Raw genomic sequence first — 51367 nt, forward strand, 5'->3', positions numbered from 1 at the left:
ATATAAGTTGAACAGAAGATATTTTGGAGACAAAATATTTGACAGGCTAATAATAGCAAGCATTACAGCAAGTGGACACTAAACGGATATACAATTACGCAATGATGCTTTTCAAGCAATTCATAGTATATTTAGCCTCTTAAAATTCACGCTATGTTTCAAAGATTCTCTCTGGCCATTTTCTTTATATTGGCCACTCTCAATTTAACTTCCCAGGAAAAAGAAAAAAAAGAATGGGATGTAAACGATCCATATTCTAAAGATTGGAATATTAACAAAGTATCACTCCAAACCGATGAAGGCACCTGGATGAACCTGGATGTTTCCCCCGATGGAAAAACCATTGTTTTCGACCTGCTGGGCGACATCTATAAAATGCCGGTAAGTGGAGGAAAGGCCGAGGTTTTAAGGAGTGGAATGGCCTACGAAGTTCAACCGCGTTTTAGCCCCAATGGTTCTAAAATCTCTTTTACCAGCGATGCCGGTGGTGGAGATAATATTTGGATTATGGATAACAATGGAAACAATGCAAAACAACTCACTAAAGAAAGTTTTCGTTTATTGAACAACGCAGTTTGGACTCCAGATGGAAATGCCATCGTAGCTAGGAAGCACTTTACTTCAGGCCGGTCTTTAGGTGCAGGCGAAATGTGGTTGTACCATATTGGCGGCGAAGGCGGGTTGCAACTTACCGAACGTAAAAACGACCAGCAAGACGTAAATGAACCCAGTATTTCCCCAAATGGCCGCTACCTGTATTATAGCGAAGACATGTATCCCGGCGGAATGTTTCAATATAACAAAGATCCAAATAAACAGATTTACGTTATAAAAAGGTATGATTTTGAAACCGGCGAAAACACAACAATTACGGGTGGACCCGGTGGAGCTGCTAGACCACAGGTTTCACCAAATGGTAAAAAACTCGCTTTTATTAAACGCGTTAGAACAAAATCGGTTTTGTATATCCACGATTTGGAAACTGGAGAAGAATGGCCTGTTTATGATAGCTTGAGCAAAGATCAACAAGAAGCCTGGGCTATTTTTGGTGTTTACCCGGGATTTAGCTGGATGCCCTCCGGAAACGAAATTGTATTTTGGGTCGAAGGAAAAATAAATAAAGTAAATATTAAAGATTACACTGCGGAAGTGATTCCGTTTCAGGTTGAGAACACCATAGAAATTGCAGAAACTCACCAGGTAGATCACCAGGTTTTTTCAAAAGAATTCAATCCAAAAGTGATTCGTCACGCGGTAACCTCGCCTAATGGGAAAGTTCTGGTTTTTAATGCAGTAGGTTACCTTTGGAAAAAATCTTTACCAAACGGAAAACCTACCCGTATTACCAAAAGTGAAGATTTTGAATTTGAGCCGGCCTTCTCTCCAGATGGGAAAGAACTCGTTTACGTAACCTGGAACGACAAAAAAATGGGGGCTTTAATGAAAATAGGACTTAACGGCAGGAATAAACAGAAACTCACCCAGGAGAAAGGAATATATAGAAATCCGGCTTTCTCCAACAACGGCGAGCATATTGTTTTTGTAAAAGAAAAAGGAAATAGCGACCAGGGACAAACCTTTGGTAAAAAACCGGGAATCTATACCATTAGCGCTACGGGGAAAAACAAAAAGAGAATTTACGATTCGGGAGATTTCCCTATGTACAGCAAAGACGATTCCCGCATTTTCTTTCAAACGGGAGGTGCACTTATGGGAAGCCTGGTAAAAAGTTTAAAAAGTATCGACCTTAGCGGAAATGACGAGCGAACGCATATCAATTCCAAACATGCCAACCGTTTAGTACCGAGTCCCGATAATAAATGGGTAGCATTTAGCCATTTACACCAGGCTTATTTGGCACCGCTTACACTAACAGGAAGGCCTTTAGATCTCGATAATAACACCAAAAGTATTCCGGTGACACAAATTACCAAAGACGCCGGTTTGAACCTCCACTGGTCCAATAACAGCAAAAAGGTGCACTGGACGCTGGGTGATGAATACTTTACCAATAACGTAGCTGAGCGGTTTACTTTTCTAAAAAACTCTCCAGATTCTATTGCTGAAGTTACTGAAGAAGGAACGGAAATAGGACTCAAGTTAAAAACCGATGTTCCGGAAGGGCAAGTTGCTTTCATCAACGCCAGAATCATTACTATGGAAGGCGATAAGGTAATTGAAAATGGAAGTATGGTAATTAAGGGCAATAAAATTGTTTCCCTAGGTAAAGCTTCCGAAGTAAATATTCCGAAGAAAGCTAAAACTTACGACCTGGATGGTAAAACAATTATGCCCGGTATGGTAGATGCGCACGCCCATATTGGCGCTTTCAGATATGGCTTAACCCCCGAAAAACACTGGCCTTTATATACCAATTTAGCTTTTGGGGTAACTACGGTGCACGATCCTTCGGCTTTAAGTGAAAACATATTCAGTATGGCCGAGATGGTGAAAGCCGGTGAAATGGTGGGCCCAAGAATTTATTCCACCGGGATTATTTTATACGGGGCAGAAGGCGATTTTAAAGCGGTAATCAATAATCTGGAAGATGCAAAATCGGCTTTAAGAAGGACCAAAGCTTTTGGAGCTACTTCGGTAAAAAGCTACAATCAGCCACGGAGGGAGCAGCGCCAGCAAATCATGCAAGCTGCAAAAGATCTGGATATGAATGTAGTGCCTGAAGGTGGCAGTACTTTTTTACACAATATGAACATGATTGTAGATGGACACACCGGTATTGAACACAATATCCCCGTGGCACCGGTTTATAAGGATGTAAAAACGCTTTGGGGAAACAGTAATACCGGTTATACTCCTACGCTTATTGTAAATTATGGCGGAATTAATGGCGAATATTATTTCTATGATAAAGATAATGTATGGGAAAATGAGCGCTTGCTTAATTTTACACCACGCCAAATTGTAGATTCAAGATCCAGGCACCGAACGAAGCTTCCCGATGAAGAATATGAAAACGGCCCTATTTTAGTTTCAGAAACCGCCAAAGAACTTTCAGATCTTGGAGTAAAAGTTAACTTAGGCGCGCACGGGCAATTACAGGGACTTGGCGCTCACTGGGAACTTTGGTTGCTGCAAATGGGAGGAATGACCAATATGGAAGCCTTAAAAGCCGCCACGATTAATGGTGCCGAATACATAGGAATGGGTAGTGAAATTGGCTCTTTGAAAGAAGGAAAATTAGCCGATTTAATTGTTTTAGAAAAAAATCCTTTGGAAGATATTCGCAATTCAGAATCTGTAATATACACCATGGTAAACGGCAGGCTATATGATGCTAAAACGATGAATGAGATTGGAAACAACCCCAAGGAACGAGGAGAATTTTACTGGGAAAATAATAAATACAACGCAGCTTTTCCCTGGCACGAGAGCACCCAGAGTTTTACCGCTCCCGGTTGTACTTGCCATAGTTTGTCTAATTAGAACCTGGAAAAGATAAAATGGAAGCATTTATATTAATGAATAAGGTGTATTCAAGTCTTTTTTAAGGCTTGAATTATATAGAAAAGGCTAACTAATAAGATTTAAAAGTTACAGGGAATAAAATTTCTTGTTATCTTTTAGGTTGGTTGTAGTTGGCCTTTTTTAATTAATTGGAATTTTATTAGATATGCGAAGAGTTAAATTAAAGAATCCATTTAGAAGCAGGCAAATAGATGAACGGCTTATTAGAGAACATCTAGCTTTACAACGTACCAAGCTTGCAAATGAGCGCACCCTACTCTCTTATATAAAAGCTTCTTTATACTTGCTCATTGGTGGGTTGACGGTAATACAAATAAAAAAATATGACCATATTCAGTGGGTGGGTTATTTAGCGCTCATCTTTTGCATCGCTTTTATCATAGTTGGTGTTTTTAGATATATTCATTTGGAAAGAAAAATGTCCAGACTTCTAAGAGACAACGAAAAATTAGAAAATAGAGAATCTACCAATAAAAACTCGTAATCAATAATTCGTGCTACAAACTTTTACACACTACTTTCTTCATTTTGTAGCCATTGGATTTATTGCCTGGTGGTTCGATAAAAAAAACTGGAAAAGGAACTGGTTAATTTTGCTGGCAACGATGTTGGTAGATTTAGATCATTTATTTGCCACTCCCATTTTCGAAGCCAATCGCTGCGGGATTGGCTTTCATCCCCTGCATTCCCAATGGGCTATTCTTGTCTATATGCTAGGCGTAATTTTTATTAAACACAAGGTTATAAAACTTGTATTTATAGGACTGCTATTTCATATGATCACAGATTTTATAGACTGCCTATGGATGTTTAGTAAATGTGAACAATGCTATCTTTCGTCTGAAATCTACAAGTGGCTGTATTGATTTAGAGTCACTATTGGTCTTCTGTAGGAGATAAGAGTAAAGAGACAAGAGTCAGGAATTCATCAAAGTAACCACATAAGAAACCTGCTCTAACTGCGTTATACTTCAGTAATAATATAGCGTTAAGTTAAGCCATAAACCGGGTAGATTGGCGATAAAAAGTTGTCTTAGTTTAAACCAAGCTCAGCATAAAAAAACCGATATTTTAAAATCTGAAAAATTATGAGTATTTTGAGAAGATGTAAAATTTAAGAGCTTACTTATTCTTGTATCTTTGTATCTGCGCCATTTTTAGCGCAACTAACCTAACTAACTTTTAATTATATGCATGTAGCGATTGCGGGAAATATAGGAGCGGGAAAAACCACGCTTACCAAATTACTGGCAAAACATTATAACTGGGAAGCTCAATATGAAGATGTTTTGGAAAATCCTTATTTAGAAGATTTTTACAACAAAATGGAACGTTGGTCATTTAACCTTCAGATTTATTTTTTGAACAATAGATTTAGACAAATTCTCCAAATTAGGGAAGATGGAAAAGATATAATTCAGGATAGGACCATTTATGAAGATGCTCATATTTTCGCACCAAATTTACACGCGATGGGTTTAATGACCAATCGCGATTTTGAGAATTACAGCTCGCTATTTGATCTTATGGAAAGCGTAGTACAGGGGCCAGATTTACTCATTTATCTAAGAAGTAGTATTCCCAACCTGGTATCGCAAATACATAAACGTGGTAGGGATTATGAAAATTCAATTTCCATAGATTATTTAAGTCGTCTAAATGAGCGATATGAAGCCTGGATTCACAATTACAAGAAAGGAAATTTATTAATTATAGATGTAGATAACAATAATTTTGTAGATGACCCGGAAGACCTGGGAGCTATAATAAACCGAATAGATGCCGAAATACACGGCCTATTTTAGAAATAGCTTCTAAATACGGGAAAGTGATTGATAATAGAATGTAAATTGATAAAAGATGGAATCGACAAAACTTAAAAGACCAAAGCACAAGGGTTCTCCAAAACTTTTTGACAACCCTATTCTTGAAAAATTGACCCATACTCATATTTCCCTGCCTTTAATTATTTTTGGAGTGATAGCCGTAGCCTTAATCTATTATGGAATTATTGAAAAAGGTTTTGAAACCCCTATGATGATTGGGCTTTTTGTTGCCGGACTCTTCTTTTTCACCTTTGTAGAATATATAATGCACCGCTATTTGTATCATATCCCGGCAACTAGTGAACGCAAGAAAAAGATTTCTTATACCATGCACGGGGTGCATCACGATTATCCCAAAGATAAATCTCGTTTGGCCATGCCACCTGTGTTGAGCCTAATCATTGCCAGCGTTTTATTTATAATCTACCGGGCAGTACTGGGGGATTTTGTTTTTGGGTTCTTAGCGGGATTTCTTATTGGCTATGCCGGTTACCTCGCTATTCACTATTCGGTACACGCGTTTAAAGTACCTAATAACTTTTTAAAAGCCCTTTGGCATCATCATAGTATTCATCATTATAGAGAACCAGATCGGGCTTTTGGCGTTTCCTCCCCACTCTGGGACCATATTTTTCAAACTATGCCCAGAAAAACAGTAGCAAGCCAAAAGACAGCTGTAGGAAAAAGCATTGACGATTAGATCTTTTCCACGCAGTGCATTAACTTAGATAAAATTGTGTTCCCTGGCGTGTTCAACCGCTTCGTGGGAAGATTCTACCATAAGCATTGGGGTCGTCTCAAAATTATCGATAATACTACGCACCCGTCGCATTTGTTTTTTGTGCTTTACGCTGCGTAAATAAATAGCCAAAATCCTGTCTGGAAATTGTTCGGCAATCTCGGTGTAAATAGAAGCATCGTGTTCCCCACTATCCCCAATTAATATGAATTTTAAGGAAGGATAACTTTTTAAAATATTGGTGATTTCTTTTTGCTTGTGGGGCTTTTCTGGTTTTATCGCGCCATCAAAAGGAGTTCTAAAATTTCTTAGCATTATTGGACCTTTGGGAAAATGGTTATGATCTAAAAATAGCTTTAAATATTCATATAAATTCCACGGGCTGTTACTTAAATAAAACAAGGGATTATTTGGTTTCCCATTTTTGCCTTTATGTAATTTTTGGTAAAATTCGGCAGCACCTTTTAGCGGGATTCTATCATAAGCATTGGTTAGTAAAGAGTTTTTTAGCAATCGCAATTTTAGAAAAGAAGTAACCCCGGTTTGTAAAATGGTATCATCAATATCGCTAATTACACCAAATTCGGCTTCCGGATCTGGGATTAGAAAACTGCCGGTAAAAGGATCTTCCAATAATTCGGTTTTTTTCCCCAGCGGTCCTTTATAATAAAGTTGATAATCCAGCCAACCTTCTTCATCAACATAGGGTAAAAGATTCTTTTTAATTTCGGTATCAAAAACGAAATAGCCTTCCGCATCTGTAACTGCGCTTTTTTCCACCCCGCCTTCCAATTTAAGATCTACTTGTGCATCGGGAATTTCAAAAGTGTCAAATTGCTTATAAGTGGTTTTTATGGTTTTAAAAATATTAGCATCTTTTACAATCTTTAAAGGTTCATTATCCAATACACGACCTTTAATATAAAGCCGGGAAGGCGTGCCATAACTACGATATGGTGTGATTAAAATTTGATCTATAAGTTTGTACCTGCCGGCAAGCTTGCGTATTCTTTTCTTCATATAAACTACTTTCCCGTCAAGATAGAAATTATGCGGTTGCCTTTCCTATCTTTTAATTAAACTTTAGGTTTTCCAATAAACTACACCGGGACAAGCCCACGAGGTATTACAGAAGATAATTAATTTGATTTCGAGGGAAGCCTCTTAGCGCCTAAAAGGTATCGGGATAAATCTCGATTATCGAGTAAAAAATCAATCTTTATTTCAGGAATTCTCTAGGCTTTCTATGGCCTTTTCTATTTGAATTCCTTCGTCTAAAACGCCCTGGAACAAATCTCCGTTTTCTGTTAAACGTTGCGGCATATTTTTGATATTAAAATCTCTTATTTCGAGTCCGCTTTTTACTTCTTCCCAGGCCAAAGGCGCAGAAACGGGGGCACCGGGTTTAGGCCTGGCACAGTATGCCGCAGCCAGGGTTTGCCCCTGCCTGTTTTGCAGATAATCCAGGTAGATTTTGTTCTTGCGTTTCTTTTTTGCCCTATCCATACTGGTGAGTTTTGGAAGTTTTTCGGCAATATAATAGCACAATAATTTAGTAAAATCACGGGCTTCATCATAAGTATAGTTACCCGCGAGTGGCAGGTAAATATGCAAACCACTGGAACCCGATGTTTTGCAATATCCTTCTATTTTAGCCAAATCCAGCACTTCTTTCGCGGCCTGGGCGACTTCTATAACCTCGTTAAAAGAATTATTTTCTGAAGGATCTAAATCAATTACCGTATAATCTGGATTTTCTAAACTTCCAATTTTAGAATTCCAGGGATTAATTTCTATACAGCCCAAATTGGCCATATACAATAGCGTTGCTTCATTTTGGCAAAGCAAATATTCTATTTTTTTATCAGCCGATTCAGAATATAGTTTTTTAGTGGTGACCCATTTTGGCAAATTCCCTTCATTATCTTTTTGGTAAAAACCCTTTTTTGTAATTCCATTAGGATGCCGGTGTAAATTTTGTGGCCTGTCTTTTAAATAAGGAAGCATTATTTCTGAAACCTGTATATAATAATCGATGAGGTCATATTTCCTAAAATCAGATTCCGGCCAGTAAACTTTACCTAAATTCGTAAACGGTACTTCAACACCATCAATTTCTAAAGTTTCACCCGATTTATTCCTGGAAGTATTTTTAGCTTTCTTTGCTTCTGAAGTTTTAGATTTAGTATCTGTGATGGCTAAAATTTCTGAAACCTCTTTATCTTTCCGAAGCGCTTTAAAAACCGGATGCCTCAATTTGCCGGTTTTAGTGATTTCTGAAAATTTAACTTCAGCAATTAAATCGGGGCGCATCCAGACCGGTTCCCTACCTTTTAAATTGATTTTCTTTGGAAATGGAGATGTTTTTCGCTCTCTACTCTTAAATTTCTTCAGCAGATTCTTCTGTTCATCGTTGGAAAATCCGGTGCCGCAGTTGCCAATATATTCTAATTCATCATTTTTGTAGGCACCCATAATTAAAGAACCAAAAACAGCTCCTTTAGAAGTTGTATAGCCGCAAATTATCACTTCCCGGCTATTTTCTGCTTTAATTTTTAACCAATTTTCGCTTCTATATCCCGGGGAGTAGGTCGCGTTAGCCTTTTTGGCAATCACTCCTTCCATTCCAGATTCAATGGCTTTTTTATAAAAAGCCGTCCCCATCCCTTCAATATGATCACAATATTTTACATGATCCAAACCTTCTATCACCTCGGGAATTAAACTTTTACGCTCGGTTAACGCCAGGTCTAACATACTATGCCCATTTAAAAACAGCATATCAAAAACATAAAATACTAACTTGCCCGGGGTCTTTTGAGTATAATTTTGCAGTTCCTGAAACTGCGGAATTCCATCTTTGTTCAAGACTACAATCTCCCCATCTAAAATCACATCGTTTTCAATACTTTCTAAATCTTTTACCAGTTTAGAGAACCTGGTATTAAAGGAAACTCCATTCCGGGAATAAAGATCAACTTCATTGTTTTCTATGTTTGCCAGGGCACGATAGCCATCCCATTTTAGCTCATAAATCCAACCGGGATCATTAAAAATCTTTTTACCGGTGGTCGCCAACATTGGTTTTATAAACTCTGAAAGCTTGATTTCCTTAACTTTCCCACCATCTTTCTTTTCTGAATTATTCTTCGCAAAAACTTCGGCATCATAATCCAGTTCGGTAGCTGCTTTATCTTTCTTTTTAATAAGCAACCATTGATTTTTTTTATCTCCCCGGTTTGTTTTTACCAGGGCAAATTCTCCTTTTATTTTTTCTCCGGAAAATACTATTTTTAAATTTCCATCTTTCCATTGCTGTAAAAGATCATCATTGTTTTTCTTAGCTGCGTTAAACGTTCCGTTATCCCATATTTGCATTTCTCCGGCACCATAGTTCCCTTTAGGGATTGTACCTTCAAAATGCAGGTATTTTACGGGGTGATCTTCCGTTTGGATAGCCAGGCGTTTATCTTTAGGATTCATAGACGGTCCTTTGGGTACCGCCCAGCTTTTTAAAACGCCATCCATCTCCAACCTTAAGTCATAGTGTAAATGACTGGCTTCGTGCCGCTGAATGACAAACCTACCTCGATTTTCGGTAGAGAAATCGGCGCCCGGTTCAGGGGTGTTTTTAAAATTTCGCTTTTTAGAATAATCATCCAGGCTCATTTTTAGGAAGCTTTAGATTTTTTCTTTTTATCCAGGCTATCTTTCAATTTTGCCATAAGGTCTTTAGCCTCGGTTGGCTTATCCTCATACTTTTGGGGTTTTGGCTTTTTACCGGTCTTCTTGGATTCAATAATTTTCATTAATTGATCATTATACACATCTTTATATTTATCGGGTTTAAAGTTTGTGGAATATTGATCGATTAAAGAAACGGCCATATCTACTTCTTTTTTTGCTACTTTGGTTTTTGGAAGTTTTAAGTCTTTTGTTTCCCTTATTTCATCGGCAAATCTAATCACGTGTAAAACCAGGGCATTATCAAAAACACCAACCAGACTTAAATGCTCCTTTTGGCGCATTACGAATGTCGCTACTCCCAGTTTTTTAGTCTTTTTTAATGCATTGCGCAACAAATTGTAAGATTTCCCGCCTTCTTTTTGCGGTTCCAGAAAGTAGGGTTTTTTATAAAGTACATCGGCTACCTCATCTTCTTCCACAAATTCCTCAATATCTATGGTTTTACTTTTTTTGAGGTTAGCATTTTCAAAATCCTCCTTTTCTAGGACGGTATATTCTTCATCCTCCTCCTTCCTATATCCCTTTACAATATCCTTCCATTCTACTTCCCTACCTGTATCTTCATTGATACGTTTATACCGAATGCGCGCGTTATCATGACGATCTAGCATATCCAAATCCAGTTTTCTGCTTTCTGAAGCCGAATATAATTTTACCGGGATAGAAACCAGGCCAAAGCTAATAGAGCCGTTCCAAATAGATCTCATATTAGTGGTTTCTAAGTGCTTTTATCAACTCATCTTTATCCATATCGCTTCTTCCTTCAATGCCAATTTCCTGAGCTTTTTCATAAAGTTCTTCCCTGGTCCTTTCTTCATATTTATCGGCTTTTCCGCCTTTTTTACCAGATTTGGGATCGTTTGCGATTCGGGCCGCTTTAGATTTGCTCATTCCCTCATCTCGTAATTCTTCGTACTGTTCATCATTTTTAATTGATGATCCATGATCTTTAGCCATAATATTTAATTTTAGTGATTAATTAATCTATCTAAAGTTAAAGAATTATTGACTTATTAAAGTTGAAGTTTTGTTAAAGCGCACAATTCAGATCATTAATATGTGCTTTTAGTGCGGGTTATTCCAATTTGGCAACAAGTTAAAAAACATCGTGCTTCAAATAAAATCACCTTTTATTTTCATATATCGAGATTTATAGATATATTTGTAATATGAATTTGAGAAAAGCCACAGAAATTGGAAAATGCTTGTCTAATGAAACCAGAGTGCAAATAATGGAATGGCTAAAAAAACCAGAAATAAACTTTCCACCACATGAAACATTGAAACATTTTAACGATGGTGTTTGTGTTACTTACATTCAAGAAAAAGCCGGACTTTCTCAATCCACGATTTCAACCTATTTAACCAATATGGAAAAATGCGGATTATTAATTTCTACTAGACACGGAAAATGGTCTTATTTAAAAAGAAACGAAAAAACAATTAAAGAATATATAAACTTTATCATCTAAAAAAAAATTAATTTAATACATCTATATTTCGCGATATAACAAACTATAAAAAAAGTATTTGGCATATTAGGTTGGTCGGGTTCAGGATTGATAATTCTTACGTATGCCCTTTTGCTTCTTCAAAAGGAAAAACGCAAATGCTATAAAAATAAATGTTTAACTTAAAATAAATAATATGAAAATTTTAGTAATAGGAGGAAATGGAACGATAGGAAAAAAAGTCTCTTCACACTTTAAAAAAGACAATGAAGTTTTAATCGCAGGTCGAACAAGCGGAGATGTAACTTTAGATCTTGCCGATAGTAATTCGATTAGAAAAATGTTTGAGAAAACAGGAAAGTTAGATGCAATTATTTGTATTGCTGGAGAAGCTAAATGGGCTTATTTTGACGAACTAACCGAAGACGATTATTATATTGGTTTAAAAAGTAAACTTATGGGGCAAGTAAATCTTGTAAGAATTGGAAAGGAATTTTTAAACCCAAAAGGTTCAATTACGCTTACCACAGGCATTTTGGCAGATGAACCAGTAGCCCAAACAACGAGTGCAGCAATGGTAAACGGTGGCATTCACAGTTTTGTAAAAGCGGTAGTTTTGGAAATGGAAAACAATTTGAGAATAAATGCAGTTTCTTCAGATATGGTAGAGGATGCCTATGAAAAATATAAGGACGTTTTTCCTGGTCATAATCCAGTACCGATGGACAAAGTAATTAATGCTTATGTAAAAAGCGTAAAAGGAAAAGTTAACGGACAAATTATTAGTGTGAGTGCATAAAAAGCCAGTTGTCCTACTTTTTGTCTTAACGGCGGGCAGGATTGCAAGGATGCTAAAAAACAAGTTCGGCAGACAGAATTATACCTACAAGGCCGAAGAAAGACCCTGTAGGATATCCCAAGCTGCAAAGGTTTATAATCCTTGCAGAAATGCTAAATGTCGTGAGCCTTTACTTAAAGAAACAAAATTACTTTTACCTCTTTTCCCTTAATTCCTGTATTTGTGCTTCTACTTGAGCTTTAGTACCAATAAAAGTTTTTTGTTGCACTTTGGTTTCGCCTTTTCTCGTGGTGGTTATCCTCACTTTAGCCTGGGTTTCACCATCTTCCGAAGTCATATTTACCTGGAAACTTTCTGACAAATCTTCAGAGGAAATATTCTCAATATCCACAGAGGTTTCTTCTGTTGCCGCGGTGGTATGCCCGCCAAGAATAGGCGCGATTACCAATCCAATTAAACAGGTAAGTTTAATTAAGATATTCATAGAAGGTCCAGAGGTATCCTTAAAAGGATCACCAACGGTATCGCCGGTTACTGCGGCCTTGTGAGCTTCAGAACCTTTATAGGTCATTTCCCCATTAATCATTACCCCGGCTTCAAAGGATTTCTTGGCGTTGTCCCAGGCACCGCCGGCATTATTTTGAAAGATTGCCCAAAGTACTCCGCTTACCGTTACCCCGGCCATATAACCACCAAGCATTTCAGCAATAAGCACATTTTCATAACCAAATAACATAGGAAGTAACGCGATCGCGATTGGAAAACCTATAGTAAGTACCCCGGGCAATAACATCTCTTTTAAGGCCGCCTGGGTAGAAATCTCTACACATTTATCGTATTGTGGTTTAGCCTTGCCTTCCATAATCCCGGGAATGTTTTTAAACTGTCGTCTAACTTCCTCTACCATTTTCATGGCCGCTTTTCCCACAGATTTCATTGCTAATGCCGAAAAAACAACCGGGACCATTCCCCCAATAAACAACATCGCTAAAACCGGAGCTTTAAAAATATTAATTCCGTCGATTCCCGTAAAGGTTACGTAAGCCGCAAAAAGCGCGAGGGAAGTCAATGCTGCTGAAGCAATGGCAAATCCTTTCCCGGTAGCCGCGGTAGTATTTCCTACGGAATCTAAAATATCTGTACGCTCCCTAACCTCTGCAGGGAGTTCGCTCATTTCAGCAATTCATCCGGCATTATCGGCAATTGGTCCAAAAGCATCTATGGCCAATTGCATCGCGGTGGTAGCCATCATTGCCGAAGCAGCCAAAGCAACACCATAAAATCCTGCGAAAGCATAAGATGCCCAAATAGCCAAAGCAAACAATAATACAGAGAGAAAGGTGGAAATCATCCCTGTAGCAAGACCGGCAATTATATTGGTACCCGCACCGGTACTGGAATTTTGCACAATAGAGAGGACCGGTTTTTTACCAAGGCCTGTGTAAAATTCGGTCACCGCTGAAATTACACCACCAACAACAATCCCTACCAAACAGGCATAAAATACCCTAATGGAATTTATATTCATATATTCAAAACCTTCGGCACCGCCAACAAAGAAGCCCATAGTAAGCGTTTCTTTTGGCAGCATCCAGATTACGAGAAAATAACTGGAAATCGCAACCAGGATTATGGCCGTCCAGTTTCCAATGTTCAAGGCTTTTTGGACTTCGGCTTCTTTGGCCGAATTACTACTAATTTTCACCAGCATTGTTCCTATTATGGAAATAATAATCCCGGCACCGGCAATAGCCATAGGTAATAAAATAGGGCCAATTCCGCCGAAACCTTCTTCCACGATATTACCGCCCATATCCTCAATAATATAATTTCCTAATACCATGGCGGCGAGAACGGTGGCTACATAACTTCCGAAGAGATCGGCTCCCATTCCTGCAACATCCCCTACATTATCTCCCACATTATCGGCGATAGTTGCCGGGTTTCTGGGGTCATCTTCAGGAATTCCTGCTTCTACTTTTCCAACCAGGTCGGCACCAACATCGGCCGCTTTTGTATAAATTCCCCCTCCTACACGGGCAAAAAGGGCAATAGATTCTGCGCCCAGTGAAAAACCGGCAAGCGTCTCCAGGACTACCGTCATTTGATTAGTATTGGTCCATTCCCCACCCATAAAATATTGATAAAAAAGGATAAAGAATACGGTTAGGCCCAAAACTGCCAATCCTGCTACGCCAAGTCCCATAACCGTACCACCGCCAAAGGATACTTTTAAAGCTTGTGGCAGAGAACTTCTTGCTGCTTGAGTTGTACGTACATTAGTTTGTGTGGCAATTTTCATCCCCATATTTCCGGCCAGGGCAGAGAAAAAAGCTCCAAATATAAAAGCTACAATAATAAGATAATGCGTAGTAGGGACTACATAAGCGATGGCAGCCAAAGCAATGCTGGCTCCAACCACAAACAAACTTAACAACCTATACTCTGCATTTAAAAAGGCAAGGGCGCCTTCGTAGATGTGAGAAGAAATTTCTTTCATCTTTCCGTCCCCTGCATCCTGTTTCATCACCCAGGATCTTTTAGCCCACATAAAAAGCAATCCCAGAACTGCAAGGATTGCCGGCACATAAATCATTATTGACTCCATATTAATTGTTAAGTTTTAGTTAATACAGCTAATTTAGTGAAATCAATAACAAATAAAAAAGCAATAACCTTTTAAGATTATTGCTTTTTTATATTTATTTTTTATCAGTATTTTTTCTTATAAAATTAAGAAAATCTAAATTTGACCTCAAAAGCTTCAAAAACTATGAGTTCTTTTTAGTAAGTACTTATTGTCCTGGATTTAAGACAGAATAAAATTTTATAAACGATACTACTATTTACGGATATTGATTTTATCCTTATCGCAAGATTTTTTTTCAGAAAAAATTAATTACGATTATTATTTAATGCGGATTAATTCCAAACTGACCCTTATCGCCGTCAAATTCTTCAAAACGCTGCACACATTCCTTGATAATTTTCCTGGCATCAGAAGCATCGCCCCAGCCACCTACATCTACTTTCTTTTTTTCCAGATCTTTATATACCTTAAAGAAATGCTCAATTTCTTTAATCATATGTCCGTTTAATTCCTTTAGGTCGTTTAACCGGTTCCAAATAGGATCTGATACCGGAACACAAATAATTTTTTCATCCGGCCCTTTTTCATCGGCCATGTGGAAAACACCAATTGGCTTCACTTCCATTACCACACCGGGAAAAGTAGGCTCGCTCACCAACACCAAAACATCTAAAGGATCACTGTCTTGCGCAAGGGTATCTGGTATAAACCCGTAATCTGCGGGGTACATCATTGAAGAGAAAATCATTCTATCGTAACGAACTTTCTTCAATTCAAAATCGTACTCATATTTGTTTCTACTCCCCTTTGGGATTTCTATTAATACATCAAAAGTATCTGACATCTTCTTTTATTTTTCACAATTAAGGGCGGCAAATATAGTGAAATTAGGATTTAAAACCCCGCTTTAAAAATGAAATCCGAAAGCAGCGGTAAACGCAAAATTTCTGGAGTCTGGGATATTGCGATAATTCCCTCTAAAATGTGCTTTAAAACTTAAAAACCTCAATATATTACCTACACCCACATTATATTCAAAGTATGGTTCTTTACTAGGTGCGCGCAGGGTTAACCCCGATGCATCCAATCTTTTATTTTCTTCGGAAATCTCTCCCCAAACGGCCCTTACCCCTACTAATTCCCGCAAATTAAGCTCCCTTAACAGGGGAATACGAGCAAAAAACCTTCCGTTGAAGTTGTGGTTAAAATGTGCTGAAACATAAGTATCGGTCACAAATTCGTAAAAATCGAGTACGGGAAACGAATTGTACATCGCAAAGAACGTTTGGTTTCCCGGCACTACATTTAACAGTCCCAGTGGTACTTCTCCAAAAGTTTTTCCTGCTTCTAAACTGGCAGTGGCGCGTCCAAAACCTCCTATTAATAACGGCTGATTGTAAAAGAACTGTAATTTTTTATAATCAAAATCACTGTTTAACACGTTCTTTAAGCCCAAACTATAATTTACAAAAAACGTGGGAAACTCATCTTCATTGTTCACACTTCGCTCCACTCCAAAACCGGTTGTTTCACGCCCGGGGGTATAGGTGAGCATGGTAGAAATTTCAGCTTGTTTTATGGTTGAGGCCGTGGTGGTTCGACTTTCATTGGTATAATAATCTAAACTAAACTCTGGCGAAGCCGAACTAATTTCGCGGTAGGAAGCACCTATTCGGAATTTAAAATTATACCAGGGATTAATAGACAAATTGAATGTGGAAAGCTCCAGGTTACTCAATTTATTATTATCGCCTACACTTACCAGGCCAGAGGAAGCGAGGCTTCTACCTAAAACATCGGTAGAATTGGTGAGACTGGAACCCAGTTGTTCAATATCATTTCTCCTTCCTCCAGAAATAATAAGCCTGGATTTGGGATCTAAAAGCCATTTTCCAGAAATGCCATATTTATAGGTTTCATCCCTAAATCCATAGGCAACATAGCCTTCAATTCGCCAGGGATCGTGTTGGCCAAAATAGGTGCGAGCTCCAAGCCGCAATCTAAAACCTTCAACTTCATTATAATCGAACATCGAATAAGCTGGGCCAAAATCCCATCCATTAAACTCTACGTAGCCAGATTCAAAAAAAGTAGCTATATCATATATTCTATTAAAAGCAGAGACATTGGTTAGACTATCCAACATCGTATAAATCCCCTCCTCTTCATCATTTAATTTCTCCAGGCGGTTCTCTGCCCAAAAATCCTGATCTCTAGAATAAACATCTTCATTAAAATTGTACTGGCGTTTAGTATAAAAACTCCTGTCTTTTTTTTCGTTAAACTTGTATTCATCAAAAACCTGGGTTCGTTTTGCATAAACCCCTCGCGCATCTTCCTTCTTAAACAGAGTAAAGTTGGCCTGAAAATAATCCCTGGTCATTAAAAATAAGGAATCGTTAAGCACTTTAAATTCCTGCTCTATATAAAGATCGTTTACCCAATTTATATTAGCATCTCTGGAAGCTTCCAGGTTAATATCTTTTACCGCCCAGGTGGTATCGTTAACCCAAAAATCACCCTTAAAAGTAAGCTCATTTTCCCGGCGCGGGTAATATATAATATTGTAACACCATTTATCATCTATATAAGCACTATCGCTAAGCACATAATTGTAATTGTTAATCCCGGTGGTAGAAAGCGGACTCACAAAACTCTTATCGAATACTTTTATGTAGTTATTGTAAACATTGTACTCATCGTAAATTCCTTTTACCGCCGCTATCAAATTCTGATTTTGCTCAAATCCCGAGTTTTTATTTCCTACCAGATCTTCTCGCTTCTGGTTCATTTCATTATCGCCATAAACCTTATAGACAGATTCGTTTATAAAAACAGGCAAATAAGTGCTCCCCGAAAATTTATTGGTATCGGCATATTCAAAAATAAATTCCATCCCGTTAAATATGGGGTTTTCAATAACCGTACTATCTATTTCATTGAGATCAAATTCCAGTTTTTCATACTTTCGGTATTGATATTGTTTAAAGGCAGAAACCCCATTGGAACGTTTATTTTCCCAAATTTTTCGAAGGATATCTATCGCGGGGTTATTCTTTTTGGAAGTTTTTCCACGCACAATACGCACTTCCCCCAGTGATTCTGCTTCCTCCTGCAAAACAATTTCCATTTCTAAATTTACTTTCTCCTGAAGCGGGATAATCTTCGTCTTATAACCCAAAAAAGAAACTTTTAATTCAGAATAACTGGCATCACTCTGCAAATAAAATTTACCGTTTTCATTAGAAGTGGTCCCCTCGGTAGATTTATTAAATATCACATTTACAAAGGGAAGCACCTCCCCATTGGAGTCTTTTATCTTACCTCCTACTTTAGTTTGCGCAAAGAGCATTGAGCAAAATAACAGGCAAAATAGACTTAAGAAAACAGGTTTTATCATCGGTTTAGAGCAAAAAAAACTTCATTAGACCTCGGCCTAATGAAGTTTCAAAAGTATAAGGATTTCTCCTTTAATCAATATACATTACCTGTTTTACAGCTTTTTTAACATCGTCGCTATTTGGCAACCACTCTTTAAGCAATACAGGAGAATAAGGCGCCGGAGTATCGGCGGTATTTATCTTTACAATTGGGGCATCTAAATAATCGAATGCTTTAGATTGCACCTGGTAAGTAATTTCTGTAGAAACATTTCCAAAAGGCCAGGCCTCTTCCAGAATAACCAACCTGTTGGTTTTCTTAACCGATTCGATAATAGTATCGTGATCCATTGGTCGAATAGTTCTTAGATCTATAATTTCACAAGAAATATCTTTTTCGGCCAATTCATCGGCTGCTTTATAAGCTTCCTTAATAATTTTTCCGAAGGAAACAATAGTAACATCGGTACCTTCCCTTTTAATATCGGCTTTTCCAATTTCTAATACATATTCATCTTCTGGCACTTCCCCTTTATCACCATACATTTGTTCACTTTCCATAAAGATAACAGGATCATCATCACGTATTGCAGCTTTAAGCAAGCCTTTGGCATCATAAGGATTAGAAGGCACAATCACTTTAAGTCCCGGGCAATTTGCATACCAGCTCTCAAAAGCCTGCGAGTGCGTTGCTCCAAGTTGTCCAGCCGAAGCAGTTGGCCCTCTAAAGACTATTGGAATATTAAATTGACCACCACTCATTTGCCGCATTTTGGAGGCATTGTTTATAATCTGGTCTATTCCAACTAAAGAGAAATTAAAGGTCATAAATTCAATAATTGGTCTATTGCCATTCATGGCAGAACCTACCCCTATTCCAGAAAACCCAAGTTCGGCAATTGGGGTATCTATTACACGATCTGGACCAAACTCGTCCAACATGCCTTTAGAAGCTTTATAAGCACCATTGTATTCTGCTACTTCCTCGCCCATTAAATAAATAGACTCGTCTTTTCGCATCTCTTCGCTCATCGCTTGTTGAACGGCTTCCCTAAATTGAATTGTCTTCATTATATGCTATGCTATTTAATATATCTTGAAAACACAAAAATACTAATTCAATAAAGTTTAAACCACTAATAAACAACAAAAATTTACCCACCCATTATTTAAAGTAATTTTTACTTTTTATTGAATAAAAATAAAGCAGGTAAAAACCAAAAAAGTTATTATTTTCAAACCTATTCACCAATTTCCTAAGAATAAAGCATCATATTGAAGCCTAAAAACTTAAAGTTTGTTATGCATGCATAGCAATTTTTGATTTAAATTATGTAACTTCGTGAACGAAATCGTTATAAATTAAAAAATCATAGAATGAAGATATTAGTATGTATTAGTCATGTACCTGACACTACATCAAAAATCAATTTTACAGACGGGGATTCGAAATTCGATACCAACGGTGTAAACTTTGTTATTAATCCAAATGATGAATTTGGACTTACCCGCGCGATGTGGTTTAAAGAAAAACAAGGCGCCAGCGTAGATGTTGTAAATGTAGGCGAAAAAGAAACTGAACCTACGTTGAGAAAAGCACTGGCCATTGGAGCAGACAATGCAATAAGGGTAGATACTCCTGCCAAAGATGGCTTCCAGGTGGCACAACAGCTGGCAAAAGTTGCTAAAGATGGTGACTATGACCTTATCATAGCCGGCCGGGAGTCTATTGATTACAATGGCGGTATGGTACCGGGAATGCTTGCTGCACTTTTAGATGCAAACTTTATAAATACCTGTATTAGCCTGGAGATTGATGGCGATACCGCAAAAGCCGTTCGCGAGATTGATGGTGGTAAAGAAAGTTTAACCGCCTCATTACCCCTTGTTATTGGTGGTCAAAAAGGTCTTGTAGAAGAAAGCGACCTTAAAATACCCAATATGCGTGGTATTATGCAGGCTCGTAAAAAACCTTTAAATGTGGTAGAACCCGAAGAAGTTGCTACCCAAACCGAAGCTGTGAAGTTCGAAAAACCGGCTCCTAAAGGAGAAGTTAAATTAGTAGATCCAGAAAATCTAGATGAGCTAATAGACCTACTACATAACGAAGCCAAAGCAATATAATAATAAGGCCTCACAGGTTTTCGAAACCTGTGAGGTCTGTAAAAAATAAATAAAACTTCCGCTTATGCGGAAATGAATTAAAAAATACAATATGTCAGTTTTAATATATACAGAAACCGAAGACGGCAAGTTTAAAAAGGCCGCCTTTGAAGTTGCTTCTTACGCCAAAGAAGTAGCCGAGAAAATGGGCGGTGAAGTAACTGCGGTTAGTTTTAATGCTAACAATGCTTCAGAACTTGGCAAATATGGAGTTAGCAAAGTGTTAAATATCCAAAATGACAAATTAGGTAAATTTAATGCTGAAGCTTATGCCGATGCCGTAAGCCAGGTTGCTCAAAAAGAAGACAGCAAAGTTGTTGTGTTAAGCCAAAGTGCAAATAGCAAATACCTTGCACCATTATTGGCTGTTCACCTGGATGCCGGTTACGCCTCTAACGTAGTGGACACCCCAGAAAGCACCGATCCTTTTACCGTAAAACGAAGCGCTTTCACCAACAAAGCATTCAATTTTACAAAAATTACTACGGAAGTAAAAATAGTGGGGCTTTCTCAAAATGCTTTTGGATTAAAGGAAAACGAGACAGAAGCTACTACGGAAGACTTTTCTCCTGAATTGAAAGACGGGGATTTCTCAGTAAATGTAGAATCTGTAGATAAAGCTAAAGATAAAGTAACTATCGCCGATGCCGAAATAGTTGTTTCTGGTGGCCGCGGACTTAAAGGTCCGGAAAACTGGGGAATGATCGAAGAGATGGCCGATATTCTTGGTGCAGCTACAGCCTGCTCCAAACCGGTTAGTGATATGGGCTGGAGACCTCACAGTGAACACGTGGGGCAAACCGGTAAACCGGTAGCTTCCAACCTCTATATCGCCGTTGGAATTTCGGGAGCAATTCAACACCTGGCGGGTATTAATGCTGCGAAAACTAAAGTGGTGATTAATAACGATCCAGAAGCGCCATTCTTTAAAGCCGCAGACTATGGCGTGGTAGGCGATGCCTTTGAGATTGTACCCAAATTGAACGAAAAACTAAAAGAATTTAAGGCGAAGAACGCATAATTTTTATAACTTGCACCCCTTAAAAGGGCTGTCTAAAAAGGTAAAAAGTCCTACTTAGACAGCCTTTTTCAATTGATGAGATATGAGTTTAGTGCGCCTTAATATTAAAGGAATTTCTTATAGTCAAACCCAAAATGGGGCCTACGCTTTAATTTTGAGCGAAGTGGGCGGAGAACGTAAATTACCTATAGTTATTGGTGCTTTTGAAGCACAATCTATTGCCATTGCCTTAGAAAAGGAGATCAAACCGCCTCGTCCCTTAACCCATGATTTATTTAAGAATTTTTCTGATAGGTTTGAAATCACCGTTAAACAGGTAATTATTCATAAACTGGTTGATGGTGTCTTTTATAGTAGCCTAATCTGTGAGCGTGATAAAATTGAAGAAATTATTGATGCCCGTACCAGTGACGCTATTGCTCTTGCTTTAAGGTTTGAAGCTCCAATTTTTACCTATAAGAATATCCTGGAAAAAGCAGGAATTTTCTTAAAAGGTGATGAACAGGGAAAAGCTACTACCGCTAAACAGGAGGAAGAAATTATTGCAGAAGAACTACTTCCCGACGATATTGATATTAAATCTGATGATTCTAATTACCAAAAGCTTTCGCTACAGGAGCTAAAGAAACTACTTTCCCAGGCCGTAAAGGACGAAGATTATGAAAAAGCAGCGCGCATAAGGGATGAAATATCCAAACGCTAATATATTTTATTTATGAATAAAGCCTGGCTTTGTCTAATTTTGGTTCTTGCGAGTGTAACCCAATGCTTTTCTCAAACTATCTCAAAAACCTGGGAACCAAGCGAAACCCTTAATAAGCTTGATGATAATTCTATATTTTATAACAATACCTTAGATTTAAAAGAAGGAACCTTTAGCTTAAGCAATGACCGGGATACACTGGCAGAAGGTGACTATATTTATCAAAACAAGGTGCTGTTATTCTTTTATAATACCCCTAAAGATAGCACTGCAAATTATAGAGTCTCGGCTCTTACAGATTCTAGCATGGTACTCTCACAAGGCAAAAATAAATTTGCTTTTATAACCAAAGATTTTAACGATGGCAAAGAGGTAATTCCCGCTCCTATGGCTAAAACCATGATTCCCAGCAGTGGCATTTCCTTTAATAGCGTATCAAGAGGAGTTTTAGGAATGTTTAGTTTACTGATAATCGCCTTCCTCTTTAGCAGTAACCGAAAAGCTATAAATTGGAAAACCGTGGGGATAGGGCTCGCCGCCCAATTATTGCTTGCTATTGGTGTTCTAAGGATTACCGCAGTGCAAAATGTTTTCGAGTTTGTAGGACAAATCTTTGTACTTATTTTAGATTTTACTGCAGCCGGAAGTGAATTTTTACTGGGAAGCATGATGGATGTTGATAGCTACGGTTTTATTTTCTTGTTTCAGGTGTTACCTACTATTATTTTCTTTTCAGCATTGACTTCCGTTTTATTTTACCTGGGTGTAATACAGGTAATAGTGCGGGGGATGGCGTGGGTGCTGAGTAAATTACTCGGTATTTCGGGCCCCGAAAGTTTAAGTGTGGCTGGAAATATTTTCCTGGGACAAACTGAAGCTCCGCTAATGATTAAAGCTTATTTGGAGCGAATGACGCGTTCTGAAATCTTACTGGTAATGATTGGCGGTATGGCAACCGTAGCCGGTGGCGTACTGGCGGCTTATATTGGGTTTTTAGGCGGCGACGATCCCCAACTTAGGCTGGAGTTTGCAAAACACCTTCTCGCGGCATCGGTAATGGCAGCACCGGGAGCGATCGTGGTTTCCAAAATTTTATATCCGCAGCAAAGACCGGTAGATACCGATGTAGAAGTTTCTTCAGAAAAAATTGGTTCGAATATCCTGGATGCTATCGCAAATGGAACCACCGAAGGACTAAAACTGGCCGCGAATGTTGCAGCTATGCTTTTGGTTTTCATCGCTTTTATTGCAATGATTAATTACATTTTAAACTGGACCGGCTCCTGGACTGGGCTTAATGCACTTTTAGCTCAGCACACCCCTTATGCTGGTTTCTCGCTAGAATCTATTTTAGGAATTATCTTTTCACCACTTATGTGGTTAATTGGAGTCGCAAAAGAAGACATGATGCTTATGGGACAGTTGCTGGGAATTAAACTGGCGGCCAGTGAATTTGTAGGATACGTGCAATTAGCCGAACTCAAAAATACCGCGAACGCACTTAGTCTTAATTACGAAAAATCGGTTATTATGGCAACCTATATGTTGTGCGGATTCGCAAACTTTGCTTCTATTGGTATTCAAATTGGTGGCATTGGTTCCCTGGCTCCCGGGCAACGCAAGACACTTTCTGAATTTGGCATGAAAGCCCTAATTGGTGGTACTATAGCTTCTTTGCTTTCCGCTACCATTGCCGGGATGATTATTGGTTAAGTTAAAGTCTCATAATCTTTTCTAAAATTCTCCCTCACACCTCCTCATGCCTGATGAGCTTTTGAGATAATCTTATTATATTTCAATTCTATTTTTCCAGATAAAAATTTAGAATATGAGTAAGAATAAAAATTCCAGAGGGCACGAGGCAGAAAAACCAAGTGAAATTCCGGCCAAAGGTTGGATTGATATTGGAAAACGAACCATTTCACAAATTTCAGATGATAACATTCAAATTGTTTCTGCCGGGGTGGCATTCTATTTTTTTATGGCTCTGTTCCCCGCAATTTTGGCAATGGTTAATATCTACTCCCTCGTTATTGAGCCTGCAACAATAAGGGAACATTTTAGCGTTTTAAGTAATATTCTACCGGCTACCGCTTATGATCTAATAACAGGAATTTTAGAACCCCTTCTTAAACAGCCCGAATCTACAATAGGATGGAGCCTTTTACTTAGCATTCTTATAAGCCTTTGGAGTGCAAATAAAGGCACTTCTGCTCTATTTGAAGGTATAAATATCGCATATGATGAAAAAGATAAACGCGGCTTTATTAAAAAAACCGGACTCACTTTTATATTTACTATTGGTGCGATTCTCTTATTTGTGCTTTGTATTTTGGTTCTAGTATTTTATCCCGCTTTTATCGACCGGCTAAATATTTCGCAGGCGATGGAATCTTTTATTGGCTGGATAAGATGGATTGTAATCGCTGCGCTATTTGTATTTGGCATGGGAATGCTCTACAAGAAAGCGCCAGACAGGGATGATCCTGAGACCCGATGGCTCTCCTGGGGTGCGGTACTAAGCACGGTTCTATGGCTTGCAGGCTCCATGCTTTTTTCCTGGTATGTGGATAATTTTGGGAGTTATGATAAAGTTTACGGCAGTTTTGCAGCGGTAATTATTTTATTACTCTGGTTATTTATCTCTGCATTTATCGTGCTTATAGGTGCAGAAATTAACAGCGAAATGGAGCATCAAACCAGGAGAGACACCACAATAGGCGAAGATAAACCTATGGGGAAGCGTAATGCGTACCACGCCGATCACGTAGCGGGGAAAGATTTGAAAGATGAAAAGACTAATCCTGAATCGTAAATCAAATTTCTCTAAACAGAAAAACGTTAAAATTCTATATTTTCGTGCAATTTTTCAGGTATTCAATCTAAAGCTAATTTGGTAATATCGCCGTTTTTCAATTTTGTAAAATGTTTCAGTTTGATGATTTATTTTGTTAAGGGTTGCCCTGTTTAAATTATCTCTTCGGAATAATTCAGCTGAATAAAAATTCAACACTTAACTTGAAGCTTCATCAAAGCATTTCTTTTCTAAAGTTCTATGATAATTCTGAAGCAATATTACGATAGACAAAACTTTTAAAATCCAATTAAACTTGAACAGTTTATAATATAACAATAGCGTCCTAAACATTTTTGCAGATATTTTGTAAGAACCTATTATAATTGGGTTTCGATAGCTTTTTATAATGATTGGGATGATTTTTAGTAGTACGGTTTCTTCGGCCTATCGAAAATTTATCGTAATCCCGATGTTTTGGGAGAAGTGAAAATCCCGTAATCCCGAAACTTCGGAAAGGGTTTGAATGGTAAATCTAGATAAAGTATAGCCTGTCCCGAGCGTAGTCAAGCGATAAGTCTAGCTTTTTTGCTTCTTTTTATCCTAGCAAGGTCGAAGGGTTTTGGCAATGCAAAAAGAATGAATTGTCTTAGACAAGTTTAATGATAAATTGTTCTAAAATTAATTAGGACATTACTGATAATATAACAAAAAAAAGAGGCTGCCTAAAAAGTACAATGAATTGTCGAGACCACCCGACGAACCAATGTTCCTTCCAAAAGCCACCTCTTTTTTAAAAAGTTTTTTTATTTTGAGGCAAAGCACGGGGAATTAAATCCCTGACTATCGTTCACCCCGTAGTTAAAATAAAGTTAGTAAGCTACCACCTATTGCGGCACAAGCTGAAAATACAGCACTTACCACTAGCCACCAGGCAGCGGCTGCTGCAGTTTCCCTGGCGTGTTCTGCCTGGATCACGGCTTTGCGTTCCATTACTTTAATTTTTCCACGAGCTGTATCTTCTATTTGCTGCACTTTATCCAGTACTTGCTGTCTCGCATCTTCATAAGAATCAACAACTTTATCGATATCTTTCCTATCAACATTTGTATTATTGGTTACCAAAGCGTTTACTTCTTCCCTATCGGCATTTGCAAGCCTGGCTTTGATGGACTCCAAACTATCCTTTTGATTATCCATTTTTTCCTGGAATATTCTGCTCAATTGTGCAGTATTAATTCCCGAGCTGTTATCCGTTCCGGTAAGGTTGCCAATAATATTCTGCACCCGTTTTTCCACCTCTTTCACAACATCATTAGATGAGTTATTATTAAGCTGCACCTGGATACGACGAATTATCTTTTCAGCTTTATCAGCATACATTTCTATTTGCTGACGCTCCATAGAGGTGTTTTCTGAAAGATATTCAACTATGGTGTTTCGGTCTAAATCCCCCATTTTTTGACCAATTTTATTAGCTTCTACTTTAGGGTTTTTAATGATCTCCTTAATTCGTTGCTCCATTTCTTCAGCATCCATAGCTGATGAACCGTCTTGAGAAAGAAATTCTTTAACCTTGTTCATATAAGAATCTACTTCCGCTTCTTCGGCAGGAGTCAATTTCGCAATAACTTTCTTAGCTTTCTCTTCTTTGGTATCGCCTTCGCCATAAGCCTCTTTCAGTTCACTTTCCAAACGCTTAAGTTGCTCTGTCTTACTTTTTCCTTCTTCAGAATTATCATTAGACGATTTATCTATAGCGCTGTTAAGCACACTCTGAATAGCCATCCATTTACCCTGGCCACCACTACTATCAGAACTGCTTTGCTCATTGGATTTTTTTACAGACTCATCTACCAATTGCTGAATGTCTTGCTTCACCTTATCATAATTTGGTGTTTTCTTATCAAATTTGGTAAAGAATTCATCTACAGCACTATCAAACATTCCAGCATCGAAATTATTCTGAAATTCCTTTCTCACTTTTTCAACGGTATGGTCTGCCACGTGTTCAACTTTAGCAGCGTCTGAAGGTGCGAACATATCTTTCACTGCACTTGCCGAAGACCTCAAACCGGCTGTAGCAGTATTAATCAAACCACCTACAACAGTATTCACTACTTTACTTTCTAAATAAAATAACAGGATAAAAAAACTTGCCCAGATTACCAGAGCAAGAGTCACAGCAATTAATGGATTGGCAACCAGGCTTAAATTCATAGCAAAAGCAGTAGCCCCAAACAAAGAGATTGCCACGGTAATCGTACTCCATATTCCGAATCCGGTGGTAATTATCGTTCCGGCAGAAGCACTATCGTCATCTGCATCGTCTGTCTCTTCGTTAAAACGATCTTTTTCCGAAGAATTATTTTTATTTTCTACATAAGACTTTTTAACATCGCCCACGGCAGTGATACCCGCAGCGACCGAAAGTGCAGTAAGTATAAACTGAAATCCCAGAGCGAGTATTACTCCAGCAATAACGGTAACAAAAAACTGCGGACTAATAATGGTGTCAGTAAAGTTCACGGCATCTGGATTTTGCGCGTGAAGATTACTTTCAAAAAGTATCACGCCAAAGGCTAAATAAATCTTTTTCATAATATATTATTTTCTGGTTATAGTGCTAAATTATTTATGAGCAATAAAAAATAGTCCCTATAACTAGTTAATTAACAGATTTTAACGTCCGGTTTAGTCAAATCCATTATGAAATTAGTGGATTGCGTTAATGACCACTTTTAAACCGGTTAAAACTTGCAAAAAATCTATTCATTTTAGTACTTTAGGCCGGTCTAAAAAGTTGTAAATATGAAACAGTATCACGATCTTTTAAAACATATCCTTGAAAAGGGCACAGATAAAGGTGACCGCACCGGTACCGGTACCCGAAGTGTATTTGGTCACCAAATGCGCTTTGATCTTAGCGAGGGCTTTCCTATGGTTACCACGAAAAAATTACATTTAAAATCTATAATTTATGAACTGTTATGGTTTCTAAAAGGTGATACCAACGTGCAGTACCTACAGGAAAACGGCGTAAAGATTTGGAACGAGTGGGCCGATGAAAATGGGGATCTTGGTCCTGTTTATGGGCACCAATGGCGCAACTGGAATAATGAAGAAATAGACCAAATTGCCGAGACCGTAGAGATCTTAAAGAAAAATCCAAATAGCAGAAGAATGTTGGTTTCTGCCTGGAATCCCTCGGTGATGCCAGATACATCAAAATCATTTTCAGAAAATGTAGCCAATGGAAAAGCAGCGCTGCCTCCCTGTCACGCCTTTTTTCAGTTCTATGTAAGCCCTAATGAAAACGGCAAACCAAAGTTATCCCTACAATTGTACCAAAGAAGTGCCGATGTCTTTTTGGGAGTGCCATTTAACATCGCTTCCTATGCTTTATTTACCATGATGATGGCGCAGGTTTGCGATTATGAAGCGGGGGATTTCATCCACACCTTTGGCGATGTTCATATTTACAACAATCACAGAGAGCAGGTAAAACTCCAACTTTCTCGTGAACCCAGAGCATTACCTAAGATGAAAATTAATCCCGAAATAAAAGATATTTTTGGATTTAGCTATAAAGATTTTAATTTAGAAGACTATAATCCGCATCCGGGAATTAAAGCAAAGGTTGCGGTATAAAACTGAATTATTAAATTAAAACTGAATTTTTATGAAAAAGTTTATGCTTATCACATGTTTTATCATTGGCGGTTTTGCCACTGCGCAAGCCCAGCAAACTTCTCCTGTTTGGCCGGGTTGTGAAGATGCCGAAGATGTAAAGGCCTGTTTTAATCAAAAGCTCGCTCAACACGTAAGAAAAAATTATGAATATCCGCAAAGTGAGGATGGTGAATACATAAGGGGAAAAGTAAAAATCTCTTTTACCATCACAGAAGAAGGAAAAGCGGTAGTAGAATCTGTAGAGGGAGATAAAGCCGAAGTAAACGCAGCAGCAAAAGCGATGATACAAAAAATTCCAGATATGGAACCCGGCACTTTAAACGGAGAGCCAGACGATCGTAATTTCACCGTTCCTTTTAATTTCTAGATTAGAAATTTTAAATCTTAATACTCCCAGCTATGAGAAAACTTTTATTTTGCTTTTTTCTTTTAACCGGTTTTTTCGCCTTTGCCCAAAACGATGTGGAAGTAAAAGGAAATTCCGTAAATGTAAAAGAAAAAGCTCCCATCTGGCCGGGCTGTGAAACCACCCTAAAAAAAGAAGAATGCTTTAATGAAAAGTTTATAAAACTTGTAAAAGAGCATTATAGATACCCGCGTAATGCTGAAGGGGAGTTTATAAGAGGGAAAGTGCTTGTTGCGCTGGAAATAAACAAAGAAGGTAAAGCTATAATCAATTCGGTTGAAGGGGAGCAAAAACCTATTGTTACCGCGGTAAAAGAAATGCTTAAACATTTACCGCAAATGCAACCGGGAACCATAGCGGGAAAACCAACCGCTATTAGCTACAAAATTCCGCTAAACCTGTAATTATTATAATCTTATATTTGCTAATCTGATGTTTGTTGCTATAGAAGTAAACCTAAAGCAACAAGCATCAGGTTTTTTTATTTTTGGCTGTTGGAGGATTGAATTTCAAAATTATTCCACTCTCATTTTTTGATATATTTTTGCATTTCCCAGTTTTCTCAATTTTTATAGAAATTGAAGTTATTACAGTTTCGGCTTTCAATTGCTGTTTCTGTATTTTTTTAACTTTTAAACATTCGATTTTATTTAACTTGCCCTTAACTACCGGAGGTTTCAAACCCATTGAAAAAATTGTAAATTTGATTGGTACTCAAAAAAGCACCACTTTTTTATGCAATCACAACACGAATTACTAGATTTTTTTACACAAACCAGGGCACGTTCAGAAGAAATTTGTTCCCATTTGAAGACTGAAGATTATGTGGTACAACCGGTAGAAAACGTTTCGCCGCCTAAATGGCACCTGGGGCATACCACCTGGTTTTTTGAAGAATTTGTACTTAAGCCTCATCAAAAAGATTATCAGCTTTTTGATGAAAATTCGGCATACGTTTTCAATAGTTACTACGAAAGCGTGGGCGATAAAGTGATTCGCACTAACCGTGGAAATTTATCCAGACCAACCGTATCATGGATCTATGATTACCGTGACTATGTAACAAAAGCACTAAAAGAGTTTTTAAAAGAAGCCGAAATTTCTAAAGAGCTCTGCGGAATTATAGAAATTGGTTGTCATCACGAAAAGCAGCATCAGGAATTACTGCTAACCGATATAAAGTTTATCCTGGGAAACAATCCTCTTTTTCCGAAGTATAACGATAAGTTTAAAGAAAACCCTATTCAGAATTTTACACAGGAATGGATAAGTGTTTCTGAAGATATTTACCAGGTAGGTCATCAATCTAATGATTTCTGTTATGATAACGAAATGGGTACGCACAAGGTTTATTTAAACGACTTCGAAATTTCCAATAAGCTTATCACCAATGCCGAATTTATAGAATTCATAGAAGATGGTGCTTACGAGCAGGTATTGCTTTGGCATGCCGAAGGCTGGGACTGGATAAACACCAACAATATTAAAGCGCCACTTTACTGGCATCATACTAACGGTAACTGGCATCAATACACACTAAACGGCCTGGAAAAAATTAATCCTGCAGCTCCTCTAAGCCATATTTCCTATTACGAAGCTTTTGCTTTCGCGCAATGGAAAGGTTTGCGTTTGCCCACAGAGTTTGAATGGGAAGTTGCTCAAGATAAATTCGACTGGGGGAACCGCTGGGAATGGACCGAAAGTGCCTATTCTCCCTATCCAAATTTCAAAAAACCAGAAGGAGCACTTGGCGAATATAACGGTAAGTTTATGGTAAGTCAAAAAGTATTGAGGGGAGCCTCGGTGGCTACTTCCCCCAATCATTCCAGGCATACCTACCGCAATTTTTTTCATCCTCAATTACGCTGGCAGTTTACCGGATTACGACTTGCCAAATAACTTAAAAAACTAAATGAAAACCACATCGACTAAATTTCAATCGGCGTTTGAAGAAGACGTTTACAAGGGACTTATAAGCTTTCCAAAATATTTACATTCCAAATACATTTACGACCAAAAGGGAGATAAACTCTTTCAGCAAATAATGGATATGCCAGAATATTATCTTACCAATTGTGAGTTTAATATTCTGCAAAGGCATAAAGATGCCATTGCTGAAATTATAGGAGAAGAAAGAGGAAAGCTGCATACCAATAAAGGCTTCGACCTCATAGAACTGGGCGCCGGGGACGGCAAAAAAACAAAAATCCTGCTAAAACATCTTGTTGATAAAAATTACGATTTCAAGTATTTACCCATAGATATTAGCCAGCATGTTTTAGACGAACTCGCAGCTTCTTTGAACGTTGAAATCCCTCGCTTAAATGTAAAAATTCAACAAGGTACTTATTTTAAAACCCTGGAAAATATTGCCGATTATAGCGAGCGCAGGAAAGTGATTTTGGTGCTGGGTTCCAATATTGGGAATTTAATGCACGAAGACGCCATTAATTTTCTTCGGAATATTCAACAGGCTATGTCGCCAGATGACATGCTAATTATGGGCTTTGACCAGAAAAAAGATCCACAGAAAATTTTAGATGCTTATAATGATCCGGCAGGAATCACCGAAGCTTTTAATAAAAATCTTTTGGTACGTATTAATAGAGAATTAGACGCCAATTTTGATGTGGATAATTTTCTGCACTGGGAAACCTACGATCCAGAAAGTGGCACAGCCAAAAGTTTTTTGGTAAGCAAAATAGCACAAAGAGTACATTTGAACAAGTTGGAACTGGAAGTGAAATTTGATGCCTGGGAAAGTATTCATACCGAAATTTCCCAAAAATATGATGATAAAGTGGTAGAATGGCTGGCAAAAGAAGCGGGTTTAAGCATTGAAAACAGTTTTAAAGATCGTGAGAATTATTATAAAAATTATATTTTCAAGAGAGTATAGACTTTAATCCCTTGAAATAAAAAACGCTCTAATTATCAACATTCTAATAACCAACCAACTTAAAACTTTTAAAATTAAAAAAATAGCCACAAAAACTCCAAGACAAAAAAAACTACGAAGCTCGGGGCATATTTGGGAGATACCACAGGGTTTTATAATTACTGAACCTGTTTCACTTTAACATTTCTCAACCTGGGATATTAAAAATCAGGATTTAACAAATCCTCTAATTTTTTTCACTAAAAAATCCAGTTCTTTTTCTGTATTAAAATAATGAAAGCTTACACGAATTCCATCACCGCGTTGGGAAGTAATTATATTTTCACTTCTTAGATATTCAAATAATTTATCGCCCCCTTTAATATTAAAGATGGAAGTATGTTCTGTTCTTTTAACCACCGCTTCTTCCAGCAGGTTCATTTTGGTAAATTCAGCTTTAGCCAGTTCTTTTAATGTATTAATTTGGGCATAGATCTTAGTTTTACCAGTTTTATCTATCAACTTAAGCGCGGCAAGTAAACTCCCAAAATTAAGCGTATCTTGATGACCGGGCTCAAACTTCCCTATAAAGCTGCCTTCCTGGGCTTTATATTTCCCCTGCAGCGAACCAAAACCTAGATTCTTTGGAGTCACTTTCTCTTCTACTTCTTCTTTAAATAGCATAAAAGCATTTCCATATCCGGCGTTTAACCATTTATAAGTGCTACAAATAAGCACATCCAATCCGCTAGATTCAAAACTAAAAGCTTCTGTTCCGCAAAATTGGGTGCCGTCGCCGATAAATAAAGTTTCAGGATATTTTTCCTTTAATTCCTTTATAAAATCGAGGTTAATTTTTATACCATTTAAATACTGGACAATGCTAAACGCAAAAAAATTGGGTTGTTTTCTTTTAAAAGCTTCAGCGATATTTTGCTCTAAATTTTCATTTATTTCGGCATAAGAAATCTTAAACTCCCTGCTTTCTACCGCCCAATTTATTGAGGGATAATCATTATTCAGCAATAAAGCATTTTTATTCTCTTTGAGTCCTTCCAGTAGTGTATTAAATCCGAAAGAAAAATTGGGCACTAAAGCTACCCGTTGCGGTGCAGCATCACAAAACTTCCCGAGCATTTCCCTGGTATCGGCTAAAATATGCGCTTGTTTTTCTTTAAAAACACTCGCTCCCAGTAAAAAATCCAGGTCATGTTCCTGCCTAAACTCCCAAACCGCCTCGGGCAACAAACCAGATGCGGCTGTGTTTAAATAAGTGTATTGCTCTAAAACGGGAAAGCCTTTTCTTAAATTCTCCATAATCCTACCTAAATTGTTAATGAAATCTGTAAATTTGGAATGCACACTAAAGTACTTCTAATTATGTTTTCTAAAAAGAAAAATAAGGCCAAAATGGACGCCGAGGAGCGTGAACTTTATGAAAACGCCCGCAAACGTACCGTTCAGAAAAAAAGATTATTTCAGCATTTTATCATATTTTTAGTGGGTGCAGTCCTATTAATTGTGCTCAATGTCGTTATTGGCTATAAAGAGAATTTTATGCCACTGGGCTATAACTGGTTCGTATGGGCGATACTTTTGTGGGCCTTTATCTTTCTTATTCATCTGCTGAATGTCTTCGTAACCAACAAATTCATGGGAAAGGAATGGAAGGACAGACAAATGAGCAAATTAGTAGAGAAACAAAAAAAGAAAATTGCTGAAATGCGGAAGCAGGTAGAAAAAGATTTTCCCGCCGAAGCACCAAAGAAAGAAACTAAGAAAGAGACTAATTTTCACCCAGAAATAAAGCCAAAAGATGAGGAATTCAGGCCAAAACTGGGAGATAGCAACAAGCCAGACCAACCTTACAATACTTAAATTTATGATTACAATGATTGCCGCTGCCGGTGAAGATAATGAACTGGGGAAAGATCAAGACCTGGTTTGGCATTTACCAGATGATTTTAAACGTTTTAAAAAGCTCACCACGGGACACCACATTATTATGGGCAGAAAGACTTTCGAAACTTTCCCAAAACCCTTACCTCACCGCACCCACGTGGTAATTACAAAAAACGAGAGTTATTTGGCAAAAGATGCAATTGTGGTCAATTCTTTAGAAAAAGCCCTTGAGATTGCTAAAAGCGACGACCAGCCATTTATTATTGGAGGTGGCGAAATTTATAAATTGGGAATGGAAGTAGCCGAAAAAATTGAATTGACCAGGGTTCACGGCACTTTTGAAGCAGACACCTTTTTTCCTAACATCGAACCAGAGAACTGGCAATTGGAAAGTGAAAAATTTCACGAGAAAGACGAGAAACATGATTATGCTTTTACATACCAAACTTTTATAAAGAAATAAAACATTGATTCAGCTAAATTATCCTGGCTTTAATAATTTCACAATTCTTAACAGGACAGCTTATTCTTTTAGCAATTTATTGACGCAGAAGCACCACAGTACTTAGTAATTTGTATGAAAATACAAATGAATTATGAGCACTAAAAAAATGACTAAAGACGAGGCTTTATCTAAAATGAAGTCTATGGTAAAAAGTATAAAAACAGCTATGATGGTGACAGACTTTGGCAACAAGCCGCTTAGTGCTGTACCCATGACCACTAAAGAAGTAGATAAAGAAGGAAACATCTGGTTTTTTAGTCCGTTAGATAGTGACCACAACGCAGATATTGCCAAAGATAATGATGTGCAATTGCTTTACAGCGATGTATCAGATAAGGAGTTTATTAGCATATATGGGAAAGCAAGCATCGAAACCAATAAAGATGTTTTAAAAGAATTCTACAGCAAAATTGACGACGCCTGGTTCGCTGGCCCAGATGATCCCAACTTAACTGCAATTAAATTTATACCAAAAGAAGCATACTTTTGGGACACCAAACAAAATAAATATGTAAGCTTATTGAAAATTGGTGCAACTGCGGTAACCGGCGACTCGAAGGATATTGGCGAAAAAGGAAAATTAGATTTATAATATTTCTCTACTCACTCTTTATCTGCAAAGTTCCAATAGCAAGGGTAAGTAATTATAAAATCGTTTTAAAACCTGCCTATAACTGGAAATCTGGTAATTAATTTTTGATTTTACCGAACATCAATGATTTATCACTCGATTTAAAAAAAGACTTCACTAATAATTCAAATTATGAGGTCTTTTTTTTTATTTCTATTTTAGCCAACTCTAAATCAAAACTTATGAATGCATATATTTTTCCCGGCCAGGGAGCACAATTCTCAGGGATGGGGTTAGATTTGTATGAAAACTCTCCAAAGGCACAAGAATTATTTGAAAGAGCAAATGAGATATTAGGATTTTCTATCACCGATATTATGTTTGAAGGTTCTGCCGAGGATTTAAAACAAACTAAAGTTACCCAACCCGCTATATTTTTACATTCAGTGATTTTAAGCAAGGTTTTAGGGGAAGAGTTTAAACCAGATATGGTAGCAGGACACTCCCTTGGGGAATTCTCTGCCCTGGTTGCGAATAATACGCTTAGTTTTGAAGACGCTCTGCAATTGGTATATAAACGAGCTATGGCTATGCAAAATGCTTGTGAATTACAAAAATCTACAATGGCTGCGGTTTTAGGCCTGGAAGATGAAGTAGTAGAAGCCGTTTGTGCCGAAATCACGGGAACAGTAGTACCTGCAAATTATAACTGCCCGGGGCAACTGGTGATTTCGGGAGATGTTAAAGCTGTTGAAGATGCCTGTGCTGCTTTAAAGGAACGCGGAGCAAAAAGAGCGATGATATTGCCGGTAGGTGGTGCTTTTCACTCGCCTTTAATGGAACCAGCCAGAAAAGAACTTGCTGATGCCATTGAAAACACAAAATTCAATAAACCTAGCTGTCCTATTTATCAGAACGTAAGCACTTTTGCGGTAACCGATCCGGAGGAAATTAAAAAGAACCTTGTTTTTCAATTAACCGCTCCCGTAAAATGGACCCAGAGTGTGCAAAACATGATGGCAGACGGCGCTACAAAATTCACTGAAGTTGGCCCCGGTAAAGTTTTACAGGGATTGGTGAAAAAGATAAATCGCAAGATGGAAACTGCTTCGGCAAGTGTTTAAGTCTTTAAAAACATACATAAAGCTTAACTAATTGCACCTAAACATTATAAAAGTAAAAAATCCTGAGACTTATTCGCCTCAGGATTTTTTTTGGAGCTTATCTACTTTGCAGGAATTAATCCTTTAGAAACTCTAAGATTGCACCTGTGATAAAGGCGATTTGCTCTTTATCCAATTCGGTGTGCATCGGCAGGGAAATTACTTCGGTTACCAGTTGATTCGTCACCGGAAAATCGGCTTCATTGTATCTGGAATCGGCATAAGCTTTTTGATTATGTAAAGGAATGGGATAGTAAATTCCGAAGGGAATTCCTTTTTCCTGTAAATATTTTGCCAGGGCATCGCGTTTTCCATTCTTAATTTTTAAGGTATATTGATGGAAAACGTGTGTATCTCCCTCCCCTATTATTTCCGGGGTTACAATCTCCTGATGATTTTTTAGCGCATTGGTATATTTTTCAGCAGCATTTCTGCGGGCTTTATTATAGGCATCAAGTTTTGGTAACTTAGCTCTTAAAACAGCCGCCTGTAAACTATCTAACCTGGAATTCACCCCAACCACATCGTGATGGTAGCGCTCATACATGCCGTGATTTACAATCCCCCTAATAGTATGTGCTAACTCATCATTATTGGTGAAAATCGCACCACCATCTCCATAACATCCTAAATTCTTAGAAGGAAAAAAAGAAGTTGCACCAATATCTCCAATAGTTCCCGTTTTTGTTTTTTCCCCAGCTTCGTTAGTATAATTTCCGCCAATGGCCTGGGCATTATCTTCAATTACATAAAGGTTATGCTCTTTGGCTATTTTCATAATCTCATCCATATTGGCGGTTTGTCCAAATAAATGCACAGGAACGATAGCTTTAGTTTTTGGAGTGATAGCTTTTTTTATGGATTGGGGATCTATATTAAAAGTGTGAGGCTCTACATCTACCAACACCGGTGTAAGCTGCAAAAGTGCGATCACCTCTACGGTTGCGGCAAAAGTAAAATCGGCGGTAATTACCTCATCCCCGGGTTTTAAACCTAATCCCATCATCGCAATTTGAAGGGCATCGGTACCGTTGGCACAGGGAATCACGTGTTTTACATCGAGATATTCCTCTAAATCCTGCTGAAATTGCTTTACCTCTGGACCATTAATAAAAGAAGTGTTTTTTATAACCTCTTCAAAAGAAGTATTCACCTGATTTTTTATATCTTCATATTGCCCTTTTAGATCCACCATTTGTATCTTTCTCATCTGCTTATCATTTTAATCCCATTTTGGGAATTTATCACAGGTGTATAATTACTCCCTGTGTTGCTATATTTTTGCGTGCTACGAAAATACAAAATCCCTCTTTATTGCTCATCATTTTAAAAGGTTTCAATAAGGTTAAACCAGGGTGTTTAGCAACTTTTACCAGACATTATATCTATCAATAATTTCCCATCGCAGTTAGCGTAAATTCATAATTTTAATTTTAAACTCCTATTTTTGCTCTATAACAGTATCTCTTGAAAGCACTTTATAATATAGCAACTAAAATAATAGCTGGGACATTACCCCTGGCTGGAAATTTTAATCATAAATTAAAACTGTTTATCCGTGGAAGAAAGTCAATTTTTAATACTTTGGAAAAAAAGATCCAGCCAGCGGCTCAATATTTATGGTTTCACACAGCTTCTTTAGGCGAATTTGAACAGGCACTTCCTATTATTGAAGAAATAAAAAAGGATTTTCCGGCATACAAGATTCTTATTACATTTTTCTCACCTTCTGGCTATGAGAACAAGAAGAAACATCCGCTTGCCGATATCATTACATATTTACCCCTGGACACTACGGCCAACGCTAAAAGATTTCTCGAGCTGGTTAATCCAAAAATGGCTTTCTTTATTAAATATGAAATATGGCCTAATTATTTAGCTGGACTAAAAAAGCGCAGTATTAAAACTTTACTTATTTCCGGGGCATTTAGAAAAGATCAAATTTATTTTAAACCCTATGGTTCTTTTATGCGAAACGCGCTAAGCAGTTTCGATCACTTTTTTGTGCAAAACCAGGAATCTGTACAAATGTTGGAAAAAATCGGGTTCAGCAATGTAAGTTTAAGCGGCGACACCAGGTTTGATAGGGTTTCCAGGCAAATCGAGCAAGACAATAAATTGGTTGTTATTGAAGAGTTTCTTCAGCAAAAACCTTGTTTTGTGATGGGTAGTACCTGGCCCGAAGATGAAGAATTATTCCTGAAGTTCATAAACACCACTGCAGTCAATATCAAATTTATAATAGCTCCACATGAAATAAAAGAGAGCAACCTGAATAAACTTCAGGAGAAAATTCAGAAAAACACAATCCGGTATTCAAAATTAAAAAATTACAATCCTGAAGACTTTAAGGTGCTCATCATTGACAATATTGGTTTATTAGGAAGAATTTATAGTTATGCGAGTATTGCCTATGTTGGCGGGGCCGCAGGTAAAACGGGTTTACATAACATCCTGGAACCGGCTACTTTTGGAATTCCAATAATTATTGGGGAAAATCATAGCAAATTTCCAGAAGCCATTAGGTTAAAACAACTAGCCGGGCTTTTTTCTGTAAGTAATGCAACAGAGTTCACTGCAATTTCCAATAAGTTACTGCAAGAGGATGATTTTAGAGAAAAAACAGGAATGATTGCTGGACATTTTATCAATTCAAATGCCGGTGCGACCAAAATAATTATGTCTTATTTGCATAAAAACCAACTTTAAATTATGTTTTTTGCTAAAATTTACTAAAAATTTAAAGCAAGAAGATATATTAATTGTAGTTTCGAAATTATAATTAAACAAAGCTAATCATGAAAAAAGTAATTCTTTTTGGAGGAATATTGTTTCTAAGCAGTCTTAGCCTGGTATCCTGCCGGGACACGAAGGAAAAGACCGTTATAAAAGAAGTTGAGACAGAAAAAGAGGAGCCTAAAGAAGAAAGGAAAGGCCTTTTAGAAAGAACCGGTGAAAAAGTTGATAAAAAAGTAAACGAAGAAATCGATGAAGAAATTGATAAAATTGGTGATGACAATTAAAATTAAATAAAGAACGAAGCTCATTTTTTCCTAATCTTATTTTATTTTAAGAAAATTTTAGCAGTAATTTTGTTAAAATCTATATCCACATCTCTAATTTTGCTACTTTAGAAACACTAAAAACAACGAAATTATGAAAAAATCTATATTAATGTTAGCTGTATTTCTTAGTTTTAGTACAGCGCTTATTTCCTGCCGTGACACCAATAAGATGGAAACCCAGGGAGATCGTATGGAGAATGAAGCTACAGAAGCCGGTAATGATATTGAAAAAGCAGCCGATGATACCGGTGATGCTATAGAACAGGCCGCAGATGACACTGGGGATGCTATAGAAAAAGCAGCCGATGATACCGGCGACGCAATTGATAAAGCTGCCAATGATGTAGAAGACGAAGTACAGGGCAATGATGACTATTAATAAACTAAGTAACCAATAAATTAAATCTTATATATTATGAAGAAAGTAATTTTAATTCTCGCATTAACTTTTAGTACTGCGGCGGTTTTTACTTCCTGCAGAGAAAAATCTGGAGTTGAAAAAGCTGCAGATAGCGTAGAAGATGCTGCCGACGATGTAGGCGATGCTGCTGAAGACGTGGTAGATTAATAATAAATTAATCGTTTAACGATTAAAAACTAAAAATCCTTTTTGATTAAGTTCAAAAAGGATTTTTTTGTTATAGCAATTAGCCAAAAACATGTAAAGCTCTCTCCTAATCTGGATTACGCCTGCTTTTTAAATGATTTTAATTCTCGTTTAAGTTCTTCCATAGAGTGTTTTAACTCTCTGAAAAGTCCACTTTCTGATGGATTATCAAGATTAAAAGTCAATTTTGAATTCACCTGCCACAATTCCTGAATTTCGGTAATATTTACTTCTATAGGCAAATATTCTTCGTTTAGCGAGATTAACAGCACCTTAGAAGAGTCTGGCAATTTTTGTAGCTTTTTCACCAATACCGAATCCTGAAGCACCACTACATAAATTTTATTATTACTCGCCTGGTCCAGATCTGGCACCGCTTTGGCGAGCACCCATTCGTTGGGATAATAGTTGGGCAACATACTATCTCCTTCAATTTGAAATCCGCGATATGTCGCGTTTCTAAACTCTGGCAAAGGAATATCAAAAGCCGGTAATTGTTGATACCACTCCACATCCTGAACGTTATGGGGATAACCCGCCGCGGCTTTTTGATTTACCATCACCATATTTTCATTATCGGAAGAATTTACGGTGACTACCTTGGGACTTACATCACCTTTGCTTAGTTGCAAATACTTCTGGCCACTTTCGCCAAACAACCACAAAGGATTGACCCCAAACCTGCTCAAAAGCTCGGCTACAACTTTACCCGAAAGCCTTGTTCTACCGCGTTCAATATCTGCTGTAGAATTTTTAATATTTAAAACTTTGGCGAATTCTGCCTGGGTAAAATTATTCTCTTCCCTTATTTCTTTAAAATGTTTAATTTCAATAGTTGGTGGTTGCCCCATAGTACAGGTTTTTAGGATTTTATCCGAATAAATTCAAAGTTATTGGATTATATCCATATATACAAGTTAATTGAACAGACATCTTGAATCAATATTATCATTAAAGAACCAGGATCGCTTCGCTTCAAGAATAAAGAAAAAAGACTACACTATAGCTATTTAATTATACTGCATTTTTTTAAAATTAAACTCACGGGGAGCAAAGCCACGAGTTTTAAATAGATTTTTTAGAATCAACAACCTCGACCTAAGGATACGAGGTATGCTTCCCAAAAAAGTTCTTTATTTCAAGCCAGGTTCCAGGGAAATTAAACCCCTGGCTATCGTCCCCGCGATTAAAGGCAAACTTTGAAGAGTTTAGACTTTGCTATAATGGAGAACTCGCTAATGAGCTCCAATTTTCATTGGAAATCTTTAGCTAAAAAAAAATTAATACCTTGGATGAAAATTAACCCCCAATGAAATTCAAGCTATTCTTCTTGTTGTTACTCCTTGCCTTTGGTATTACAGCACAGGAACAAGTCATGCCCAGGGACTTTGTTTATGTAAAAGAAGTAATTCCCGATATTGTCCTGGAAATACGTTATGCAGGGGAAAACAATTTTACAGGAAAACCCGTAAATGGGTATAATAAACCGGTTGCAATCTTAAACAAACCCACCGCAAAAGCCCTGGCAGCAGTACAGGAGGATTTAATGGAAGAAGGTTACTGCCTTAAAATCTTTGATGCCTATCGCCCGCAACGCGCAGTGAATAGTTTTATAGCCTGGTCCCGGGAACCCGGCGATACCATAGCGAAACAGGACTTTTATCCTAATTTACAAAAGAAGAACCTCTTTAATCTTGGTTATATCGCAACCAAATCTGGTCATTCTCGCGGCAGTACTGTAGATCTCACTATTATAGACGCTCACACCCATAAAGAAATGGATATGGGCGGTACTTATGATTTCTTCGGAAAAATCTCTCATCATAATACCGAAGACATTAGCAAAAAGCAGAAAGCAAATCGGGCCTTTTTAAAAAGATTAATGATGAAAAACGGGTTTAGACCTTATGCTGAAGAATGGTGGCATTATACATTAAGAAACGAGCCTTATCCTAATAGTTATTTTGATTTTCCGGTGGAGTAAGTTTTTCAAAAAAACAAATTTTTTTCTGCACATTATACCCCATACTTTTATTTTGAAAATGAGCTGTCATTCCTAAAGGAGCACTCGGAAGAGGAATCTTTTTTATTATATCAAGGATTCTGAAGTAATTCTTAGAGTAGTTTTAGCGGCGAAATTTCAAATTAAATAATCAAAAAAGCCACGAACCCACCAATAACAATAGTGATAAGTTCGTGGCAAATTTTCTTTAAAATTAACCCGCATTCAGAGCACAAAAACTACGCATCTACATCCAGGCCGGCATCAATACGGGCGATAAGATCGTTCCAGTGATAACGCGTAAGCGCATCATTTGTGTTGGATTTTCTGCGGTTTAACTCGCGTTTTAAAGTTTGCATTTCCCCGCGCATTAACGGCATAATATCAGATTTCAGTAATTCATCATCACTATTATCCTGTCTTAACTGCTTTAGGTAGGACGATGCAATATCCACATAAGAACGTTGCAGGTTTCGGCGGTAAGCATCTACTTTTCTATTCCTATACAATTCACTGAATATTCCCCTTCTAAGCTCGCTCAACATATTTACAGCAGTATAGGCTTTTTTGCCATTGGCTTCTTCATTAGCTATTAATCGCTTTAAACGATCTTTATTCAGCAAGCTCTTTAAAGCTCGGGTTTGCAACCCCTGAACTCTTTCTATGGCTCCGGAAGCTTCAATTCTATTTAAAATCCCCTGGTCTAAAAGCCATTCTGGAGTTGTAAAAGCTTCAGAAATTAAAAAATCCATGGCTTCTTTCTGTTTCTCTTTAGGGACATTTTCGTAAACAACACCGTCCTGATTTGAAGTCTTTTTAGTTTCATATACTCCACCAATATTTGCTACTACGTGCGAAACATAACCACGCCACATATAGGTGAGTTCGCGATAAACTTCTTCTAAATCGTCATAGGCATAACCGTCCTTTGAAGTCCATTTCACTAAATTTGGTACTACTCTTTTTAGATTTGCGAGACCATATTCGCTGGCTTTCACCTGGTCATCGCCCAGGCTTTCCCTTTGCGACTGGGGATCTACTCCACCATAACCACTACCAAATTCAAACCAGGGATTTCCTGCTTTTGCTAAAATCCATTTATCTAAAGTGTCTTTTTCTGCCCTTGGCGATTTGGCTTCTGGTAAATAACGATAGCCCCAATTTATTGCATATAGATCATAAGGCCCCATCATCCTAATATAACGCACCCCTTCGTCACCCGGTTGCGCAACATAATTTACCCGGGCATAATCCATAATGGAAGGTGTCAAACCATATTTTTGCGTAAAACTTGCAGAGCGCAAAGAGTCGGTAGGATATGCCGAACTGGCTTTCATATTATGCGGAAGTCCCAGCGCATGCCCTACCTCGTGCGCGATTACCATACGCATCATTTCTCCAATTTCTTCTTCGGGAGTGTTTAAAGTTCTTGCTGCTTCGGTTTGAGCACCCGCTTCTATCATAAACCTATTTCTATAGGAACGCAAATGATTGTGGTACCATATAATATCGCTTTCAATAATTTCCCCCGTGCGCGGATCTGAAACCGATGGTCCCGTAGCATTCCTGGTGGTACTCGCCACATAACGCACTACGGAATACCGAACATCTTCTGGACTAAACGCCGGGTCTTCTTCTTTGCTTGGCGGATCTTTGGCAATTACCGCATTTTTAAATCCGGCTTTTTCAAAAGCAACATTCCAGTCTTCGATTCCCTTTTTAAAATAAGGTCGCCACTTTTTGGGCGTTGCAGGATCAAGGTAATAAACAATAGGTTTTTCGGGCTCTACCAACTCACCACGTTTGTAAGCTTCAATATCTTTTGGCACCAATTTCCAACGTCTAATAATCTCATAATCATCAGATTTCAATTCTTCTGAATTATAGTCATATTTATCTATGGTAAACCAACCCACCCTGGGATCGGCAATTCGCGGTTGCATTTTTTCTTCGGGGAGCAATACCATAGACTGGTTCATCATCATAGAAATTGTACCGGCCTGATTGCGTTGTGGCGGTTCCTGGGCTTCATAAGTCATCACATGCTTAACCTCTATATTTTTGGGATAGGCATGCGCAGATTCTATATAAGACCTACTTTTATCCAGTTTTTTCACCTTGTAGCGCTTGCGCAATCCAGCCGGAAGCCCATCTATGGCCTGCACTTCATTTTCAAACAGATCATTAACCTCTATAACCACACTGGTAGAGTCGTTGTTAAAAGCTTTAATCTTTGAACTATAAAGTATCGGAAAGTAATTATTGGCCCGCACCGATTTGTAGATTGGTGATTCTTCGTCGCTTTCATTTTCAAAACTAATCACCTTTACATCAATATTATCTTTGCGACGCGTCCAGCGTACCACTTGTTCATTTACTTTAGAACCGGCGTTTACATACCCACCGCCATAACCATCTGGCACTTGAGCAATTCGGCTTACCAGCAACATATCCTTATCCAATAAATCTAACGGAATTTCAAAATAAAGCTTACTGTCAACAAAATGAGTGGTAAACAGTCCTTCATCTGAAGTAGCATCAGCCGTAATAACTTTGTTGTAATCTTTAAAATCACTTTTCGACTTTTTAGAAGTGTTTTCTGCGGAAATTTGTTTTCCGTCAAATACAGATTTTTTACTACCGCAACCGGCAGCAAGAAGGGCAACCAAACCCAAAACAGGTAATTTTCTAACCATAAACTTAAATTTTGCCCTGAAGATAAGCAAATCCTGTAAAAACTATCAGAATCCCTGAAGATTTTAAATTAAGATAACAGAAATAGATTACTCAATTTTAGTCTTACTCTCTGTATTCATCCATTTGTCCCAAAAAGTGAAGTAAAGTCCGTAGTTTGTTTTAAACTCGGCATGATGAAAGTGATGGTGGGTTGCTCCTATAAACAGCCCTCCGAAGCGGGAATTTATAAATGATTTAGGATAAACTTCAATATCAAGGTGATTAATTACACTGCTTAGTGTCATAAATATAAGGTAACAGCCAAGCACAAAAATATTTACCGGCAAAATGATTAAGATGACGGGCACTATAAACGCTTCCAGTAAAGATTCCCAGGGATGGAAAGAAAAAGCCGTCCAGGGGCTGGGCACTAAACTATCATGATGTACTTTATGTACCTTTCTAAAAACTTTGGGATTATGCATCCAGCGATGCACCCAATAATAATAAGTTTCATGCAGTAGGGAGAGTATCACGAAACTTAATGGCAAATACCAAATCCCATATTTTTTTGGATCTAAATAAATGGCAGTAAGATCCTGCTGCCATAAATAGTAGAGAAAAGCACCAAAGACCCCAAAGATTACCGAAGACCACATACTCCAGTAAATCTCCTTTTTTAGCTGTCCTTTCCTAAAAGAGCGTTTACTCAAGCGTTTACTTTTATATTTATTCCGTTTCAGTTTAAAATAATACCAATAAAACACCCCGGCAGAGATGATATAACGCAGAAAAACAGCAGCAAAAAATATTCCAGCACAAGCAAGGAATATTCCCAGGTTATCAATTTCAAAAAAGCCCATAGTGTGTAAAAGTAATAAATGCTGAAAAGATAGGATTAAGCTTAATTTTTAAACAGTCTTTCGAATGGTTAAACCGACATCTAGTAAATTTATTAAAAAACCTGCATTGCCTTTTAGAACCTGGTAAATTCTTTGTAAAGTTATTCACCACACATATCTGCGAAAAACCGGTTAGCTAATATAAATTAAAAAATTCCTAACTAGTAGTCTCTGTTTATTGATCATCTAAAGTTACCGCATCTGGATTTGCACCAAGCTCTTTGAGTATTTCACCAACTTCCCCTGTCATTTTTGGAGGGCCACACACATAGAATTTTTCATCAAAGTTTTGAACGTTTTCTTTTAAAAAATCCTTATTAATGTATGCTTTAGTATATGCTGTGCTATCCTGGTCTGTAATAACATAAGTCGCATTACCCCCAAGCATTTCATCCAACTCATCTTTCAGAATAATATCTTTATCGGTTTTATTGGTGTAAAACAACTTAATTCCATCAAGTTTATTCTTTTTTTCTAATTCCCGTAACATAGCAATATAGGGCGTGATTCCCGCACCACCGGCAATAATGTAACCGTCACCTTTATATTCTATCGCTCCCCAGGTGTCGCGGATAATTAGCTCGTCACCAGGTTTTAATTTACCAAGCTGCTCGGTAACGCCGTCGTGATCTGGATAAATCTTAATGGTGAATTCTAAATAATCGTCATCGTTTAGACTGGTGAAGGTGAAAGGTCTTTTCTCATCTTTCCAATCTTTCTTATTTATAGAAACCTCTGTCGCATGTCCCGGAGTAAAACTAAAACCTTTTGGTTTTTCAGTCTTAAATTGTTTCACATTATGAGTAACTGCATTTATCTCTATAATCTTAACAACATTCTCCATTTTCTCTTTTTTTATAACAATAATTATGAATTTAGTTGTTTATTTTAGTAATATAAAGACATTTAACCTATTTTAAAGACTTAGATTTTAAATTTTAAGGAAGCTTTATCAATCCAAATCAATTTTATGCGTTCTTAATCAAAAACCACTAACTGAAGCTATGAAAACAATTTTAGTATATTCGGCTTTGGTTTGAAAATAAACGTCTTTTATGATAAAAACTAAATCTATTTATGGGCTGCTATTTATCATAGCGCTTTTGTTTAGCACCTCAAATATTCAGGCTCAATTTTCTTTAAATAAAAATGAAGGAGAGGAACAGAAAAAAGAAAAAATACCCGAAGATGCCCTGGGACGAAGAACCCCAAGCGGATCGGTTGCCGGCTTTATCGATGCCATGGCAAATAGAGATTATACCAGGGCAATTGAATATTTAAACTTTCCGCCAAACATAAACAGTTTAGAAGAGCAGGAACATATTGTAAAGATTCTACAAAGGCTCTTTGACCAAAAAGGTAATATCCAACCCATTTCCCTTATTAGTGATGAACCTACCGGAAAAACCGATGATGGCCTGAATCCTAAATTAGAGAAAGTAGGTAATGTAAAACCCGATAATGAATCTATAGATATATTTTTAGAGCAACAAGAAGATAAAGACGGTCACCCTATATGGCTATTTTCTTCTGAAAGTATTGCTGCAGTAAGCTCGGTTAGCATCCAGAACTCTCCTTTAGTCGAACAAATAATGCCAAATATTCTTGAACGCTATCTTTGGGGTGGAGTTCCCATTGGACAATGGTTAGTAGCTCTGGTGCTTATTGCTTTAAGCTATCTCATTTCTTTTTTAATCATTTCCGGACTCATATATTTAGTAAAGAAAGTTTGGAAAAGAGCTAATAAAAATCCTATTTCTGGCATTTTAGATGCTTTAAGATTACCACTAAAACTTTATATGGCCCTCTGGGTTTTTGTGGGCTTTTCCAGGGAACTCGGCCTATCCATAATCCTGCGCCAGCGTTTTAGCACACTTACGATTATTACTGCAATTGCAGCGATATTACTTTTATTCTGGAGACTATCTGATTTTTTAGGCAAATATTCACAAAACAGAATGCTAATGCGCGGTAATGCCACCGGGGTCTCCGTTGTGTTATTCTTGCAGCGCATAGCTAAAATCTCAATAATAATTCTTGGTATTATTGCTATTTTAGGTTCTATAGGAATAGACGTTACCACAGGCCTTGCTGCGCTTGGTATTGGTGGTATTGCTCTGGCCCTGGGTGCGCAAAAAACCATAGAAAACTTCGTAGGAAGTGTGACATTAATCGCCGACAGGCCAATTAGGGTAGGTGATTATTGCAAGGTTGGGGACATCACTGGCACGGTAGAGAACATAGGCATTCGTTCTACCAGAATACGAACCCTGGACCGTACCCTGGTTACCATACCCAATGGCACTTTTTCTTCTGATACAATAGAGAATTATGCCTTTCGCGATAAGTTTAAATTTTACGATACCCTTAGTTTTAGAAAAGAAACCACGCCAGATCAGCTAAGATTTTTGCTTACAGAATTAAGAAAAGTACTTTATGCCCACCCCAAGGTTTATGAAGATCCTGCTCGTATTCGCTTTGTTGGAGTTACTGCAAATTCTATGGACCTGGAGATCTTCGCGTACCTGGAAGCAGCAGATTACAGCGGATTCCTGGCTGTAAAAGAAGATGTGATGTTGCGTATGCTGGATGTTGTGAATCGTAGTGGCACCGATTTCGCATTTCCATCACAAACTGTTTACTTTGGAAGAGATGCGGGACTCTCTAAAGAAAAATCTGTTAAAGCCGAAGCTGAAGTAAAAAACTGGCGGGAAGAGAACGAAATGCCAATTCCCGAATTTACCAGGGAGCAAATTGAAGCATTGAGGAACAAACTTAACTATCCGCCAGAAGGTTCCAGTAATATAGAGAAAAAGAATTAGCTTGAAAGAAAAGATTCCTCTCTCGAGTGCTCCGAAACGGAATGACAGTTCATTACAACTGCACTAGCTTCATTAAAATATTACCAAGAAATTCAAGGATTAGATTTTAAAAATATGAGTACTAAAAAAGCTACAAAATACCGCGGAGAGGAGGCAAAATGGCCGCATCAAATACCATTTTCCGGTTGGATGGATATAGGCAAAAGGGTATTCCAGGAAATTAAGACAGATCATGTGCAGATTATTTCGGCCGGGGTAGCTTTTTACTTCTTTCTGGCAATCTTCCCCACTATCGTAGCCGCAATTTCCATTTATGGATTGATTTTGGAAGCCGAACAAATGCAAAATCAAATCTCAAGATTAAGCGTAGTGCTACCAGAACAGGCCTTTGGCATGATTACCGACTTCCTGGAACCAATTTTGGAGCGTTCTAAAAAAGAAATAGGTTGGGGACTTTTCATTAGTATTATGATAAGTATTTGGAGTGCCAACAAAGGTACAAATGCACTTTTTCAAGGGGTGAATATTGCCTATGACGAGACAGATAGTCGCGGAATTATTAAAAAAAACCTGCTTAGCCTCCTCTTTACCCTGGGCGGATTGGTAATTGGTCTAATTAGTTTATTAATCGTTATTTTCTTCCCCTTGCTTATCAAAGATTTAGGCTTAAATCCAAAAATAGAAGATATGTTGCAATGGTTGCGTTGGGTAATTCTGGGACTTATCCTCATCTTTAATCTGAGCATGGTTTACAAAATCGCTCCTTGTAGAACTAGCCCCAGGTTTGGTTGGGTAAGTTGGGGCGCGATTATTGGAACCCTATTTTGGTTGGGTGGCTCCATGTTATTCTCATGGTATGTAGCCAATTTTGGAAGTTATGATGATCTCTACGGAAGTTTTGCCGCTGTTGCTATTTTATTGCTTTGGCTCTTTCTTACTGCCTTTATTGTTTTGGTTGGGGCCGAGATAAATTCTGAAATGGAACATCAAACCCGTCAGGACACCACCATAGGTTCAGAAAGACCCATGGGCGAAAGAAACGCCTGGCACGCCGATAATTGTGCGGTTAAAAATGAAGATGAGGAGTGATTGATTAATAGTTTACAATAATCAGTTACTTCCCGATTTTCATATTTGAGACACAAATATTTCCCTAAACGTTGCCCCTAAAAAACACAAAACCCTCAAAATCTAATGATTAAGAGGGTTTCTGGTACTCGGAGCGGGACAGAATAAGCACCATTTCGACAATCTCAATACTCCTCATAAATCGATGGAAACCTTAATGAAAACAATGATTACCAGTGTTTTGAGCTTATATTTTTAGAGTAGGTAGATTTAATAAAATAGAACTAAATAGAATTGCTGCGTACAGATTGCGTACAACTTTTTAAAGTTGTACGCAAAATGGTTATATTTACTTTATTCAAATATTTCACTAATGGCAACCATCTATTTTTTATACCGTTCTACCCGCGAAAAAGCTCCTCTTTCAATTCGGTTACAAGATTGTGCAGCTAACGGCAATAAATTTCAATTTGGGGGAAAAACAGAACTTGAAGTATCTAAAGAATATTGGGAAAAAACACGCCATAAAAAACGAAATGTATCGGCAAAAGATAAACGAGAAATTTCGACTGTGAACAATAAACTTTCCGAAATTGAAAACTCAATCTTAAAAGCCTATAAAAAGGAGAAACCACACCCCAATAACAAAAATTGGTTAAAAAACACTCTTCAAAGATATTATAATCCTGTAAAGGAAGAGGTAAGAAGCGATTTATTAAAAGATTGCATTCAGAACATGATTGATACTGCAGACGTCCGGGAAAATAGCCAAAAAGGTTTAGGACTTTCAAAAAGCCGTGTAAGCTCTTATAAAAACCTTTTAAGGGTTGTTTCTAAATACCAAACCCGCAAAAAGAACCCAATACGAATAAAGGATATTGATTTGCAATTTGGAAGAGCTTTTTTAAAATGGTTAATGCACAATCAAAATTATTCGGAAAGTTATGCACGGAAAAAAATTGACGATCTCAAAACCGTATGTAATGATGCAAAACTTGACGGCGTTGAAACCAGCCTTCAATTAGGTAAAATTAAAGGCGGAAAACCTAAAAAGGAATTTATAATTTACCTTACTCCAAAGGAACTCGAACAAATCGAAAATACAAACCTTGTGAGCGATGCCCATAAAAATGTCCGAAAATGGTTTTTGTTTGGATGCCAAATAGGACAACGTGGGGGTGATCTTTTGAGCATTACAGAAAAAAATTTTGTAAGTCGTGATGATCTGGACGTCATCGAACTTAAACAGCAAAAAACGGGAAAAGATATTACCATACCCATTACAGATAAAACCCTGGATATCCTTAAAGAGGGTTTACCAAAGACAATAAGCTCACAAAGGTTTAATACAGATATTAAAGAAGTATGCAGAATTGCCGGACTGGACAAGCCTACCAAGGGTTCAAAAATAATGATGCTCGATAAGGATGGCAATGAAATACCTAAGGACAAAAATGGGAAATATGCAAAAAAAGGAATTAAACGTACCGTGGTGGGTACGTATCCAAAATATGAACTTATTAGCTCTCACGTTTGTAGGCGTTCGTTTGCAACCAATCTTTACGGTATAATGCCAACCCCTTTAATTATGCAAATAACTGCGCATAGTACCGAAAAAATGTTTTTGCAGTACATTGGTAAAAATGCCCTCGATTATGCCAAACTCATAAATGATTTTTACGAATTACAAAAACTTAAAAAAGAACGAAAATCCCAATTAAAACTTATCAAAAACGCATCATACCAAAATTAAAATATCATGAAAACAGAAACTTTAAAAATCACCCTGGCGCAACGAATATTGAGTATTTCTGATAATGCTTTATTGGAAAAACTTAATACCTACTTGAACAAGGAAAGCATTATAGGTTATAATGCGGATGGCACGCCTATAAACGAAAAGGATTATTTAGAGGATATGAAGGCTATAAATGAAAAAATAGACCGGGGCGAATTCAAAGGTGAAACATCTAATGAGGTTAAAAAATTTATCATTGATGAGAATAGTCTGGAGGGATAAAGCAAAAAAGGAACTTAACAGCCATATAGCTTATATTGCCAAAAGAAGTCCGCAAAATGCTCAACACGTTTTAAATACATTACTTGAACTTGGTGATAGTTTGGGAAATATGCCCTATAAATATCCCAAAGAACCTCTTTACAATGCGGAAAACGTTCGTTTTGTAAGTAAATGGCATTTCAAAATGATTTATCGCATATCGGAAAAAGAAATCCAAATTTTGCGGATTTTTAGTATGTGGCAACATCCTGGTAAACTTAAGCTATAAACCAGCATACCTAGAAACTATGAATCCTAAAAATCGCGAATACAACCAATTGCAGCAACCCGCTTTAAGGGAATGCACATTGAAGGCTTTTTTGAAGGTGGACATCAATAGTTCTTTTTA

General features: G+C 37.6%; 45 protein-coding genes and 1 pseudogene. 31 read left to right on the plus strand and 15 right to left on the minus strand.

The window, feature by feature from the left end:
- The first annotated feature begins 153 nt into the window (after positions 1–153).
- From BUA71_RS15785 to BUA71_RS15805, 5 genes are all read left to right on the plus strand, one after another.
- Entirely contained in the window at positions 154–3444 is a 3291-nt protein-coding gene (locus BUA71_RS15785; RefSeq protein WP_072881494.1) for an amidohydrolase family protein, read from the plus strand.
- Positions 3445–3631: 187 nt separating this feature from the next.
- Positions 3632–3970: a DUF202 domain-containing protein gene (locus tag BUA71_RS15790; RefSeq protein WP_072881496.1), complete on the plus strand. Its 339-nt coding sequence runs from the start codon at positions 3632–3634 to the stop codon at positions 3968–3970.
- Between the two features lie 10 nt (positions 3971–3980).
- Positions 3981–4352, plus strand: coding sequence for a DUF6122 family protein (locus tag BUA71_RS15795; protein ID WP_072881498.1), 372 nt, complete (start codon positions 3981–3983; stop codon positions 4350–4352).
- A gap of 324 nt (positions 4353–4676) precedes the next feature.
- Complete coding sequence (locus tag BUA71_RS15800) at positions 4677–5291, plus strand: deoxynucleoside kinase (RefSeq protein WP_072881500.1); 615 nt, start codon at positions 4677–4679, stop codon at positions 5289–5291.
- A 55-nt stretch (positions 5292–5346) separates the two neighbouring features.
- Positions 5347–6012 carry a sterol desaturase family protein gene (locus BUA71_RS15805; protein WP_072881502.1) on the plus strand — a complete coding sequence of 222 codons (666 nt, stop codon included), beginning with the start codon at positions 5347–5349 and terminating at the stop codon, positions 6010–6012.
- Positions 6013–6036: 24 nt separating this feature from the next.
- Here BUA71_RS15805 and BUA71_RS15810 read toward each other — a convergent pair whose 3' ends face one another.
- The 4 genes from BUA71_RS15810 to BUA71_RS15825 all read right to left on the minus strand — a co-directional run bounded on the left by BUA71_RS15810 (position 6037) and on the right by BUA71_RS15825 (position 10755).
- The gene (locus tag BUA71_RS15810) at positions 6037–7071 is read right to left on the minus strand and encodes an App1 family protein (protein ID WP_072881504.1); all 1035 of its coding nucleotides are present in this window, start codon (positions 7069–7071) and stop codon (positions 6037–6039) included.
- Positions 7072–7275: 204 nt separating this feature from the next.
- Positions 7276–9720 carry a DNA ligase D gene (gene ligD / locus BUA71_RS15815; RefSeq protein ID WP_072881506.1) on the minus strand — a complete coding sequence of 815 codons (2445 nt, stop codon included), beginning with the start codon at positions 9718–9720 and terminating at the stop codon, positions 7276–7278.
- A gap of 2 nt (positions 9721–9722) precedes the next feature.
- Positions 9723–10505 carry a non-homologous end joining protein Ku gene (gene ku / locus BUA71_RS15820; RefSeq protein ID WP_072881508.1) on the minus strand — a complete coding sequence of 261 codons (783 nt, stop codon included), beginning with the start codon at positions 10503–10505 and terminating at the stop codon, positions 9723–9725.
- 1 nt (position 10506) lies between these two features.
- A complete protein-coding gene (locus BUA71_RS15825) occupies positions 10507–10755 on the minus strand; it encodes a DUF7218 family protein (protein ID WP_072881510.1) in 249 nt (82 codons plus the stop codon).
- Between the two features lie 212 nt (positions 10756–10967).
- Here BUA71_RS15825 and BUA71_RS15830 point away from each other — a divergent pair, with 212 nt between their 5' ends.
- Together BUA71_RS15830 and BUA71_RS15835 are read left to right on the plus strand one after the other, a co-directional pair.
- The gene (locus tag BUA71_RS15830; RefSeq protein WP_072881512.1) at positions 10968–11270 is read left to right on the plus strand and encodes an ArsR/SmtB family transcription factor; all 303 of its coding nucleotides are present in this window, start codon (positions 10968–10970) and stop codon (positions 11268–11270) included.
- A gap of 175 nt (positions 11271–11445) precedes the next feature.
- The gene (locus BUA71_RS15835; protein ID WP_072881514.1) at positions 11446–12048 is read left to right on the plus strand and encodes a short chain dehydrogenase; all 603 of its coding nucleotides are present in this window, start codon (positions 11446–11448) and stop codon (positions 12046–12048) included.
- Positions 12049–12241: 193 nt separating this feature from the next.
- Here BUA71_RS15835 and BUA71_RS15845 read toward each other — a convergent pair.
- The 4 genes and pseudogenes from BUA71_RS15845 to BUA71_RS15860 form a co-directional block, all read right to left on the minus strand.
- Positions 12242–14656 (minus strand): annotated as a pseudogene (locus tag BUA71_RS15845) (sodium-translocating pyrophosphatase).
- A 304-nt stretch (positions 14657–14960) separates the two neighbouring features.
- Complete coding sequence (locus tag BUA71_RS15850; RefSeq protein ID WP_072881516.1) at positions 14961–15482, minus strand: inorganic diphosphatase; 522 nt, start codon at positions 15480–15482, stop codon at positions 14961–14963.
- 63 nt (positions 15483–15545) lie between these two features.
- The gene (locus BUA71_RS15855) at positions 15546–18038 is read right to left on the minus strand and encodes a DUF5686 and carboxypeptidase-like regulatory domain-containing protein (RefSeq protein ID WP_072881517.1); all 2493 of its coding nucleotides are present in this window, start codon (positions 18036–18038) and stop codon (positions 15546–15548) included.
- A 70-nt stretch (positions 18039–18108) separates the two neighbouring features.
- Positions 18109–19089, minus strand: coding sequence for a pyruvate dehydrogenase complex E1 component subunit beta (locus BUA71_RS15860; protein ID WP_072881518.1), 981 nt, complete (start codon positions 19087–19089; stop codon positions 18109–18111).
- 306 nt (positions 19090–19395) lie between these two features.
- On the opposite strand from BUA71_RS15860, the gene BUA71_RS15865 reads away from it, so the two are divergent.
- The 5 genes from BUA71_RS15865 to BUA71_RS15885 all read left to right on the plus strand — a co-directional run bounded on the left by BUA71_RS15865 (position 19396) and on the right by BUA71_RS15885 (position 24720).
- On the plus strand, positions 19396–20142 hold the full coding sequence (locus tag BUA71_RS15865) for an electron transfer flavoprotein subunit beta/FixA family protein (protein ID WP_072881519.1): 747 nt from the start codon (positions 19396–19398) through the stop codon (positions 20140–20142).
- A gap of 91 nt (positions 20143–20233) precedes the next feature.
- Positions 20234–21202 carry an electron transfer flavoprotein subunit alpha/FixB family protein gene (locus BUA71_RS15870; protein WP_072881520.1) on the plus strand — a complete coding sequence of 323 codons (969 nt, stop codon included), beginning with the start codon at positions 20234–20236 and terminating at the stop codon, positions 21200–21202.
- Positions 21203–21284: 82 nt separating this feature from the next.
- Complete coding sequence (locus BUA71_RS15875) at positions 21285–21905, plus strand: bifunctional nuclease family protein (RefSeq protein ID WP_072881521.1); 621 nt, start codon at positions 21285–21287, stop codon at positions 21903–21905.
- Between the two features lie 12 nt (positions 21906–21917).
- Positions 21918–23618 (plus strand): NupC/NupG family nucleoside CNT transporter, encoded by a 1701-nt coding sequence (locus BUA71_RS15880; protein ID WP_072881522.1) that lies wholly within the window; start codon positions 21918–21920, stop codon positions 23616–23618.
- A gap of 115 nt (positions 23619–23733) precedes the next feature.
- Positions 23734–24720, plus strand: coding sequence for a YihY/virulence factor BrkB family protein (locus BUA71_RS15885; RefSeq protein ID WP_072881523.1), 987 nt, complete (start codon positions 23734–23736; stop codon positions 24718–24720).
- Between the two features lie 840 nt (positions 24721–25560).
- On the opposite strand, the gene BUA71_RS15890 is transcribed toward BUA71_RS15885, so the two are convergent.
- Positions 25561–27300: a hypothetical protein gene (locus BUA71_RS15890; protein ID WP_072881524.1), complete on the minus strand. Its 1740-nt coding sequence runs from the start codon at positions 27298–27300 to the stop codon at positions 25561–25563.
- 210 nt (positions 27301–27510) lie between these two features.
- Here BUA71_RS15890 and BUA71_RS15895 point away from each other — a divergent pair, with 210 nt between their 5' ends.
- The 5 genes from BUA71_RS15895 (at position 27511) to egtD (ending at position 31697) form a co-directional block, all read left to right on the plus strand.
- Positions 27511–28350 (plus strand): thymidylate synthase, encoded by an 840-nt coding sequence (locus BUA71_RS15895; protein ID WP_072881525.1) that lies wholly within the window; start codon positions 27511–27513, stop codon positions 28348–28350.
- A 31-nt stretch (positions 28351–28381) separates the two neighbouring features.
- Positions 28382–28759, plus strand: coding sequence for an energy transducer TonB (locus BUA71_RS15900; protein ID WP_072881526.1), 378 nt, complete (start codon positions 28382–28384; stop codon positions 28757–28759).
- A gap of 32 nt (positions 28760–28791) precedes the next feature.
- Positions 28792–29202, plus strand: a complete 411-nt coding sequence (locus BUA71_RS15905; protein ID WP_072881529.1) for an energy transducer TonB — start codon at positions 28792–28794, stop codon at positions 29200–29202.
- Positions 29203–29533: 331 nt separating this feature from the next.
- The gene (egtB, locus tag BUA71_RS15915) at positions 29534–30697 is read left to right on the plus strand and encodes an ergothioneine biosynthesis protein EgtB (protein WP_072881534.1); all 1164 of its coding nucleotides are present in this window, start codon (positions 29534–29536) and stop codon (positions 30695–30697) included.
- Positions 30698–30710: 13 nt separating this feature from the next.
- Positions 30711–31697 (plus strand): L-histidine N(alpha)-methyltransferase, encoded by a 987-nt coding sequence (gene egtD / locus BUA71_RS15920; RefSeq protein WP_072881536.1) that lies wholly within the window; start codon positions 30711–30713, stop codon positions 31695–31697.
- Between the two features lie 207 nt (positions 31698–31904).
- Here the strand turns inward: egtD and BUA71_RS15925 are convergent, their stop codons facing one another.
- Positions 31905–32993, minus strand: coding sequence for an aminotransferase class V-fold PLP-dependent enzyme (locus BUA71_RS15925; protein ID WP_072881538.1), 1089 nt, complete (start codon positions 32991–32993; stop codon positions 31905–31907).
- 39 nt (positions 32994–33032) lie between these two features.
- Between BUA71_RS15925 and BUA71_RS15930 the strand changes: the two genes are divergently transcribed.
- The 4 genes from BUA71_RS15930 to fabD all read left to right on the plus strand — a co-directional run bounded on the left by BUA71_RS15930 (position 33033) and on the right by fabD (position 35778).
- Positions 33033–33554, plus strand: coding sequence for a 2TM domain-containing protein (locus tag BUA71_RS15930; RefSeq protein WP_317040913.1), 522 nt, complete (start codon positions 33033–33035; stop codon positions 33552–33554).
- Positions 33555–33558: 4 nt separating this feature from the next.
- A complete protein-coding gene (locus BUA71_RS15935) occupies positions 33559–34041 on the plus strand; it encodes a dihydrofolate reductase (protein WP_072881542.1) in 483 nt (160 codons plus the stop codon).
- A gap of 133 nt (positions 34042–34174) precedes the next feature.
- Positions 34175–34675 carry a pyridoxamine 5'-phosphate oxidase family protein gene (locus tag BUA71_RS15940; protein ID WP_072881544.1) on the plus strand — a complete coding sequence of 167 codons (501 nt, stop codon included), beginning with the start codon at positions 34175–34177 and terminating at the stop codon, positions 34673–34675.
- Between the two features lie 221 nt (positions 34676–34896).
- On the plus strand, positions 34897–35778 hold the full coding sequence (gene fabD, locus BUA71_RS15945) for an ACP S-malonyltransferase (RefSeq protein ID WP_072881572.1): 882 nt from the start codon (positions 34897–34899) through the stop codon (positions 35776–35778).
- A 115-nt stretch (positions 35779–35893) separates the two neighbouring features.
- On the opposite strand, the gene BUA71_RS15950 is transcribed toward fabD, so the two are convergent.
- Complete coding sequence (locus tag BUA71_RS15950; protein ID WP_072881546.1) at positions 35894–37027, minus strand: DegT/DnrJ/EryC1/StrS family aminotransferase; 1134 nt, start codon at positions 37025–37027, stop codon at positions 35894–35896.
- A gap of 374 nt (positions 37028–37401) precedes the next feature.
- Here BUA71_RS15950 and BUA71_RS15955 point away from each other — a divergent pair, with 374 nt between their 5' ends.
- The 4 genes from BUA71_RS15955 to BUA71_RS17680 all read left to right on the plus strand — a co-directional run bounded on the left by BUA71_RS15955 (position 37402) and on the right by BUA71_RS17680 (position 39450).
- Entirely contained in the window at positions 37402–38526 is a 1125-nt protein-coding gene (locus BUA71_RS15955) for a 3-deoxy-D-manno-octulosonic acid transferase (RefSeq protein WP_245812621.1), read from the plus strand.
- 89 nt (positions 38527–38615) lie between these two features.
- Positions 38616–38840: a hypothetical protein gene (locus BUA71_RS15960; RefSeq protein WP_072881550.1), complete on the plus strand. Its 225-nt coding sequence runs from the start codon at positions 38616–38618 to the stop codon at positions 38838–38840.
- A gap of 133 nt (positions 38841–38973) precedes the next feature.
- Positions 38974–39261 (plus strand): hypothetical protein, encoded by a 288-nt coding sequence (locus BUA71_RS15965; RefSeq protein WP_072881552.1) that lies wholly within the window; start codon positions 38974–38976, stop codon positions 39259–39261.
- Between the two features lie 36 nt (positions 39262–39297).
- A complete protein-coding gene (locus BUA71_RS17680; RefSeq protein WP_175545976.1) occupies positions 39298–39450 on the plus strand; it encodes a hypothetical protein in 153 nt (50 codons plus the stop codon).
- A 116-nt stretch (positions 39451–39566) separates the two neighbouring features.
- Here BUA71_RS17680 and BUA71_RS15970 read toward each other — a convergent pair whose 3' ends face one another.
- Complete coding sequence (locus tag BUA71_RS15970; protein WP_072881554.1) at positions 39567–40340, minus strand: XRE family transcriptional regulator; 774 nt, start codon at positions 40338–40340, stop codon at positions 39567–39569.
- Positions 40341–40798: 458 nt separating this feature from the next.
- On the opposite strand from BUA71_RS15970, the gene BUA71_RS15975 reads away from it, so the two are divergent.
- Positions 40799–41473: a M15 family metallopeptidase gene (locus BUA71_RS15975; RefSeq protein ID WP_083572127.1), complete on the plus strand. Its 675-nt coding sequence runs from the start codon at positions 40799–40801 to the stop codon at positions 41471–41473.
- A gap of 257 nt (positions 41474–41730) precedes the next feature.
- On the opposite strand, the gene BUA71_RS15980 is transcribed toward BUA71_RS15975, so the two are convergent.
- The 3 genes from BUA71_RS15980 to BUA71_RS15990 all read right to left on the minus strand — a co-directional run bounded on the left by BUA71_RS15980 (position 41731) and on the right by BUA71_RS15990 (position 45913).
- Positions 41731–44187, minus strand: coding sequence for a zinc-dependent metalloprotease (locus BUA71_RS15980; RefSeq protein WP_072881556.1), 2457 nt, complete (start codon positions 44185–44187; stop codon positions 41731–41733).
- An 87-nt stretch (positions 44188–44274) separates the two neighbouring features.
- Positions 44275–45030, minus strand: coding sequence for a sterol desaturase family protein (locus BUA71_RS15985; RefSeq protein ID WP_072881558.1), 756 nt, complete (start codon positions 45028–45030; stop codon positions 44275–44277).
- 214 nt (positions 45031–45244) lie between these two features.
- Positions 45245–45913, minus strand: a complete 669-nt coding sequence (locus tag BUA71_RS15990) for an FAD-binding oxidoreductase (protein ID WP_072881560.1) — start codon at positions 45911–45913, stop codon at positions 45245–45247.
- A gap of 211 nt (positions 45914–46124) precedes the next feature.
- On the opposite strand from BUA71_RS15990, the gene BUA71_RS15995 reads away from it, so the two are divergent.
- The 5 genes from BUA71_RS15995 (at position 46125) to BUA71_RS16015 (ending at position 51247) form a co-directional block, all read left to right on the plus strand.
- Complete coding sequence (locus BUA71_RS15995; RefSeq protein WP_072881562.1) at positions 46125–47891, plus strand: mechanosensitive ion channel family protein; 1767 nt, start codon at positions 46125–46127, stop codon at positions 47889–47891.
- A gap of 114 nt (positions 47892–48005) precedes the next feature.
- Complete coding sequence (locus BUA71_RS16000) at positions 48006–48980, plus strand: YihY/virulence factor BrkB family protein (protein WP_072881564.1); 975 nt, start codon at positions 48006–48008, stop codon at positions 48978–48980.
- Positions 48981–49332: 352 nt separating this feature from the next.
- Positions 49333–50712: a tyrosine-type recombinase/integrase gene (locus BUA71_RS17545; RefSeq protein ID WP_072881566.1), complete on the plus strand. Its 1380-nt coding sequence runs from the start codon at positions 49333–49335 to the stop codon at positions 50710–50712.
- Positions 50713–50718: 6 nt separating this feature from the next.
- Positions 50719–50979, plus strand: coding sequence for a hypothetical protein (locus BUA71_RS16010; RefSeq protein ID WP_072881568.1), 261 nt, complete (start codon positions 50719–50721; stop codon positions 50977–50979).
- Positions 50957–51247 (plus strand): type II toxin-antitoxin system RelE/ParE family toxin, encoded by a 291-nt coding sequence (locus BUA71_RS16015; protein ID WP_072881570.1) that lies wholly within the window; start codon positions 50957–50959, stop codon positions 51245–51247. The genes BUA71_RS16010 and BUA71_RS16015 overlap by 23 nt, the downstream gene beginning before the upstream one ends.
- Positions 51248–51367 lie beyond the last annotated feature (120 nt).

The sequence above is a fragment of the Salegentibacter echinorum genome (assembly GCF_900129445.1).
GTDB lineage: Bacteria > Bacteroidota > Bacteroidia > Flavobacteriales > Flavobacteriaceae > Salegentibacter > Salegentibacter echinorum.

Excerpts from the sequence above, each read along its gene's own strand:
- BUA71_RS15785 (WP_072881494.1), top strand. The coding sequence starts at position 154 with ATGTTTCAAAGATTCTCTCTGGCCATTTTCTTTATATTGGCCACTCTC.
- BUA71_RS15790 (WP_072881496.1), top strand. The coding sequence starts at position 3,632 with ATGCGAAGAGTTAAATTAAAGAATCCATTTAGAAGCAGGCAAATAGAT.
- BUA71_RS15800 (WP_072881500.1), top strand. The coding sequence starts at position 4,677 with ATGCATGTAGCGATTGCGGGAAATATAGGAGCGGGAAAAACCACGCTT.
- BUA71_RS15805 (WP_072881502.1), top strand. The coding sequence starts at position 5,347 with ATGGAATCGACAAAACTTAAAAGACCAAAGCACAAGGGTTCTCCAAAA.
- BUA71_RS15810 (WP_072881504.1), bottom strand. The coding sequence starts at position 7,071 with ATGAAGAAAAGAATACGCAAGCTTGCCGGCAGGTACAAACTTATAGAT.
- ligD (WP_072881506.1), bottom strand. The coding sequence starts at position 9,720 with ATGAGCCTGGATGATTATTCTAAAAAGCGAAATTTTAAAAACACCCCT.
- ku (WP_072881508.1), bottom strand. The coding sequence starts at position 10,505 with ATGAGATCTATTTGGAACGGCTCTATTAGCTTTGGCCTGGTTTCTATC.
- BUA71_RS15825 (WP_072881510.1), bottom strand. The coding sequence starts at position 10,755 with ATGGCTAAAGATCATGGATCATCAATTAAAAATGATGAACAGTACGAA.
- BUA71_RS15830 (WP_072881512.1), top strand. The coding sequence starts at position 10,968 with ATGAATTTGAGAAAAGCCACAGAAATTGGAAAATGCTTGTCTAATGAA.
- BUA71_RS15835 (WP_072881514.1), top strand. The coding sequence starts at position 11,446 with ATGAAAATTTTAGTAATAGGAGGAAATGGAACGATAGGAAAAAAAGTC.
- BUA71_RS15850 (WP_072881516.1), bottom strand. The coding sequence starts at position 15,482 with ATGTCAGATACTTTTGATGTATTAATAGAAATCCCAAAGGGGAGTAGA.
- BUA71_RS15855 (WP_072881517.1), bottom strand. The coding sequence starts at position 18,038 with ATGATAAAACCTGTTTTCTTAAGTCTATTTTGCCTGTTATTTTGCTCA.
- BUA71_RS15860 (WP_072881518.1), bottom strand. The coding sequence starts at position 19,089 with ATGAAGACAATTCAATTTAGGGAAGCCGTTCAACAAGCGATGAGCGAA.
- BUA71_RS15865 (WP_072881519.1), top strand. The coding sequence starts at position 19,396 with ATGAAGATATTAGTATGTATTAGTCATGTACCTGACACTACATCAAAA.
- BUA71_RS15870 (WP_072881520.1), top strand. The coding sequence starts at position 20,234 with ATGTCAGTTTTAATATATACAGAAACCGAAGACGGCAAGTTTAAAAAG.
- BUA71_RS15875 (WP_072881521.1), top strand. The coding sequence starts at position 21,285 with ATGAGTTTAGTGCGCCTTAATATTAAAGGAATTTCTTATAGTCAAACC.
- BUA71_RS15880 (WP_072881522.1), top strand. The coding sequence starts at position 21,918 with ATGAATAAAGCCTGGCTTTGTCTAATTTTGGTTCTTGCGAGTGTAACC.
- BUA71_RS15885 (WP_072881523.1), top strand. The coding sequence starts at position 23,734 with ATGAGTAAGAATAAAAATTCCAGAGGGCACGAGGCAGAAAAACCAAGT.
- BUA71_RS15890 (WP_072881524.1), bottom strand. The coding sequence starts at position 27,300 with ATGAAAAAGATTTATTTAGCCTTTGGCGTGATACTTTTTGAAAGTAAT.
- BUA71_RS15895 (WP_072881525.1), top strand. The coding sequence starts at position 27,511 with ATGAAACAGTATCACGATCTTTTAAAACATATCCTTGAAAAGGGCACA.
- BUA71_RS15900 (WP_072881526.1), top strand. The coding sequence starts at position 28,382 with ATGAAAAAGTTTATGCTTATCACATGTTTTATCATTGGCGGTTTTGCC.
- BUA71_RS15905 (WP_072881529.1), top strand. The coding sequence starts at position 28,792 with ATGAGAAAACTTTTATTTTGCTTTTTTCTTTTAACCGGTTTTTTCGCC.
- egtB (WP_072881534.1), top strand. The coding sequence starts at position 29,534 with ATGCAATCACAACACGAATTACTAGATTTTTTTACACAAACCAGGGCA.
- egtD (WP_072881536.1), top strand. The coding sequence starts at position 30,711 with ATGAAAACCACATCGACTAAATTTCAATCGGCGTTTGAAGAAGACGTT.
- BUA71_RS15925 (WP_072881538.1), bottom strand. The coding sequence starts at position 32,993 with ATGGAGAATTTAAGAAAAGGCTTTCCCGTTTTAGAGCAATACACTTAT.
- BUA71_RS15930 (WP_317040913.1), top strand. The coding sequence starts at position 33,033 with ATGCACACTAAAGTACTTCTAATTATGTTTTCTAAAAAGAAAAATAAG.
- BUA71_RS15935 (WP_072881542.1), top strand. The coding sequence starts at position 33,559 with ATGATTACAATGATTGCCGCTGCCGGTGAAGATAATGAACTGGGGAAA.
- BUA71_RS15940 (WP_072881544.1), top strand. The coding sequence starts at position 34,175 with ATGAGCACTAAAAAAATGACTAAAGACGAGGCTTTATCTAAAATGAAG.
- fabD (WP_072881572.1), top strand. The coding sequence starts at position 34,897 with ATGAATGCATATATTTTTCCCGGCCAGGGAGCACAATTCTCAGGGATG.
- BUA71_RS15950 (WP_072881546.1), bottom strand. The coding sequence starts at position 37,027 with ATGAGAAAGATACAAATGGTGGATCTAAAAGGGCAATATGAAGATATA.
- BUA71_RS15960 (WP_072881550.1), top strand. The coding sequence starts at position 38,616 with ATGAAAAAAGTAATTCTTTTTGGAGGAATATTGTTTCTAAGCAGTCTT.
- BUA71_RS15965 (WP_072881552.1), top strand. The coding sequence starts at position 38,974 with ATGAAAAAATCTATATTAATGTTAGCTGTATTTCTTAGTTTTAGTACA.
- BUA71_RS17680 (WP_175545976.1), top strand. The coding sequence starts at position 39,298 with ATGAAGAAAGTAATTTTAATTCTCGCATTAACTTTTAGTACTGCGGCG.
- BUA71_RS15970 (WP_072881554.1), bottom strand. The coding sequence starts at position 40,340 with ATGGGGCAACCACCAACTATTGAAATTAAACATTTTAAAGAAATAAGG.
- BUA71_RS15975 (WP_083572127.1), top strand. The coding sequence starts at position 40,799 with ATGAAATTCAAGCTATTCTTCTTGTTGTTACTCCTTGCCTTTGGTATT.
- BUA71_RS15980 (WP_072881556.1), bottom strand. The coding sequence starts at position 44,187 with ATGGTTAGAAAATTACCTGTTTTGGGTTTGGTTGCCCTTCTTGCTGCC.
- BUA71_RS15985 (WP_072881558.1), bottom strand. The coding sequence starts at position 45,030 with ATGGGCTTTTTTGAAATTGATAACCTGGGAATATTCCTTGCTTGTGCT.
- BUA71_RS15990 (WP_072881560.1), bottom strand. The coding sequence starts at position 45,913 with ATGGAGAATGTTGTTAAGATTATAGAGATAAATGCAGTTACTCATAAT.
- BUA71_RS15995 (WP_072881562.1), top strand. The coding sequence starts at position 46,125 with ATGATAAAAACTAAATCTATTTATGGGCTGCTATTTATCATAGCGCTT.
- BUA71_RS16000 (WP_072881564.1), top strand. The coding sequence starts at position 48,006 with ATGAGTACTAAAAAAGCTACAAAATACCGCGGAGAGGAGGCAAAATGG.
- BUA71_RS17545 (WP_072881566.1), top strand. The coding sequence starts at position 49,333 with ATGGCAACCATCTATTTTTTATACCGTTCTACCCGCGAAAAAGCTCCT.
- BUA71_RS16010 (WP_072881568.1), top strand. The coding sequence starts at position 50,719 with ATGAAAACAGAAACTTTAAAAATCACCCTGGCGCAACGAATATTGAGT.
- BUA71_RS16015 (WP_072881570.1), top strand. The coding sequence starts at position 50,957 with ATGAGAATAGTCTGGAGGGATAAAGCAAAAAAGGAACTTAACAGCCAT.